General features: G+C 30.6%; 61 protein-coding genes (1 of these 61 running past the window's edge). 40 read left to right on the forward strand and 21 right to left on the reverse strand.

Translation table 11 applies throughout. From position 1 onward, the window contains the following. A partial coding sequence (locus M6G78_RS09420; RefSeq protein WP_253230234.1) for a cell wall metabolism sensor histidine kinase WalK occupies positions 1-599 on the forward strand: 599 nt, incomplete at its 5' end. Between the two features lie 19 nt (positions 600-618). On the opposite strand, the gene nth is transcribed toward M6G78_RS09420, so the two are convergent. After that, a complete protein-coding gene (nth, locus tag M6G78_RS09425; protein ID WP_138267951.1) occupies positions 619-1,266 on the reverse strand; it encodes an endonuclease III in 648 nt (215 codons plus the stop codon). A gap of 107 nt (positions 1,267-1,373) precedes the next feature. Between nth and M6G78_RS09430 the strand changes: the two genes are divergently transcribed. Further along, positions 1,374-1,559, forward strand: a complete 186-nt coding sequence (locus M6G78_RS09430) for a hypothetical protein (RefSeq protein WP_138267952.1) — start codon at positions 1,374-1,376, stop codon at positions 1,557-1,559. A 36-nt stretch (positions 1,560-1,595) separates the two neighbouring features. Here M6G78_RS09430 and M6G78_RS09435 read toward each other — a convergent pair whose 3' ends face one another. Next, positions 1,596-2,267 (reverse strand): nucleotidyltransferase family protein, encoded by a 672-nt coding sequence (locus M6G78_RS09435; RefSeq protein WP_138267953.1) that lies wholly within the window; start codon positions 2,265-2,267, stop codon positions 1,596-1,598. Between the two features lie 221 nt (positions 2,268-2,488). Here M6G78_RS09435 and M6G78_RS09440 point away from each other — a divergent pair, with 221 nt between their 5' ends. From M6G78_RS09440 to coaBC, 5 genes are read left to right on the forward strand one after another with little or no spacing between them, the layout of a single operon-like run. Next, a complete protein-coding gene (locus tag M6G78_RS09440) occupies positions 2,489-3,331 on the forward strand; it encodes a Rossmann-like and DUF2520 domain-containing protein (protein ID WP_243112188.1) in 843 nt (280 codons plus the stop codon). 4 nt (positions 3,332-3,335) lie between these two features. Beyond that, complete coding sequence (panB, locus tag M6G78_RS09445; protein WP_138267955.1) at positions 3,336-4,163, forward strand: 3-methyl-2-oxobutanoate hydroxymethyltransferase; 828 nt, start codon at positions 3,336-3,338, stop codon at positions 4,161-4,163. Positions 4,164-4,177: 14 nt separating this feature from the next. Further along, positions 4,178-5,023, forward strand: coding sequence for a pantoate--beta-alanine ligase (panC, locus tag M6G78_RS09450; protein WP_253230235.1), 846 nt, complete (start codon positions 4,178-4,180; stop codon positions 5,021-5,023). Between the two features lie 15 nt (positions 5,024-5,038). After that, complete coding sequence (gene panD, locus M6G78_RS09455; protein ID WP_253230236.1) at positions 5,039-5,440, forward strand: aspartate 1-decarboxylase; 402 nt, start codon at positions 5,039-5,041, stop codon at positions 5,438-5,440. 1 nt (position 5,441) lies between these two features. After that, a complete protein-coding gene (gene coaBC, locus M6G78_RS09460) occupies positions 5,442-6,647 on the forward strand; it encodes a bifunctional phosphopantothenoylcysteine decarboxylase/phosphopantothenate--cysteine ligase CoaBC (protein ID WP_253230291.1) in 1,206 nt (401 codons plus the stop codon). Here the strand turns inward: coaBC and prfB are convergent. Continuing rightward, on the reverse strand, positions 6,644-7,744 hold the full coding sequence (gene prfB, locus M6G78_RS09465) for a peptide chain release factor 2 (RefSeq protein ID WP_253230237.1): 1,101 nt from the start codon (positions 7,742-7,744) through the stop codon (positions 6,644-6,646). The two genes, coaBC and prfB, sit on opposite strands and share 4 nt — an antisense overlap. A 338-nt stretch (positions 7,745-8,082) precedes the next feature. On the opposite strand from prfB, the gene M6G78_RS09470 reads away from it, so the two are divergent. From M6G78_RS09470 to M6G78_RS09485, 4 genes are all read left to right on the forward strand, one after another. After that, positions 8,083-8,748 (forward strand): transaldolase family protein, encoded by a 666-nt coding sequence (locus tag M6G78_RS09470; protein ID WP_138267959.1) that lies wholly within the window; start codon positions 8,083-8,085, stop codon positions 8,746-8,748. A gap of 150 nt (positions 8,749-8,898) precedes the next feature. Then, the gene (gene thyX, locus M6G78_RS09475) at positions 8,899-9,672 is read left to right on the forward strand and encodes an FAD-dependent thymidylate synthase (protein WP_138267960.1); all 774 of its coding nucleotides are present in this window, start codon (positions 8,899-8,901) and stop codon (positions 9,670-9,672) included. A gap of 9 nt (positions 9,673-9,681) precedes the next feature. After that, positions 9,682-10,410 (forward strand): 23S rRNA (guanosine(2251)-2'-O)-methyltransferase RlmB, encoded by a 729-nt coding sequence (gene rlmB, locus M6G78_RS09480; protein ID WP_138267961.1) that lies wholly within the window; start codon positions 9,682-9,684, stop codon positions 10,408-10,410. A 245-nt stretch (positions 10,411-10,655) separates the two neighbouring features. Then, positions 10,656-11,972: a hemolysin family protein gene (locus M6G78_RS09485; RefSeq protein ID WP_253230238.1), complete on the forward strand. Its 1,317-nt coding sequence runs from the start codon at positions 10,656-10,658 to the stop codon at positions 11,970-11,972. Positions 11,973-12,002: 30 nt separating this feature from the next. On the opposite strand, the gene M6G78_RS09490 is transcribed toward M6G78_RS09485, so the two are convergent. Further along, positions 12,003-12,560 (reverse strand): Fic family protein, encoded by a 558-nt coding sequence (locus tag M6G78_RS09490; protein ID WP_253230239.1) that lies wholly within the window; start codon positions 12,558-12,560, stop codon positions 12,003-12,005. Positions 12,561-12,893: 333 nt separating this feature from the next. Here M6G78_RS09490 and pyrB point away from each other — a divergent pair, with 333 nt between their 5' ends. The 9 genes from pyrB to carB are packed head-to-tail and all read left to right on the forward strand — an operon-like array spanning position 12,894 to position 22,757. Next, the gene (pyrB, locus tag M6G78_RS09495; protein ID WP_138267963.1) at positions 12,894-13,820 is read left to right on the forward strand and encodes an aspartate carbamoyltransferase; all 927 of its coding nucleotides are present in this window, start codon (positions 12,894-12,896) and stop codon (positions 13,818-13,820) included. Then, the gene (locus M6G78_RS09500) at positions 13,813-14,247 is read left to right on the forward strand and encodes an aspartate carbamoyltransferase regulatory subunit (protein WP_138267964.1); all 435 of its coding nucleotides are present in this window, start codon (positions 13,813-13,815) and stop codon (positions 14,245-14,247) included. The genes pyrB and M6G78_RS09500 overlap by 8 nt, the downstream gene beginning before the upstream one ends. Before the next feature lie 8 nt (positions 14,248-14,255). After that, a complete protein-coding gene (locus M6G78_RS09505; RefSeq protein WP_253230240.1) occupies positions 14,256-15,410 on the forward strand; it encodes a dihydroorotase in 1,155 nt (384 codons plus the stop codon). Further along, positions 15,394-16,254, forward strand: a complete 861-nt coding sequence (gene pyrF / locus M6G78_RS09510; RefSeq protein ID WP_138267966.1) for an orotidine-5'-phosphate decarboxylase — start codon at positions 15,394-15,396, stop codon at positions 16,252-16,254. The genes M6G78_RS09505 and pyrF overlap by 17 nt, the downstream gene beginning before the upstream one ends. After that, a complete protein-coding gene (locus M6G78_RS09515; RefSeq protein ID WP_253230241.1) occupies positions 16,245-16,943 on the forward strand; it encodes a dihydroorotate dehydrogenase electron transfer subunit in 699 nt (232 codons plus the stop codon). The genes pyrF and M6G78_RS09515 overlap by 10 nt, the downstream gene beginning before the upstream one ends. 1 nt (position 16,944) lies before the next feature. Further along, complete coding sequence (locus M6G78_RS09520; RefSeq protein WP_138267968.1) at positions 16,945-17,847, forward strand: dihydroorotate dehydrogenase; 903 nt, start codon at positions 16,945-16,947, stop codon at positions 17,845-17,847. A 13-nt stretch (positions 17,848-17,860) separates the two neighbouring features. Continuing rightward, the gene (gene pyrE / locus M6G78_RS09525) at positions 17,861-18,448 is read left to right on the forward strand and encodes an orotate phosphoribosyltransferase (protein WP_138267969.1); all 588 of its coding nucleotides are present in this window, start codon (positions 17,861-17,863) and stop codon (positions 18,446-18,448) included. A 12-nt stretch (positions 18,449-18,460) separates the two neighbouring features. After that, the gene (locus M6G78_RS09530; RefSeq protein ID WP_138267970.1) at positions 18,461-19,519 is read left to right on the forward strand and encodes a carbamoyl phosphate synthase small subunit; all 1,059 of its coding nucleotides are present in this window, start codon (positions 18,461-18,463) and stop codon (positions 19,517-19,519) included. A 13-nt stretch (positions 19,520-19,532) separates the two neighbouring features. Continuing rightward, entirely contained in the window at positions 19,533-22,757 is a 3,225-nt protein-coding gene (carB, locus tag M6G78_RS09535) for a carbamoyl-phosphate synthase large subunit (RefSeq protein WP_253230242.1), read from the forward strand. Positions 22,758-22,790: 33 nt separating this feature from the next. On the opposite strand, the gene M6G78_RS09540 is transcribed toward carB, so the two are convergent. Then, a complete protein-coding gene (locus tag M6G78_RS09540; RefSeq protein WP_138267972.1) occupies positions 22,791-23,363 on the reverse strand; it encodes an epoxyqueuosine reductase QueH in 573 nt (190 codons plus the stop codon). Positions 23,364-23,439: 76 nt separating this feature from the next. Here M6G78_RS09540 and M6G78_RS09545 point away from each other — a divergent pair, with 76 nt between their 5' ends. Continuing rightward, on the forward strand, positions 23,440-23,766 hold the full coding sequence (locus M6G78_RS09545) for a hypothetical protein (protein WP_253230243.1): 327 nt from the start codon (positions 23,440-23,442) through the stop codon (positions 23,764-23,766). An 86-nt stretch (positions 23,767-23,852) separates the two neighbouring features. On the opposite strand, the gene fusA is transcribed toward M6G78_RS09545, so the two are convergent. The 8 genes from fusA to M6G78_RS09585 all read right to left on the reverse strand — a co-directional run bounded on the left by fusA (position 23,853) and on the right by M6G78_RS09585 (position 30,820). Beyond that, positions 23,853-25,940, reverse strand: coding sequence for an elongation factor G (gene fusA, locus M6G78_RS09550; protein ID WP_253230244.1), 2,088 nt, complete (start codon positions 25,938-25,940; stop codon positions 23,853-23,855). 97 nt (positions 25,941-26,037) lie between these two features. Continuing rightward, positions 26,038-26,457 (reverse strand): DUF948 domain-containing protein, encoded by a 420-nt coding sequence (locus M6G78_RS09555; RefSeq protein WP_138267975.1) that lies wholly within the window; start codon positions 26,455-26,457, stop codon positions 26,038-26,040. A 16-nt stretch (positions 26,458-26,473) separates the two neighbouring features. Then, positions 26,474-26,836, reverse strand: coding sequence for a hypothetical protein (locus tag M6G78_RS09560; RefSeq protein ID WP_138267976.1), 363 nt, complete (start codon positions 26,834-26,836; stop codon positions 26,474-26,476). Positions 26,837-26,943: 107 nt separating this feature from the next. Further along, positions 26,944-28,233 (reverse strand): branched-chain amino acid transport system II carrier protein, encoded by a 1,290-nt coding sequence (gene brnQ / locus M6G78_RS09565; protein ID WP_253230245.1) that lies wholly within the window; start codon positions 28,231-28,233, stop codon positions 26,944-26,946. Between the two features lie 103 nt (positions 28,234-28,336). After that, positions 28,337-28,585 carry a 30S ribosomal protein S18 gene (gene rpsR, locus M6G78_RS09570; protein ID WP_138267978.1) on the reverse strand — a complete coding sequence of 83 codons (249 nt, stop codon included), beginning with the start codon at positions 28,583-28,585 and terminating at the stop codon, positions 28,337-28,339. A 26-nt stretch (positions 28,586-28,611) separates the two neighbouring features. Next, on the reverse strand, positions 28,612-29,037 hold the full coding sequence (locus M6G78_RS09575) for a single-stranded DNA-binding protein (protein ID WP_138267979.1): 426 nt from the start codon (positions 29,035-29,037) through the stop codon (positions 28,612-28,614). Between the two features lie 13 nt (positions 29,038-29,050). Next, positions 29,051-29,338 (reverse strand): 30S ribosomal protein S6, encoded by a 288-nt coding sequence (gene rpsF / locus M6G78_RS09580; RefSeq protein ID WP_207734391.1) that lies wholly within the window; start codon positions 29,336-29,338, stop codon positions 29,051-29,053. 168 nt (positions 29,339-29,506) lie between these two features. Next, positions 29,507-30,820, reverse strand: a complete 1,314-nt coding sequence (locus tag M6G78_RS09585) for an LCP family protein (RefSeq protein ID WP_253230246.1) — start codon at positions 30,818-30,820, stop codon at positions 29,507-29,509. A 332-nt stretch (positions 30,821-31,152) separates the two neighbouring features. On the opposite strand from M6G78_RS09585, the gene tilS reads away from it, so the two are divergent. From tilS to M6G78_RS09620, 7 genes are all read left to right on the forward strand, one after another. Beyond that, positions 31,153-32,538 (forward strand): tRNA lysidine(34) synthetase TilS, encoded by a 1,386-nt coding sequence (tilS, locus tag M6G78_RS09590; protein WP_253230247.1) that lies wholly within the window; start codon positions 31,153-31,155, stop codon positions 32,536-32,538. A gap of 3 nt (positions 32,539-32,541) precedes the next feature. Then, on the forward strand, positions 32,542-33,075 hold the full coding sequence (gene hpt, locus M6G78_RS09595) for a hypoxanthine phosphoribosyltransferase (RefSeq protein WP_253230248.1): 534 nt from the start codon (positions 32,542-32,544) through the stop codon (positions 33,073-33,075). 92 nt (positions 33,076-33,167) lie between these two features. Beyond that, positions 33,168-35,048: an ATP-dependent zinc metalloprotease FtsH gene (gene ftsH, locus M6G78_RS09600; protein ID WP_371922841.1), complete on the forward strand. Its 1,881-nt coding sequence runs from the start codon at positions 33,168-33,170 to the stop codon at positions 35,046-35,048. After that, on the forward strand, positions 35,041-35,433 hold the full coding sequence (locus M6G78_RS09605) for a thioesterase family protein (protein WP_253230249.1): 393 nt from the start codon (positions 35,041-35,043) through the stop codon (positions 35,431-35,433). The genes ftsH and M6G78_RS09605 overlap by 8 nt, the downstream gene beginning before the upstream one ends. A gap of 328 nt (positions 35,434-35,761) precedes the next feature. After that, complete coding sequence (locus M6G78_RS09610; protein WP_138267986.1) at positions 35,762-37,126, forward strand: O-antigen ligase; 1,365 nt, start codon at positions 35,762-35,764, stop codon at positions 37,124-37,126. A gap of 102 nt (positions 37,127-37,228) precedes the next feature. Beyond that, positions 37,229-37,813, forward strand: coding sequence for a peptidoglycan recognition family protein (locus M6G78_RS09615; RefSeq protein WP_138267987.1), 585 nt, complete (start codon positions 37,229-37,231; stop codon positions 37,811-37,813). Positions 37,814-37,870: 57 nt separating this feature from the next. Then, positions 37,871-38,326, forward strand: coding sequence for a hypothetical protein (locus M6G78_RS09620; RefSeq protein WP_138267988.1), 456 nt, complete (start codon positions 37,871-37,873; stop codon positions 38,324-38,326). Between the two features lie 25 nt (positions 38,327-38,351). On the opposite strand, the gene M6G78_RS09625 is transcribed toward M6G78_RS09620, so the two are convergent. Beyond that, the gene (locus M6G78_RS09625) at positions 38,352-40,715 is read right to left on the reverse strand and encodes a SpoIIE family protein phosphatase (RefSeq protein ID WP_253230250.1); all 2,364 of its coding nucleotides are present in this window, start codon (positions 40,713-40,715) and stop codon (positions 38,352-38,354) included. 164 nt (positions 40,716-40,879) lie between these two features. Between M6G78_RS09625 and M6G78_RS09630 the strand changes: the two genes are divergently transcribed. The 11 genes from M6G78_RS09630 to M6G78_RS09680 all read left to right on the forward strand — a co-directional run bounded on the left by M6G78_RS09630 (position 40,880) and on the right by M6G78_RS09680 (position 52,683). Then, a complete protein-coding gene (locus tag M6G78_RS09630) occupies positions 40,880-42,943 on the forward strand; it encodes a U32 family peptidase (protein ID WP_253230251.1) in 2,064 nt (687 codons plus the stop codon). A gap of 9 nt (positions 42,944-42,952) precedes the next feature. Beyond that, the gene (locus M6G78_RS09635; protein ID WP_138267991.1) at positions 42,953-43,807 is read left to right on the forward strand and encodes a PHP domain-containing protein; all 855 of its coding nucleotides are present in this window, start codon (positions 42,953-42,955) and stop codon (positions 43,805-43,807) included. A 90-nt stretch (positions 43,808-43,897) separates the two neighbouring features. Beyond that, complete coding sequence (locus M6G78_RS09640; RefSeq protein WP_138267992.1) at positions 43,898-45,160, forward strand: UDP-N-acetylglucosamine 1-carboxyvinyltransferase; 1,263 nt, start codon at positions 43,898-43,900, stop codon at positions 45,158-45,160. Positions 45,161-45,244: 84 nt separating this feature from the next. Continuing rightward, positions 45,245-46,033 (forward strand): MBL fold metallo-hydrolase, encoded by a 789-nt coding sequence (locus M6G78_RS09645; RefSeq protein ID WP_138267993.1) that lies wholly within the window; start codon positions 45,245-45,247, stop codon positions 46,031-46,033. A gap of 9 nt (positions 46,034-46,042) precedes the next feature. Further along, complete coding sequence (locus M6G78_RS09650) at positions 46,043-47,155, forward strand: S1C family serine protease (protein WP_171020544.1); 1,113 nt, start codon at positions 46,043-46,045, stop codon at positions 47,153-47,155. An 81-nt stretch (positions 47,156-47,236) separates the two neighbouring features. Continuing rightward, positions 47,237-47,872 carry a phosphatase PAP2 family protein gene (locus tag M6G78_RS09655; RefSeq protein WP_138267994.1) on the forward strand — a complete coding sequence of 212 codons (636 nt, stop codon included), beginning with the start codon at positions 47,237-47,239 and terminating at the stop codon, positions 47,870-47,872. Between the two features lie 82 nt (positions 47,873-47,954). Then, complete coding sequence (locus M6G78_RS09660; RefSeq protein ID WP_253230252.1) at positions 47,955-48,689, forward strand: tRNA1(Val) (adenine(37)-N6)-methyltransferase; 735 nt, start codon at positions 47,955-47,957, stop codon at positions 48,687-48,689. Beyond that, positions 48,667-49,536 (forward strand): DNA-3-methyladenine glycosylase, encoded by an 870-nt coding sequence (locus tag M6G78_RS09665; RefSeq protein ID WP_138267996.1) that lies wholly within the window; start codon positions 48,667-48,669, stop codon positions 49,534-49,536. Before M6G78_RS09660 ends, M6G78_RS09665 begins: the two co-directional genes overlap by 23 nt. Next, positions 49,536-50,177 carry an HAD family phosphatase gene (locus M6G78_RS09670; RefSeq protein ID WP_253230253.1) on the forward strand — a complete coding sequence of 214 codons (642 nt, stop codon included), beginning with the start codon at positions 49,536-49,538 and terminating at the stop codon, positions 50,175-50,177. The genes M6G78_RS09665 and M6G78_RS09670 overlap by 1 nt, the downstream gene beginning before the upstream one ends. 193 nt (positions 50,178-50,370) lie before the next feature. Then, positions 50,371-50,925 (forward strand): manganese efflux pump MntP family protein, encoded by a 555-nt coding sequence (locus M6G78_RS09675; RefSeq protein ID WP_253230254.1) that lies wholly within the window; start codon positions 50,371-50,373, stop codon positions 50,923-50,925. Positions 50,926-51,168: 243 nt separating this feature from the next. Beyond that, complete coding sequence (locus tag M6G78_RS09680) at positions 51,169-52,683, forward strand: leucine-rich repeat protein (protein WP_253230255.1); 1,515 nt, start codon at positions 51,169-51,171, stop codon at positions 52,681-52,683. A gap of 213 nt (positions 52,684-52,896) precedes the next feature. On the opposite strand, the gene M6G78_RS09685 is transcribed toward M6G78_RS09680, so the two are convergent. Beyond that, positions 52,897-53,043, reverse strand: coding sequence for a hypothetical protein (locus M6G78_RS09685; protein WP_253230256.1), 147 nt, complete (start codon positions 53,041-53,043; stop codon positions 52,897-52,899). Positions 53,044-53,069: 26 nt separating this feature from the next. Between M6G78_RS09685 and M6G78_RS09690 the strand changes: the two genes are divergently transcribed. Further along, on the forward strand, positions 53,070-53,444 hold the full coding sequence (locus M6G78_RS09690) for a TnpV protein (protein WP_204444141.1): 375 nt from the start codon (positions 53,070-53,072) through the stop codon (positions 53,442-53,444). A 46-nt stretch (positions 53,445-53,490) separates the two neighbouring features. Here M6G78_RS09690 and M6G78_RS09695 read toward each other — a convergent pair whose 3' ends face one another. The 6 genes in view from M6G78_RS09695 to M6G78_RS09720 are tightly spaced (at most 15 nt apart) and all read right to left on the reverse strand, a layout consistent with a single transcriptional unit that may run on beyond the window. Beyond that, entirely contained in the window at positions 53,491-53,970 is a 480-nt protein-coding gene (locus M6G78_RS09695) for a hypothetical protein (RefSeq protein WP_253230257.1), read from the reverse strand. 4 nt (positions 53,971-53,974) lie between these two features. Continuing rightward, the gene (locus M6G78_RS09700) at positions 53,975-54,862 is read right to left on the reverse strand and encodes a hypothetical protein (protein ID WP_253230258.1); all 888 of its coding nucleotides are present in this window, start codon (positions 54,860-54,862) and stop codon (positions 53,975-53,977) included. A 15-nt stretch (positions 54,863-54,877) separates the two neighbouring features. Next, positions 54,878-55,225 (reverse strand): hypothetical protein, encoded by a 348-nt coding sequence (locus tag M6G78_RS09705; protein ID WP_253230259.1) that lies wholly within the window; start codon positions 55,223-55,225, stop codon positions 54,878-54,880. An 11-nt stretch (positions 55,226-55,236) separates the two neighbouring features. Next, complete coding sequence (locus M6G78_RS09710; protein WP_204444149.1) at positions 55,237-55,692, reverse strand: hypothetical protein; 456 nt, start codon at positions 55,690-55,692, stop codon at positions 55,237-55,239. Between the two features lie 5 nt (positions 55,693-55,697). Next, entirely contained in the window at positions 55,698-56,471 is a 774-nt protein-coding gene (locus M6G78_RS09715) for a DNA methyltransferase (protein WP_204444151.1), read from the reverse strand. Continuing rightward, a protein-coding gene (locus M6G78_RS09720; protein ID WP_253230260.1) for a class I SAM-dependent DNA methyltransferase crosses the window boundary here: on the reverse strand, positions 56,458-57,671 show its 3' portion. The gene runs 199 nt beyond the window's last position; 1,214 of the gene's 1,413 nt are visible here — the last part of the coding sequence; the start codon falls outside the window, past its right edge; it ends in the stop codon at positions 56,458-56,460. Before M6G78_RS09720 ends, M6G78_RS09715 begins: the two co-directional genes overlap by 14 nt.

Here is a 57,671-nt window from a genome sequence, read left to right on the forward strand (position 1 = left end):
CTTCCGGGCTTATAAATGATAAAGATAAGATAATTGAATACAGCACGACAATAAAAAGAGAAGCCATAAGGATGGATACAATGGTAGAAGAAATACTTAAGTTATCCAGCCTTGAAGATATAGATGAAAATGAAATGCCTCTTGAAAAATTAAATGTTGCAGAAATTATAAAAGAAGCAGTTGAAGTTCTTGATTATAAGTTATACGAAAAGAAAATCATAACAAATGTAGATGTGCATGATGTATATATCGAAAGTGTGCATGAAGATATATTAAGAGTTTTTACAAATCTTATTGAAAACGGCATTAAGTATAATAAAGATAACGGAAAGATATATATTTCTTTACGTAAAGTAAAAAATAAAGCTGTTATTACTATTAAAGATACCGGAATAGGAATAAAAGAAGAAGATCTTCCTCACATTTTTGAAAGATTTTATCGTGTTGATAAAAGCAGAAATAGAAAGGTTGAAGGGACGGGTCTTGGGCTTTCTATAGTTAAAAGAATAGTTATGAAATACAAAGGTGAAATAAGTGTTAAATCTACCTATAACGTTGGTACGGAATTTATTATAAAATTTGATGCAGTAACAAAATAGACAAAGCAAAATGCTTTGTCTATTTTTTAATTTTTTGAGTTTTTTTATAAAAATCACATAAGTCTTTTAACATACATTCACTACATTTTGGATTTCTTGCACTACATACTTTTCTTCCGTGCCATATAATCCAGTGATGTGCATCAGACCAATATTCTTTAGGGATTTTCTTCATTAAAGATTGTTCAGTCTTTAATACATCGTCGCTTTTTGCAAGACCTAATCTATTAGATACCCTTTGAACGTGAGTATCAACAGCTATTGCAGGAATTCCAAAAGCATTAGACATTACAACATTTGCTGTTTTTCTGCCTACACCGTTTAATTTTATAAGTTCTTCCATTGTGCTTGGAACTTCTTCATTGTATTTATCGCAAAGAGTAAAGCAAGTTTTCATTATGTTTTTTGCTTTTGTGTTTGAAAGACCACAACTTTTTATGTATTCATGAAGTTTCTCTTCGCCAAGCTCTAAAATTTCTCCCGGAGTGTTTGCGGCTTTAAATAATTCTTTTGTAACTATATTAACTCTTTCATCTGTGCACTGAGCAGAGAGAATTGTTGCGATTAAAAGTTCAAAAGGAGAATTAAAATTAAGCCCGCATTTATATTCTCCGTATTCTTTACTTAATATATCTATTATTTCTAATGTTTCTTTTTTTGTTTTCATAAAAATTACCTTAACTTTTATTACCTTTTTTAATTTTTTATTTATTGTATCATAGAGTAAAAAAATTGGAACAATAAATATGAAATAAATAAGAAAGGAAAATAAAAATGAGAAGAAATACAATGACAATGCTTACGAGCTTAACTACCGGTATGATAGCGGGGATAGGGCTTGCTTCTTATGTTTCATCTAACAAAGAACTTAAAAAGCCCGTAAGGAAAATGAAAAATGCAGTTGAAAAGGCTGCAAAAGAGGCAGTAAACGAAATACAGGATATGACAATGAAAAACTAATGATAAAAGAGTTTTAATATTTATATTAAAACTCTTTTAAATATTATATAAGTTAATTAAAGATTTTGTGTATTCCATTAAATCAATTGTATATTTTTCAAATTGTAATTCATCTATGTTATTATTTATTTTTAAATTAAAAAATGAATTAAGAATATTTTTATCTTCATTTTCTATTTTTTCCATTAAATCAATATTTTTATGTATGTATTTATTGGTTTTTAAATAATATTTAGCTTTTATGCAAAAAGACATTGATTTATAAAGTGAAAGTAAAATGTCACTGCTTTTTTCATATAAAAAATTATGAACTGTCATGTGATAGGTATTACAAGCATTTAGTAACACTGCACGTTTTATATCTTCATTTTTTATAAGAGGTTTTAAAAATTCTAAACTTTTGTATATTGGAAGTGTATCAAAATAAAACTGAAAAAGGTCTGATTTTTCCCAGTTTTTTATTTCTTCAATTCCTGAGATAAAACCGCAAAATAAATTATTATGTTCTAATGAAGATATTATTTCTTTATAAGTTTTTAAATCATTTATTGATAATTTATCTAAAATCACAACAATGTCAATATCACTGTTTTCATTTGCTTCTTTTCTTGCTCTGCTTCCTTGAAGTCCCAAAAATATAAGTCTATTTTTAAATTCTTCTATAAGTTTATTTTTTAATGTTTTTAAAACTACATTTACATCAATCATTCTTAACCTCCTTATATCAGTGTTATATTATTATATTATAAAATAATTATAATAAATAAAAAAATGTTTACTTTTTATAGTCATAGTGCTATTATTTATGCGGATGGTATTCTTTTGAAACTATACCGAGAAAAATATTAATAGTCTTCAATCTACCTAATTGCTATAAAGCTTTTATCGAAAGAAAGAGACTTTTGACTATCAAAAGGAAGAAAAGAAGAATGAAAATCGGATTTATTGGTGCCGGCAAAGTAGGCGTAAGTCTTGGAAAATATTTTGCTATGCACGAAAAAAAAGTAATGGGGTATTATAGTAATACTCCCTCTTCTGCAGTTGATGCTGCAAATTTTACAAATACTAATTATTTTAATTCTTTGGAAGATATTATATCTTTCTGTGATATTTTATTTTTGACTGTTCCTGATTCAAAGATAAAAGAAGTATGGGAACAAATATGTAAATTTGATATAGAAAATAAAATATTTTCTCATTGTAGCGGAGCTATGTCTTCTGCTGTCTTTCAAAAGTGTGACCAAGACATTCTTGGTTTTTCCATTCATCCAATGTATGCTTTCAGCGATAAGTATACTTCTTACAAAGATCTTTCAAAGGCTTACTTTACAATTGAAGGAAACGAAAAGAGAATTAATGTTATTAAGGATTTTTTTGAAAGCCTTGGAAATCATGTAAAAATCATTCCAAAAGACAATAAAACCAAATATCATTTATCTTGCGTTTTTGCGAGTAATTTAGTTGTAGCTTTGTTTTATAAGAGTATAAAAATTCTTATGGAAACAGGGTTTACTTTTGATGAAGCTAAAAATGCACTACTTCCTCTTTTTATGAATAATGCAGAGAATATTGCTTCAAAAGGTGTAATAAATGCATTAAGCGGTCCAATTGAAAGGAACGATGTAAAAACAGTAAAAGAGCATTTATCTGTTATAAACGGAAGTGAAAAGGATATTTATAAATTGTTGTCCAAGGAGCTTATTGATGTTGCAATGAAAAAAGATAATACAAAAGATTATTGCAATATGAAAAAAATTATTAAAGAGGAATAAGAGGATGAAAAACACAGTAACAACATTCAAAAAACAAAAAGAAGAAAATAGTAAGATTTCCATGCTTACGGCTTATGATTATTCAATGGCAAAATTAATCGATCAGGCAGGTATTAACGGGATTTTAGTAGGGGATTCACTTGGTAATGTAATCCTTGGTTATGAAGATACAATACCTGTCACTATGGAAGATATGATCCACCACGGAAGAGCCGTTGCAAGAGGGGCAAAAGATGCATTGGTTGTTATAGATATGCCTTTCATGTCATATCAAACAAGTGTATATGATGCAGTTAAAAATGCAGGAAGACTTATGAAAGAAGGGCTTGGAGATGCCGTTAAACTTGAAGGCGGCAGGGAAGTATGTGAACAGATAAAAGCAATAACTTCTGCCGGTATACCTGTAATGGCACATCTTGGATTAACACCACAAAGCATTAATGCATTCGGTGGATTTAAGATACAAGGAAGAGATGAACAAAGAGCAAAACAAATTCTTGAAGATGCTTTATTGGTTGAAGAAGCTGGAGCATTTGCAATTGTTCTTGAATGTGTTCCGGAAAAATTAGCAAAACTTATTACAGAAAAAGTAAATATTCCAACAATTGGAATAGGTGCAGGAAAATACTGCGACGGACAAATTTTGGTTTATCAAGATATGCTTGGAATGTTTTCTGACTTTACACCAAAGTTTGTAAAAAAATACGCAAACATAGGCGAAATAATGCAGGATGCATTTAGAACTTATCATAAAGAAATAAATGAGGGTAAATTCCCTATGGAAGAAAATACATATAAAATTGATGATGAAGTTATAGAAAAATTATATTAATTATGGAGAGAAATATGAAAGTAGTACATAAAATCAGTGAAGTAAGAGAAATTGTAAATAAATGGAAAAGAGAAGGGCTTAGCGTTGGGCTTGTTCCTACAATGGGTTATCTTCATGAAGGACATCAAAGCTTAATTAAAAAAGCCGTAGAACAAAATGACAGAGTAGTTGTAAGCGTGTTTGTAAATCCTATGCAATTTGGTGAAAACGAAGATTTAGCAAGCTACCCAAGAGATCTTGAAAAAGATACAAAACTATGCGAAGAAACAAGAGCAGATTTGATTTTTAATCCAACACCTGAAGAAATGTATCCTGAAGGTTTTTGTTCGTATGTCGATATGAACTCACTTACAAAAGAGCTTTGCGGAAAAAGCAGACCTATTCATTTTAGAGGTGTTATGACTGTTGTAAGTAAGCTGTTTAATATCGTTACACCTAATAAAGCATACTTTGGAATGAAAGATGCACAACAACTTCTTATAATAAAAAGAATGGTAAAAGATTTAAGTTTTGGCATAGAAATAGTAGGATGTCCAATAGTAAGAGAAGAAGATGGGCTTGCAAAGAGTTCAAGAAACACTTATTTAAGTGAAGAAGAAAGAAAAGCAGCTTTGATATTATATAAAACAATTAATTTAGGTAAGAAACTTCTTGAAGAAGGTGAAAGAGACAGCGCTGTTTTACTTTCAAAGATGAAAGAAAACATAAATAAAGAACCACTTGCGAAAATTGATTATGTTGAAGCAGTAGATATTGAAAAGGTAGAAAAAGTAGATAAAATCGAAGGTACGGTTCTTGTTGCAATGGCTGTATATATTGGCAAAACTAGATTAATTGACAACTTTGTGTTTGAGTGTTAGGAGGAATATAAAAATATGTTACTGAATATGTTAAAAGGAAAAATTCACAGAGCAACAGTTGTTCAAGCAGAGCTTGATTATGTAGGAAGCATTACAGTTGATGAAGAACTTCTTGAAAAAGCCGGAATATATGAATATGAAAAGGTTCAAATTGTAGATGTAAATAACGGAAGCAGATTTGAAACTTACACAATTTCTGGAAAAAGAGGCAGTGGTATGATATGCTTAAATGGAGCCGCAGCAAGAGAAGTTCAAGTAGGGGATAAAATTATAATAATGGCTTATGCAAATATGACTCCTGAAGAGGTAAAAGATAATCCACCGAAAGTGCTTTTTGTTGATGAAGATAATAAAATAAAAAGAATAACAAGATATGAAAAACACGGGCTCTTAACGGAGGATATGATTGATGAATAAAATTTTAGAGGGTAAAGTAGTAACCCTTGGTATAACGGGCAGTATTGCTGCTTATAAAATGGCAAACGTAGCCAGTATGCTTATAAAATTAGGTGCTGAAGTTCATGTAATAATGACTAAAAATGCAACTAATTTTATAAATCCAATAACATTTGAAACTTTAACAAATACAAAATGCCTTGTTGATACATTCGATAGAAATTTTGAATTTCATGTGTCTCATGTAAATCTTGGTCAAAAATCAGATGTAATGCTTATTGCACCTGCAAGTGCAAATATTATTGCAAAAATGGCTTATGGAATAGCAGATGATATGTTATCAACTACTGTTTTGGCAGCTACTTGCAAAAAGATAGTATCTCCTGCAATGAATACACATATGTACCATAATAAAATAGTTCAAGATAACATAGAAAAATTAAAAGAATATGGTTTTGAAATAATAGAGCCTGCAAAAGGCATGCTAGCGTGTAGAGACATTGGAGACGGTAAACTTCCTGATGAACAGACTCTTGTAAATTATGTATTAAAAGAAATAGCTCATGAAAAAGATTTACAAGGTATGAATGTTATGGTTACGGCAGGAGCTACAATGGAAGCTATAGACCCTGTAAGATACATAACAAATCATTCAAGCGGTAAAATGGGATATGCAATTGCAAGAAATGCAATGTTAAGAGGTGCAAAGGTAACTTTAGTAAGTGCCAATAGCAGTGAAGAAGTTCCTCCTTTTGTTGAATTAATTAAAGTCAAAAGCGCAAAAGATATGTTTGAAGCTGTAAAAGAAAAGAGCAGTGATATGGATTTTATCATTAAGGCTGCTGCTGTTTCTGATTATACGCCTATTGATGTAAGCGATGAAAAAATAAAGAAAAAAGATGGAGATCTTTCAATAAAACTAAAAAGAACAGATGACATTTTAATGTATCTTGGAGAAAATAAAAAAGAAAATCAAGTTTTATGCGGTTTTGCAATGGAAACTCAAAACTTAATAGATAATGCAAAAGCTAAATTAAAAAAGAAAAATGCTGATATTATAGTGGCTAACTGCTTAAAAGAAGAGGGAGCAGGTTTTAAGGGTGATACAAATAAAGTGACATTCATTACAAAAGACAATATTGAGAAAAAAGAGCTTATGAGTAAATATGAAGTAAGCGAGATTTTACTTGATAAATTAATTGAAATAAAAAATAAAAAGACCGATTAATCGGTCTTTTTTAAATATGCATCAATAAATAAATCAATATCTCCATCCATTACTGATTGAACGTTTGATGTTTCGGCTTTAGTCCTATGGTCTTTTACCATGCTGTATGGGTGGAAAACGTATGAGCGAATTTGATTTCCCCATGCTATTTGTCCATAGTCGCCTTTTATTTCATCAAGTTTTTCTTTATGTTCTTCCATTAATATTTTGTATAGTTTACCCTTTAAAATCTTCATCGCTGTTTCTTTGTTTTGGAACTGGCTTCTTTCGTTTTGGCATGATACAACGATTTTTGTAGGAAGATGAGTTATTCTAACAGCTGAGTCGGTTTTGTTTACATGTTGTCCTCCTGCTCCTCCTGAGCGGTAAGTATCTATTTTTAAATCACTTGGATTGATTTCAAGGTTTATATCTTCTTTTATTTCCGGTTCTACATCTACTGATGCAAAAGAAGTATGTCTTCTGTTGTTGCTGTCAAAAGGTGAGATTCTTACAAGTCGATGTACCCCTTTTTCGCTTTTTAAATATCCGTAAGCATTTTCTCCCTTAATAAGAATCGTAACACTTTTTATTCCTGCAACATCCCCCGATAACTCTTCGAGAATTTTTATTTTAAAATTTCTCTTTTCTGCAAATCTTGTAAACATTCTATATAACATTTCTGCCCAGTCTTGGCTTTCTGTTCCTCCTGCTCCGGGGTGAATTGAAAGAATGGCATTGTTTGAATCGTATTCTCCTGATAAAAGAGTTGTTAGTGCAAAATTATTTACATCTTTTTTTAGCATGTTTAATTCTTTTAAGGTATTATCTGCTTCTGTTTCTATGAATTCTTCACTTAACATTTCCATTATAATGCTGATATCTTCTTTTTTGTTTTCAAGAGATGTAAATGATGTTATTTGTGATTTTAAAGTTTTAACGTCCTTTAAAATTTGATTTGCATTTTCGCTGTCATTCCAAAAATTTTCATCATTCATTAAGCTTTCTTTTTCTTTTAGATTTTGTTGTAAACTTTCAATGTTAATGGAGTTTGATAAATCATTAAGTTCCTTTGATATATCATTAAGTAAATTTTTTAATTCAATTAATTCAGTCATTTTATTACTTCCTTTTAAATATTAAATTCATTATATATTATATGACGATATTAAACAATACTATCGTTAAAATGCTTTAATGCAATTAAAGTTTAATTATTGTTTCCTTTTATAAAAAACAGCTGTTAATAAATAATTTGTAACATGATTACAATTGTTTATTAGTTGAATATGTAAAGGTTACACATTTAAAAAGATAATCATGTTTGTTTAAAAGATGTAAATTTTTATGACCTTTTTTTTTCTTTTTTTATGAAAGTACTTGTAATTATATTTTTTATCATATATAATTTTTTTAGTAAAAATCAAGTGTTATATAAAACAAGGAGAGATTACAAATGTTATATTTAATCGATGATGCTAATATCGAAAGCATTAAAACAATTACTCAATATTTCCCAATTACAGGGGTAACAACAAATCCAAGCATTATTGCTGCAAACGGAGAAAATGTTTATAAAAAAATTAAAGAAATAAGAGACGTTATTGGTCCTGACTGTGAACTTCATGCTCAAGTTTTAGCTTCAACTTGTGATGAAATCGTACAAGAAGCAATTAGACTTAGAGATGCTGTAGGCGGAAAATTCTTTGTAAAAGTTCCTGTAACAGGTGAAGGTTTAAAATCAATCAGCGTTCTTAAAGAACTTGGCTTTGGTGTAACAGCTACAGCTATCTTTACAGCTCAACAAGCTTTACTTGCTGCTACAGCAGGTGCTGACTATGTAGCTCCATATGTAAACAGAATAGATAATTTCTCTTCTGACGGTATCGGAGTTGTTGCTGACATCGTTGAATTATTCGATATGTACGGAAAAGATACAAAAGTATTAGCTGCAAGCTTCAAAAATACACAACAAGTTCACAATGTAGCTATGGCTGGTTCTCATGCTGCAACAATCAGCTGTGATTTATTTGAAAAATTAATCTATCATCCACTTACAACAGCTGCAATTATGGAATTTGAAGAAAAAGGTGCAGAATTCTATACATACGAAGAAAAATAGTATGTTAAATAAAAAAATCAGGCGGATTTTTATCCGCCTTTTTTATTTGCAAAATTACAAAAAATAATGTATATTTAAGATTTCTTACTTTAGGGTAGAAAAGTGAGAAAAATATTGTATAATGGTTTAAATGGAAAGTGGAGGAGAAAAATGAAGAGTAATTTAAAAGTAAGTTTAGTTAGATACACTCCTGAACCTGTAAAGACTGTGGCAATGGCTGCTAAGCTTTGTTATTCAAAGGTTGGGGTTGAAGATATAAGTGAAAAAATGAGTAATGAAGATGCTGAAAAATTTGTAAAGATGCTTATGGGATTTTCTCATATGTCACCCCTTGAACATATAAGCTTTTCTTTTGCAATAGAAGGAGTAAGCAGAACTTTAACTCATCAACTTGTTAGACATAGAATTGCAAGTTATTCGCAGCAGTCACAAAGATATGTTGACGAAAATGAGTTTGATTATATAATACCTCCTCAAATCGAAAAAGACGAAGAAGCCTTAAAAGTATTTGAGGAAAGTATGAGTATGATTCAATCTTCATACGAAAAGCTACGAGATGTTCTAACAAAAAATGTTACAAAACAAATTATGGACGAAGACGGACTTGAAGAAAGCGAAGCTAGAAAAAAAGCCGTTAAACTTGCAAATGAAGATGCAAGATTTGTTTTGCCTGGAGCTTGTGAAACAAAGATTATAACTACAATGAACGCAAGACAACTTCTTCATTTCTTTGAAGAGAGAACATGTGTAAGAGCTCAATGGGAAATAAGAGAACTTGCGACACAGATGTTAAAACTTGTTAAAGAAGTTTGTCCTGTTATTTTTGAAAGTGCAGGCCCTGGATGCGTAAAAGGCGGCTGTCCGGAAGGAAAGATGACTTGCGGAAAAGCAAAAGAAATAAGAGAAAAATTTAAAAATTTATAGAGGTAAGATATGAGTAATTATGAAAGAGTAAGCGGACGTAATGCCGTAAGAGAAACTTTAAAATCAGGAAGAAACATAAATAAATTATATATTAGCGAAAACCATGATTCTGGACTTGTTAACATAATTAAAATGGCAAAAAGCAAAGGTATTTCAATACAAAAAACAAACAGACATAAACTCGATAGCATTGCAGGGAACCCTCATCATCAAGGAGTTATTGCTCTTTGCTCTCCTGTTGAAACAGTATCTTTAAGAGAGCTTACAGATAAGCTTAATAAAAAAGAAGGAAAACCTCTTGTTGTAATTCTTGATAATATAACAGACCCTCATAATGCAGGGGCAATAATCAGAAGTGCGTACTGCGCAGGTGCTGACGGTGTAATTATGCAAAACAGAAGAAGTGCCTCAATAGGAGAAGGTATGTATAAATCTTCTGCAGGTGCTTTAGAATATATCGATATATGCGAAGTGTCAAATATATCGCAGACAATAGATGCATTAAAAAAGGAAGGACTTTTTGTTGTAGGTCTTGATATGGACGGAGAAAATTATTACGATATCGATTATGATATGCCTCTTGCCATAGTTGTAGGTGCAGAGGGTAAGGGACTTGGAAGACTTGTTAAAGAAAAATGCGACTTTATAAGTTCTATTCCACTAAAAAATAATTTTGACTCGTTAAATGCTTCTGTTGCAGCGGGAATTGTTTTATTTGAAGCGGTAAAATGCAGATAGAAAACAGCACTTTTAAGGTGCTGTTTTTTTATAATATATTGCTAACTTATGGACTTAAACAATATAAAATGATAGAATAGTCTAAATATAATTATGAAAGGAGAATAGAATCAAAAATGAACGATGACGATAGTGACGCGGCGAACAAACCGATACCTCTGATAGTGCGTTTTATATATTTTAGATATAAAAAAGAATGATAGAAATAAATATCGAATAAAAAAACGTATTTAGGAGGTAAGATTATGAAAAGTTCGATAATATTAATGATTTTATTACAAATTGTTTTAATTGCGTTAAATGCTGTATTTGCCTGTGCTGAAATTGCCGTTATATCCATGAACGATAACAAGCTTGAAAAAATGGCGGCAAAAGGAGATAAAAGGGCAATAAGACTTTCAAAATTAACCGAGCAGCCTGCAAGATTTTTAGCAACAATTCAAGTTGCAATTACTCTTTCCGGATTTTTGGGCAGTGCTTTTGCTGCGGAAAACTTTTCTGATGGGTTGGTTAATTTAGCTGTGAAATTAGGGGTGCCAGTTTCCCCAAGCGTTTTAGATTCTATCTCTGTAATTTTGATTACAATTATATTATCTTATGTAACTCTTATTTTTGGTGAGCTTGTTCCAAAAAGAGTTGCCATGAAAAAAGCAGAATCTTTGGCTCTTGGTATGTCAGGGCTTACATATTCTATTTCAAAGATATTTGCGCCTTTGGTAAGTATGCTTACTGCGTCAACAAACTTTGTTTTAAGGCTTATAGGTATTGATCCTGAGGAAGAAGACGAAGATGTCAGCGAAGAAGAAATAAGAATGATGGTTGATGTGGGAAGCGAAAAGGGGACTATTGACCATGAAGAAAGAGAATTCATTCAAAATGTTTTTGAATTTGATGATTTATCTGCCGATGAAATATTAACACATAGAACTGATGTTATTACTCTTGATATGGAAGAAAGTCTTGAAAAGTGGAAAGAGATTATATTTAATACAAAGCATACTCTTTATCCTGTTTGTGACGGTTCAATAGATAAAATTATTGGAGTTCTTGATTCAAAGAAATATTTTCGTTTGGAAGATAAAAATATTGAAACTATAATAGAAAATACCATGTCAAAAGCATATTATGTTCCTGATACAATAAAAGCAGATGATTTATTCAGAAATATGAGAAAAACAGGCAATACAATGGCTGTTGTTTTAGATGAGTACGGTGGAACTGCCGGGATAATTACAATAAATGACTTGGTAGAACAGCTTGTTGGAGACCTTGAAGAAGATAATGAGATTGTAAAAATAGATGATGTAACATGTAAAGTAAAGGGGATTGCTTCTTTAGATGAGCTTTCAAAACAAATGGGTGTATCATTATCTACCGAAGAATACGACACAATCGGAGGGCTGATATTCCATGTTCTTCAAAGTATTCCGGAAAAAGGAGAAAATATTGAATTTGATTTTGAAGGAATAAAAGTAATGAATGTTAAAATATATGACCATAAAGTAGTAAGTGCGGTTGTAAAGAAAAATTCACCGAATGAAGAAGATAAAGATAATGAATAAATTAAAGACTCTAAAAAATTTAGAGTCTTTTTAAATTATATAATTTGTCATTCCTTCATAGTTAAAGGAAGCATTAATCACTTTTTTATATATTGCATTATTATTTATTTCACTGGTTAGTGCATTTTTAATTAAACTCATTATTTCTTTTTCGTTAATAGGTGAGATAATCATTGCATTAAGATATTCATTTTTAGGAATTTTATCCCATCTTACAATAACATTTAATTTTTCTTTAAGCATAAAATCAAGCCATATTCTCATTGCTCTGCCGTTTCCGTCTCTAAAAGGATGTGCGATATTCATTTCTATATATTTTTTTATTATTTTTTCATAAGAATCAATAGGCATATTATCAATAATTCTTAAACTTTCATTTAAAAATTTTACAGGTGCAAATTTAAAATTTCCTTTAGATAAATCTACACTGCGTATTTTTCCCGCAAAAGAAAATACATCCATAAACAGATATCTATGGATTTGAATTAATTCGATGGTTTTACCGTTTATTTGATTTATTTTTAATGTGTTTTCATAAAGTTGTAATGCTCTTTGTTTTGAAAAAATTTCTTCTTTTTCTATGTTCATTTTTACCTCTGTTTTATTATATCATTAAAATTTATGTTAGAAATAAATATCAAAAAAATACATTTAATTTTGTAAGAAAAAAATTTTTTTAAGATAAAAAAAGAAATAAAAATTAATATAATTAAAACGTTATTATATGTTAAATTAAACGCATATTTCGTTGACTTTATTAGTGTAATTTTATATAATAAACAAAAATACTTTTAACTTAGCACGAGAGGCTAAAAAGGTTATATCCGATTTATGAGTAGCTTGATGGACAAGCTATGCATTTTTTGCGAATACCTGGCCTAAGTGCAGGTATTTTTTTATAAATATCGGAGGTATAAAACAATGTTAAAAGGTCGCAATTTGATTGAGCCAACGAATTTTACTGTAGAAGAATTAGATGAAATATTTGAGCTTGCTAATGATATTCTTAAAGACGAAAAGAAGTATGTTAATGTATGTCATGGGAAATTATTGGCAAGCCTTTTTTATGAGCCGTCAACAAGAACAAAATTTTCTTTTGACGCAGCCATGTATAGATTAGGCGGAAATGTGCTTGGTTTTTCTGATCCGAATACATCAAGTACATCAAAAGGTGAATCTCTTGCAGATACAACAGTTGTAATTTCAAATTATGTTGATATTATCGTTGCAAGACACCCAAGAGAAGGTACTGCAAAGCTTATGAGCGAACATTCAAGTGTTCCGGTAATTAACGCAGGAGACGGTGGACATCAACATCCGACACAAACATTAACAGACCTTCTTACAATTCAGTACTATAAACATAGATTTAATAATTTAAAAATCGGTGTTTGTGGAGACTTGATGTTTGGAAGAACAATTCACTCTTTGGTAAAAGCAATGTCAAGATATGAAAATATAGAGTTTGTATTTATTTCTCCAAAAGAACTTGCTATGCCTGAATATATTAAAGAGGAAATCGAAGGAAAAGTTAAATATTCTGAAACAAATTCTCTTGATGAAGTAATAGGTGATTTAGACGTACTTTATATGTCAAGAGTACAAAGAGAAAGATTTGTAAACGAAGAAGAATATTTAAGACTTAAAGATTACTTCATACTTACAAAAGAAAAACTTGAAAATGCAAAAGAAGATATGATAGTTATGCATCCACTTCCAAGAGTAAATGAAATTTCAACAGATGTAGATAGCGATAAAAGAGCAGTTTACTTTATGCAAGGAAGACTTGGAATGTATGTAAGAATGGCTCTTATAATGAAATTATTGGGGGTAAGTTTAGATGATTAATGTTTCAATGTTAAAACAAGGTATTGTTATTGACCATATAAAAGTAAATCATGGTTATGAAGTTTTTAAACAACTTAAACTTGATGAAATAGATGATGTTATTGTTCTTATGAGAAATATTCCAAGTCATAAAATGGGAAGAAAAGACATTATTAAAATAGAAACAGACTTAAAACTTGACCTTACAATACTTGGATTAATTGACCCAAACATTACAGTAAGCTACATTAAAGACGGAAAGAGAATAAAAAAAGTTCAACCTAAATTACCTGAAGTTGTAGAAGGTATTTTAAAATGCAAAAACCCAAGATGTATTACTCAATATGAAAAGGTAGAAAATATTAAATTCTATCTTGCAAATGCAGAAAAAAGAGAATATAGATGTTCATACTGTGATTCAAAAACAACATTGGTTGAACATAAATAAGGAGAGATATGAAAACATTATTTACTGGCGGTGTACTAATTGATGCAATCAAAACAGTAAAAGAAGATGTTTTGGTTGAAGATGGAAAAATAATAAAAGTTGGAAAAGATATTGACAAAACGGGCTGCGAAGTAATTGATTTAAAAGGAAAAGCATTACTTCCTGCATTTATAGATATGCATTCTCATTTTAGAGATCCTGGATATACCTATAAAGAAGATATTGAAACCGGTATGAAAGCAAGCGTTAAAGGTGGATATAGCGTTGTTTGCACTATGGCAAATACAAAACCTATTTGTGATAATACCGAAGTTTTACAATATGTTAAAGAAAAATCAGAAAAAGTAGGTTTAAATAAAGTAATCCAAATTAGTGCAATCGGAAAAGACCTTGAAGATAAAGAGTTTGTAGATATAAAAGAAAATATGAAATACACAAACCTTTTCTCAAATGACGGAAAAACAATTTTCAGCGATGAATTTATGGAAGAGGCTTTGAAAAAATCCACAGAATATGGTTTCCATTTACTAACTCATTGCCAGCCTGAAGAAGAAATAATCGAAAGAGATATGAAACTTCTTGAAAAGGTTGGAGGAAATCTTCATGTATGCCATATCAGTACAAAGAAATCTTTAGAGCTTATAAAAGCAGCAAAGGAAAAAGGATTAACGGTAACTTGTGAGGTTGCACCACATCATTTATTTGCCGATAGCCTTTCTTATAGAGTAAATCCTTCTTTTGCAACACCTAAAGACAGAATGGCACTTATAGAAGGAGTAAGGAATAACGACATAGATATTCTTGCAATAGACCATGCTCCTCATTCAAAAGAAGATAAAGAAAAAGGAGCTCCGGGAATTGATAATATTGAAGTTGCTTTTTCTATGTACTATAAAGTATTCTTTGATAATGATATTAGCATAAATAAATTAAGCGAAATGATAAGTTTAAATCCGGCAAAAAAAATAGGTTTAAACAAAGGTTTAATCAAAGAAGGTTATGATGCAGATTTGGTGGTTGTTGATACTGAATATGAAGGAGTTATAAACAAAGATGAATTTATTTCAAAATCAAACAACACACCTTTTGATAAAGAAAAAATTAAGGGCAAAGTTTTAATGACATTTGCCAAGGGAGAAAAGAAATATGAAGCTGATAGATAAATTATATGAAAGAAGCAAGAAAAACATGGCTGTATGTTTGGGGCTTGATACAAAAGAAGCATTTTTACCTGAATATATAAGCAAAATGGATATATCTTTAGGAGAAAAGTATTTTTTGTTTAATAAAGCTATAATAGATGCCACAAAAGATATTGTAGCTTGTTATAAAGTTCAAATTGCTTGTTATGAAGCTCTTGGAATGGACGGTCTTAACGCATATCAAAAAACACTTAAATATATAAGAGAAAATGATGGAATTGTAATTGCAGACATAAAAAGAGGGGATATTTCTTCTACTGCTGCAATGTATGCCGACGGTCATTTTAAAGGAGACTTTGAAGCTGACTTTATTACTATAAACACATATATGGGGCTTGATGCAATCAGCCCATATTTTGACTATATGAAAGACGGAAATAAAGGGCTTTTCGTTTTAGTAAAGACATCTAATCCAAACGGACATCAAATTCAAGACTTGGAAGTAAAAGATGGCGAAAAAGTTTATGAAAAGATGGCTAAATACGTTGATGAATGGGGAAGCGACTTTGTAGGAGAATGTGGATACAGCAGTGTCGGAGCTGTTGTAGGTCTAACTTATCCTAAAGAATTTATAGAAGTAAAGAAATTTATGCCAAAAGCATTCTTCTTAATTCCTGGATATGGCGCTCAAGGTGGAACAGGAAAAGATATTGCGGAAATCTTCAAAGACGATATTTGCGGAGTTGTTAATTCATCAAGAGGAATTATATCTGCACACAAAGGTAAAATTGAAGATGAAAACTTTACCGAACTTACTGTAAAAGCAGTAAAAGATATGCAAGAGGATATAGGACAATGGCTATAGTATTATTTAATGAAAAAGTAAAAGATGATATCTATATGATGAAACTTGAAGGAAAGTTTGAAGGAAAAGAAGGGCAGTTTTATATGCTTCGCTCTTTAAATACATTCCTTGCAAAACCTATAAGTATTCATGATATAGATGAAGAAGGTATAACTTTCTTATATCAAATAAAGGGAGAGGGTACAAAGTACTTTAAAACTCTTCAAAAAGGAATGGAACTTGACTTATTTGGACCAAGAGGAAATGGATTTGATATAGAAAATATCGAAAAAGACGTTACTTTAATAGGTGGAGGTATCGGAACTGCTCCGCTATATTATCTATGTAAGCAAATAAGAAAAAAATATCCTAATAAAAAAATAAGAGTATATCTTGGTTTTACTAAAGAAGATTATCTTGTAGATGATTTTAAGAAAATTGCATATGAAGTTATAGTTGATGTAGGCGGAATAATAACGCATAAAGTTGATTTTACAAAGGATGATATTTACTTTACTTGTGGTCCTGATATTATGATGAGAAGTGCATATGACCTTGCAAAAAAAGCAGGAAGAGAAATATATGTGTCCCTTGAAAACAGAATGGCCTGCGGCGTAGGTGCTTGTCTTGGATGTAATGTTGAGACTCCAAATGGAAATAAAAAAGTATGTAAAGACGGTCCTGTATTTAAAGGAAGCGAGGTATACTAAAATGGATAGATTAAAAGTAAATTTTTTAGGTAAAGAATTTAGTAATCCTTTAGTTGCCGCAAGCGGAACTTTTGGTTTTGGAAGAGAATACAGCGAGTTTTTTGATGTAAAAGAAATTGGCGGTATATGTTCAAAAGGACTTACATTAAATCCTCAACCCGGTAATACCGGAGTTAGAATTTGGGAAACTCCAAGCGGGGTAATAAATAGTATCGGGCTTGAAAATCCCGGTGTTAAAAGTTTTATAGAAAACGAACTTGGATATATGAATTCTACCGGCAGCAGGGTTATAGTAAACTTTGGGGCTCACAGCAAGGAAGATTTTCTTGATGGAATAGAGCTTTTAAATGAACAAGAACTTGATTTTATAGAGCTTAACATTTCATGCCCAAATGTTAAGGAAGGCGGAATGGCTTTTTGTATGCATTCAGCAAGTGCTTATGATATTACAAAGTCCGTAAAGGAAAAATCAAAACATCCTATTATTGTTAAATTATCGCCAAATGCACCAAGTGTTACAGATGTTGCAAAAGCAGTAGAAGATGGAGGAGCTGATGCTGTAAGCTTAACAAATACATTTCTTGCAATGGCTATTGATATAAATAAAAAGAAACCTGTGTTTGATAATGTATATGCAGGTTTGTCAGGAAGTGCAATAAAACCTATTGCTCTTAGAATGGTACATCAAGTTGCTAAGGAAATAAAAATTCCTATATTGGCTTACGGAGGAGTAAGCAATTATAAAGATGCTCTTGAATTTGTAATGGCAGGAGCAACTTTGGTAGGAGTTGGAAGTGCAATTTTTGCAAATCCTATGGTAATGCTTGAAATAAGAGATGATTTAGATAAATATTTAAAAAATAATAATATAAACAATATAAGTGAACTTATAGGTATAGTATAAAGGAGAGTATGTAATGAGTGAACAAAGAGTAAAAGAAATTTTAAAAGAAACTGAAGCATTTTTAGAAGGTCATTTTCTACTTTCATCAGGAAGACATTCAAATCAATATGTACAATGTGCAAAACTTTTAAGATTTCCTGATAAAGCAGCAGAAGTATTAAAAGATGTTGCTGAACAAGTAAAAGATTTAGGTATTACAAAAATATGCGGACCTGCAATGGGCGGTGTTATAGTTTCTTACGAACTTGGAAGACAACTTGGAATAGAAAGTATCTTTACAGAAAGAAAAGACGGTAACATGGAACTTAGAAGAGGGTTCACTGTAGGAAAAGGCGATAAAGTCTTAATAAGTGAAGATGTTATTACAACAGGTAAAAGTACACTTGAAACAGTAAAAGTTTTAGAAGATATGGGAGCTGAAGTTGTTGGGGTATGTTCAATAGTAAATAGAACAAGTGATGATCTTAATTTCCCACTTCCTATTTATTCTGCAATAAGACTTAACATTGTTTCTTATGATAGTGAAGAATGTCCACTTTGCAAAGAAGGAAAAATTGAACTTGTAAAACCGGGCAGCAGAGATTTTAAAAAAACTAAATAAAGAGGTTAGAAGATGAAAGGATACTTACAACTTGAAAATGGAATGACTTTTGAAGGTGAACTTTTCGGTAAGATAGAAGAAAAAGTAATAGGTGAAGTTGTATTTAACACATCTATGACAGGTTATCAAGAAATCCTTACAGATCCTTCATATTATGGTCAAATAGTAACAATGACATATCCTTTAATCGGTAATTATGGGGTTAATTTTGATTATGAACAATCTGCTTGTTGTAAGGCAAGAGGATTTATTGTAAAGGAAGTAAGCAATAAACCAAACAATTTCAATAATGAAATGACTCTTCCCGATTATTTGGAAAGTGAAGATATTACAGCAATAAGCGGTGTTGATACAAGAATGCTTACAAAGGTTCTTAGAAATGAAGGTGTTATGAGAGGTATGATTACAACTCATATGATGCCAAAAACAAAACTTATTGAAATACTTGATGAATTTGATAATTCAAAAAGTGTATTCAGCGTTTCAACTTCTGCTCCTTTTGAAGTTGAAGGTGATAAGGATGGAAAACATATTGTTGCAATAGATTATGGTATAAAAGCAAATATTATCAATATGTTTAAACAAAGAGGTGTAAATTTAACTGTAGTTCCTTTTGATACAAAGGCGGAAGATATATTAAAAATGAATCCTGATGCCGTATTTTTATCAAACGGACCTGGAGACCCTGCTGATTTACCTGAATGTGTTGAAGAAATTAAAAAATTAATAGGAAAACTTCCTATAATAGGAATTTGTCTTGGACATCAGTTAGCATCTCTTGCTCTTGGAGGAAAGACTTCAAAACTTAAATTTGGTCACAGAGGTGGAAACCATCCTGTAAAAAATTTAGATAATGAAAAAGTATTTATGACAAGTCAAAACCATGGTTATGTAGTAGATGAATTACCTGAAGGTGTAGAAGTTACTTATAGAAATATAAATGACGGAAGCATAGAAGGAATGAGATGTAAGGATAAGAAGATATATACAATTCAATTCCATCCTGAAGCTTGTCCTGGACCTTACGAAGGCGTTCATATTTTTGACGAATTTTTAAAGGTGATAGAATAGGAGGAATGTACAAATGCCAAAAAGAGATGATATAAAGAAAGTATTGGTTATAGGTTCTGGTCCTATTATTATCGGTCAAGCTGCAGAATTTGACTATTCAGGAACACAGGCCTGTGAAGCATTAAAAGAAGAAGGGGTTGAAGTTGTACTTGTAAACTCTAACCCTGCAACAATAATGACAGATAAACAAACTGCTGATAAAGTATATATTGAACCTTTGAATGTAGAATCTTTGGAAAAAATTATTGCGAAAGAAAGACCGGATTCAATCATTGGAGGTATGGGTGGTCAAACTGCTCTTAATATGACAATGGAGCTTCACAATAAAGGTATTCTTGATAAATACGGAGTAAAAGTAATAGGTACAAGTATTGAAGGAATTATCAAAGGCGAAGATAGGGATGAGTTCAGAAAGTTAATGAAAGAAATTGGACAACCTATTATTGAAAGTAGAATTGTAAATACTTTGGAAGATGCGAAAAAAGCAGCTTTAGAAATAGGTTATCCGGTTGTTGTAAGACCTGCTTATACACTTGGCGGTACAGGCGGCGGTATCGTTAATAATGAAGAAGAGCTTTTAAAAATTGCAGAAAGCGGTCTTGCTTTATCAATGACTACTCAGGTTTTAATTGAAAAGAGTATTAAAAACTGGAAAGAAATTGAATACGAAGTAATGAGAGACGCAAAAGGTACTTGTATTACAATTTGTAATATGGAAAATATCGACCCTGTAGGTATCCATACAGGAGACAGTATTGTTGTTGCTCCAAGTCAAACCCTTTCAGATAAAGAATATCAAATGCTAAGAACAGCATCTATAGATATAATTAATGCAGTAGGTATTGAAGGTGGATGTAACGTACAAATTGCCCTTCATCCAGACAGTATGGAATATGCAATTATTGAAATTAACCCAAGAGTTTCTCGTTCTTCAGCTCTTGCATCAAAAGCTGCAGGTTATCCTATTGCTAAAGTTTCAGCTAAAATTGCTCTAGGATATTATCTTGATGAAATTAAAAATGCAGTTACAAAAGAAACTTATGCATGTTTTGAACCTGCTCTTGACTATGTTGTAGTAAAAATTCCTAAATGGCCTTTTGATAAGTTTTTAAATGCAAAAAGAGATTTAGGTACAAAAATGATGGCTACAGGAGAAGTAATGGCTATAGGTAGAACTTTTGAAGAAGCATTCTTAAAAGCTATACGTTCTCTTGAAATTAAAAAACATACTTTAGTACATGATAAAGTAAATGATATTCCAATCAAAGAACTTAGACATAAAGTATTTAAAGCAGATGATGAAAGGATTTTTGTTCTTGCTCAAATGCTTAGAATGAAATATTCTGTAACACAAGTAAGTAAAATAACAGGTATTGATTTATTCTTTGTAAATAAGATAAACGAAATTGTAAAAAGAGAAGAACATTTAAAAACTCTAACTTTAGAAACTTTAACAAAAGATGAACTTCTTGATTTAAAGAAAAAAGGTTTCTCTGATAAAGGTATTAGTTTCTTAATGGGCGTTAGAGAAAAAGATATATATGAAATGAGACAAATGTGGAATATTAATCCTGTATATAAAATGGTTGATACATGTGCAGGGGAATTTGAAGCAAATACTCCATATTATTATTCAACATATGACACTGAAGACGAAGTAGTAGTAACAGATAAAAAGAAAGTTATGGTTATCGGTTCAGGTCCTATTAGAATCGGTCAAGGTATAGAGTTTGACTACAGTTCAGTACACTGTGTATATGCTCTAAAACAACTTGGAATAGAAACAATTGTTGTAAACAATAACCCTGAAACAGTAAGTACAGACTTTGATATATCTGATAAACTTTATTTTGAACCTTTAACAGATGAAGATGTTCTTAATATTTATAATAAAGAAAAACCTGATGGAGTTATTTTACAATTTGGTGGACAAACAGCTATCAAGCTTGCAGAAATGTGTGTAAGAGAAAATATTCCAATTCTTGGAACTTCTCCTGACAGTATCGATAAAGCTGAAGATAGAGAAAGATTTGAAGAAATGCTTACAAAGCTTGGTGTAAAACAACCAACAGGAAAAGGTGTATTTACAGTTGAAGAAGGTATTGAAACAGCTAATAGAATCGAATACCCTGTACTTGTAAGGCCTTCATATGTTCTTGGTGGTAGAGGTATGATGATTTGCCATGATGAAGAAAGTCTTGTAAAATATCTAACAAATGCAATTAAAGAAGACCCTAAAAATCCAGTTCTAATTGATAAATATTTATATGGTCTTGAACTTGAAGTTGATGCTGTGTGCGATGGTGAAGAAGTTTTTGTTCCTGGTATCATGGAACATCTTGACAGAGCAGGGGTTCACTCAGGAGATAGTGTAACAATTTATCCAACAATTCATGTAAGTGATAAAATTAAAGAAACATTATATGACTATACAAGAAAAATTGCTCTTGAGCTTGATGTTAGAGGTATGATAAATATTCAATTTATCGTATTTAGAGATGAGTTATATGTTATCGAAGTTAATCCTCGTTCAAGTAGAACAGTTCCATATATTACAAAGATTACAAATGTTCCAATTCTTGAAATGGCAGTTAGATCTATGTTTGGACCTTGCATTAAAGAAATGGGATATGGAAGTTATATAAATGAAGACAGCGAATATTATGGAATTAAAGTTCCGGTATTCTCAACAGAAAAACTTCCTAATGTAGAAGTAAGTCTTGGACCTGAAATGCGTTCAACTGGTGAAGTACTTGGTGTAAGCAAAAATTATCTTGAAGCACTTTATAAAGGATTCCTTGCTGCCGGATTTGATTTAAGCAGAAGAAAGAGAAAACTTCTTATTTCTCTAAATGACGAAAGTAAAGATGAACTTATAGACTCACTAAAAAATATGTCAGATATTGGATATGAATTCTTTGCAACAGGAAATACAAAGAAATACATGGAAGAACATGGTGTAGAAAATGTTACTGAAGTGTATAAGATTGGTTACGAAGGAGAACATAAAGAACTTGGTATTCTTGATGTAATTAAAAATCATAAAATTGATTTAATAATCAATACTCCTCAAAGCTCTTCTGATTCTGAAACAGACGGATTCAAAATAAGAAGATGTGCTGTTGAATGTGGAGTAAGCATAGTTACTTCAATAGATAGTGCAATGGCTCTTGCTAAATTATTCTGTGAAGATTTAGACTATGATAAATTTGATATTACAGATGTAGCAAATTATTAATAAAAGTAAAAAGACGGCTTGTTGCCGTCTTTTTTATTTGCTTTCATGGGATTCTTTTTGTAAAAGTTCTCTTCTTCTCTTTTTAGAAAATCGTTCTTCTTCGCTAAAAATACATCCGCAGTAGTTTTGTCTGTATAAACCGAGTTCTATGGCTTTTTCCTGTCCTTCGTTAAAATAAGGTCTAAAATCTCTATATAGAAATTTAACATCATATTTTTTTGCTGCAGCTTTTGCAATGGAGCAAATCAAATTATGGTCTTGAAAAGGACTAATTAACAAAGTTGTAGAAAAGGCATCAAATCCATTTTCTTTTGCGTATCTTGCTGTTTCAAAAAGACGCATATTATAGCATACACCACATCTGTTATCAAAATTAGGGTAAATATTATCAATGAACTCTCTAAGTCCATATTCATTTTCTATAATAAGTTTTATATTAATGCTTTCAGTATAATCAATAAGTGTTTTTTTTCTTTTTTTATATTCATTAAAAGGATGAATATTTGGATTATACCAAAAACAAGTTGGTTCTATATTTTCTTTTCTAAGTGTATCAATGCACATTATTGAACATGGGGCACAGCATGAATGTAATAATACTTTCAAAATAAATCTCCTTTATGTATAATAATATATTATAAAATAAAATTGGTTAATTGCAACAAGATAAGGAAATAATAATATGGTAAATATAATAGCTTTGGGGATTGTTTTAATTTTAGTTTTAATATTTGTTATAATTGGCATTTCAATGATGAAATCAAAAAAGCCAATTCAATATTTGGCTAATACGGATAAAATACCAAATGTAAAAGACATAAAAGGGTATAACAAAACACTAGGTAAAATTTTTATTATTTTTGCACTGCTTCTTTTACCTATTTTATCACCTATAGTTTTATTTGCTCAAAATTCAAAGTATTCGTTTTTATCAATTTTATTAATGCCCTTTTGGGTGATAGGACTTATTATTTCTTGTGTATTTACGGAAGGGAAATATAAAAAATAAATTAGATATTATAATAGATTTTATGTGTATTAATGTTATAAAAAAAGAAACATCTAATATTTAGATGTTTCTTTTTATTTTAAATATTATTTTTTAGCTTCTTTTCTTGCATTTGCTTCTTCGATTATTTTAGCGCTTGCCATTTGAGGAACTTCATCATATCTTTCAAATTCCATTGTGAAAGATCCTCTTGCTTGAGTCATTGAACGAAGTTCTGTAGCATATTTGAACATTTCTCCTAAAGGAACTTCAGCAGTAATCATTGTTTTACCGTTTCCTACAGGATCCATTCCAAGAACTCTGCCTCTCTTCTTGTTTAAGTCTCCCATTACATCTCCTGTGTTATCATCAGGAATTGTAATTTCAACTTTATAAATAGGTTCAAGAAGTACAGGATCAGCAGCTGCCATACCTTGCTTATAAGCTATGCTTGCAGCCATTTTAAAGCTCATTTCGTCTGAATCTACAGGATGGAATTTTCCGTCAAACAATGTAGCTTTAAGACCAACAACAGGATATCCTGCTAGAACACCATGTTCTATACATTCTCTTAATCCTTTTTCTACAGCAGGAATGAAGTTTCTTGGAACTGCACCGCCTACGACAGCATCTACAAATACTAAATCATCTTCAAGATTATATGTAGGTTCAAAATCAATGTTTACAACACCAAATTGACCTCTACCACCTGATTGTTTTTTATGTTTACCTTCAGCAGTTGCTTTTTTCTTTATTGTTTCTCTGTAAGGTATAATAGGTGGAGTTAATACAACTTCTATGCCAAATTTATTTTTAAGTTTTTCTTTAACAACTTCAAGATGTGTTTCTCCCATACCGTAAAGTACGTTTTGATGTGTTTCATCATCTCTTTTAACAACAATTGTTGGGTCTTCTTCTCTTAGTTTATTAAGACCTGTTGAAAGTTTATCTTCATCTCCTCTTGATTTAGGTTCAATACCTGTAAAGATAATAGATTGAGGGAAGTTGATTGGGTTAAACTTAATATGGTCTTTAGGATCGCATAATGTATCTGATGTTTTAGTATATGCAAGTTTTGCAAGTGCACCGATATCTCCAGGATGCATTTCCATAACTTCTTCTTGTTTTTTACCAATTAATGTATATACTTTTGCAATTTTTTCTTTCTTATCTTGTGTTGTGTTATTTACTTCCATACCAGGTTTTAGAATACCACTTTTAACTTTGAATAAAGAAAGTTTTCCAACAAATGGGTCAGCAATTGTTTTAAATACGAAAGCACTAAGTGGAGCATCATCTTCATAATGTCTTTGTGCTTCTTTTCCATCTTGATCAACTTTTGCAGCTTTTGCTTCTATTGGTGTTGGGAAGTTATATACAATTGCATCTAAGAATTTATCGATAGCTATATCATTTAAAGCACTTACGCAGAATACTGGTATAAGTTCTTCGTTTGCTATTGCTGTTTTAACACCTGAATGTAATTCTGCCTCTGTTAACGTTCCATCTTCATCTTCAAAATATTTTTCCATTAATTCTTCATCTGTTGTTGCAGCAATTTCAAAAATAATGTCTTTATATTTTGTTGATTTTTCAATTGTAGAGTCAGGTACATCCGTAATTGTCATTTTGCCTTTTTCGTATGTATAAGCCTTATTATCAAAAATATCAGCTACGCTGTTAAAACCAACTCCTTCGTTGATAGGGATTTGGAATGGAACAATTTTAGGTCCTGTAAGGGCTCTTAATTCTTCCATAACTTTATGTGTATCTACATTTTCTCTGTCTAGTTTATTGATTACAAAGGCAATTGGTATTCCTCTTTCAACAGCCATTTCATAAGCTTTTTCTGTTCCTACTTGAACTCCGCTTACAGCATCAACTACTATTACTGCAGTATCAGCAACTCTTAGAGCCGAGCATTGTTCTCCTATGTAATCAAAATATCCCGGAATATCTAGAACATTAATTTTAACGCCACCGTGTTCTATAGGGATAAGTGATGTAGATATGGAACTATGTTTACTTTGTTCGCACGAATCATAATCTGAAATTGTTGTTCCATCTTCTGTTCTTCCAAGTCTTTCTATTAGACCTGCTTTAAGAGCCATAGCCTCTGCAAGCAAGGTCTTACCTGAGCCTCCATGGCCAAGTAGTGCAATGTTTCTTATGTCCTTGGTTTTATACGTTTTCATTTGTCTTTCTCCTTTTGCTTTTATTTTTGATGATAATATTCAAAAAGGCCGCAGCAATCTCACGAGATTATTTAGCTACAACCTTATGTCAACGATATTATTTACTTTTTCTTTTTTTTCTTTTTTTCATGTGGAAAAAATCCTTAACAACCATTACAGCAAACATTACGTTTTTTGCGGTGGAATAATATTGTTTTATTTTCATCGTACTATGCATTATTCCATTTGGATCATCAAGCGGTGTTTTAAGTGCTGTTTCAATTCCTTTTACAGAGTTATTTACTTTGTTTGTCAGCTCCTTTGCATCGCTTGTTATTCCCTCAACATTTTCAATTATTGAATTAATTTTGTTTGTATTTGCACTGGTAAGTGTTTGCACGTCTCTTAGTACATCGTTAAGTTTAGTCATTGTTTTTGATAGTTTGCTAACGGTTACAATTAAATATAAAATTAATACGACCAAAACAACGCATACAATTATTAAGGCTATATCTAAGGGACTAAGGTTTATAATCATTTAATTTTATTCTCCATTATAAAAGTTCTTCGTCAAATTTTAATTCGAAATCATCAAGATTTTCTTTTTTAGTTTCTTCTTTAGCTTCTTGAACCATATCTTTTAAGTCATCGATTTGTTCATCTGCATAATTAGCAACATCATCAATTCTTTCTTTAGCTGTGTTTAAAGCTAAATCAGCACTTGCTTTTGCTTGTTTAGAAAGTTTTTCTGCTTTTTCAAGTGAATGTTGCGCAAATGTGCAAAGTTCATCTTTTGCAATATAATAATTATCAATGGCAATATCCATTAATTCTTCTTTATTGTCGTAAGCATATTTTGCAGCTATACCTGCAGCTATTCCAACTATTAATCCTGCTAAAAATTTTCCGTTTGACATAATTTCCATCCTCCTTAATACATCTAATAATATATTATCACATTTTATACAAAAAATACATAGAAATTTAATGCTAAATTTTTTATGGTACTTTTAAACTTTAAAATCTACTTAAAATTATAATTTTTCATTCTATTTATTAATAAACTTAACATAAAAGCAATAAATGTTGGTGTTATCCACGCAAATCCAATACCATAAAAAGGTAATTTAATGCTTATGTCTGAAAATAAAGGTATGTTTATTATAATACTTGTTATTAAACAGACTGTTGTAGTAAGTTTATATACAATATTATTGTTACTTATTTGTTTATTTATACATGCAAGTATAATTAATACAATTGAAACGGGATATAAAATATTAAGTACAGGAACCGAATATTTTAAAATTGGTGTAAGACCTATTATTGAAATTAAGAAAGAAACAAGGGCAAAAATTATAACCCAGCTTCTATAACTAAGCTTTGGAAATGTTTCATTAAAATAAGTTCCGCAGCAGCTAAAAAGCCCTATGCAAGTATTTAAACATGCTATAACAAATATCATTGCAAGAATTATTAATCCTACTTTACCGTAAATCAAAGAAACTACATAAGTTAAAGTTTGGGCTCCGTTTTCTGTCATTTGTCCGCTTATTCCCGTAAAAAGTCCTGTTATTCCAAGCATAAAATATATGATTAAAAGAAATATTCCTGCTAAAAATCCAGCTTTAATCGTATATTTTGTAACTTTGTTACTATCTTTTATTCCTTTTTCGATTATATTCATTGAAATAATCATGCCGAAGTTTAATGCCGCAAGGGTGTCCATTGTTTGATATCCATCAATAAAACCTTTTACATATGAAAGATTTTTATATGTATCTGTTGGCTGCGTTATATTGCCAAACAAAGTAAAACATGCACCTATAAAAACTATAAAAATTAGAAAGAGCAGGCAAGGTGTAAGTTTTTTACCTAAATATTCCGTTAGTTTTTCCGGTTTTTGTGCAATAATGCCTGCAATTAGGAAAAAAATAAAGGAATAAATTATACTTGGTATAATGCTGTTTACATTAAAAAAAGGTAAGACAGCCATTTCAAATGAAGTACTTGCAGTTCTTGGAATTGCAAGGCAAGGACCAATTGCAAGGTATAGAACTAGAATAAAAACAAAAGAAAAAATAGGATGAACCCTATTAGTTAATTGTTTTAATCCTCCTGATTTTGTAACTGCGTATACCGCCAGTACAGGAAGCCCTATTGCACTTAAGGAAAACCCAATAAAAGCAGGTATAAAATTTGTCCCTGCGTTTGTTCCAAGGTATGGCGGAAATATTAAATTTCCTGCTCCGAAGAACATTGAAAATAATGTAAGTCCTATTAATATTGTGTCTTTCTTATTTAATTTGTTCATGATATGTCCCTCTTAAAAAATGTTTGAGTTATTTTACCATAAAATTACTTTTTTGTAAAAATAAAAAAAGCATACCAAAAGGTATGCTTTTAATTTTTAATTATTATTCAGCTGTATATGGTAATAAAGCAGCATTTCTTGCAATATTAACAGCTTGAGTAACGCCTCTTTGATGTTTTGCACAAGTTCCTGTTACTCTTCTAGGTAAAATTTTGTATCTTTCAGATACGTATTTCTTTAATACTTTTGTATCTTTATAATCAATGTGTTCAATTTTGTTTTCACAGAAGTAGCAAACTTTTTTTCTTCTTCTGAAACCGCCATTAGAACCACCTTGTCTTTGCATAGCCATAGCTTTTCTCCTTTTTTAATATTTAATTAAAATGGCATATCGTCATCATCCATTTCACTGAATCCATCCATAGGAACACCGAATTCATTGTCAGGGGATGAGAAGTTATTGTTATTTCTGCTCATGCCGTCATTTTTAGAGCCTAAAAATGTAACTTCTTCGGCAACAACTTCCGTAACATATCTTTTTGAGCCATCATTGGCGTCATAACTTCTTGTTTGAATTCTGCCTGCAACGGCTGTTTGTCTGCCTTTGCTTAAATATTGTCCGCAAAGTTCCGCAGTTTTTCCCCATGCAACGATAGGAATGAAGTCTGTTCCTCTTTCTCCGTCTCTTGATTTAAATGTTCTATCAACTGCTAACGTAAATGTGCTAACACTTGAACCTGAAGATAAAACTCTTGTTTCAGGATCTCTTGTTAGACGACCGATTAATACTACTTTGTTTAGCATTTTATTCTCCTAATTAATATCTTTTAACGATAATGTCTCTTAAGATATCTTCTGTAATTCTGAATGTGTGATTTAATTCATCAAGACATGCTTTTTCAGCTTCAAAATTAATTAATGTATAATATGCATCACGATATTTATTTTTAATTTTGTAAGCAAGTTTTCTCATGCCCCATTCTTCAACTTCTTCAACGTTACCACCGTTGTTTTTGATTACGTTTTGAATTCTTTCTATTATTCCTTTGATTTCTTCTTCAGTCATGTCAGGTCTAATAGCGAAAAGTGTTTCATATTTTCTCATATCTTTCACCTCCTTGTGGACTTATGGGGAAAACATCATGTTTTCCCAAGGATGCGACTTTTCGTCACAGTTTACTAATTATAGCATTATAAAAGGATTCTTGTAAAGTTTTTTTTGAAAAAAAAATAAAAAAAGAGCAGTATTCTGCTCCTTTTTTGTATAAATTTTTTATTTCGTATAAACTTTTGAATCTATTGCATATTTTGTTACATATAATGTTTTTTCTTCATAAGCACTGTTTCTTTCTTCAACTGTTGGAGAAACCGTATAGTCGCTTCCGTAAATCATTTTATGAAGATATTCTACATTTGATTTAAGTGTATCAAATACAAGGCACCATGCTCCGTTTATTGTTGCTGATTTTACTATGTTTTCATCAGTAAGGGATTGTGATTTTGGTCCTTCTTCACTTTTAAAATATGCTAAAATTATTGGCCACATATCGTTTGATTCAAGTGATGTTGTAATATAAGGAAGTACTGATTCCATCGCTTTTTTTTGTGTTAATAAGTCACTGTTTTTAAGCTTTTCATATATTTTATTCATTACTATTCTTTGTCTTGCGGTTCTTTGGTAATCTCCGTTTCCTGCATATCTTATTCTGCAATATGATAAAGCTTGTTTTCCGTCAAGAACCTGTTCACCTGATTTTGTAAGTTCTTTTGAAGGTGTTCCTCCAAGGAGTTTATTGTTTTCTCTTATAAATTTATTTAAGTTTTCTATTTCATCTTCTTTTACATCTAAAGTTATGCCACCTAAAGCATCTACAATATCCGCAACTGCTTCAAAATTTACCTCAACGTAATCAGTTATGTTTAAATCGAAATTTTCGTTTAATGTCTTAACTGTCATTAGTGGTCCGCCGTAAGAGTGCGCAGCATTGATTTTATCAAAGCCATAGTCTTGACCGTCTGTTTGTGCAATTTGAATATAGGAGTCTCTTAGTATTGATGTAAGAGAAATTTCGCCTGTTTTACTGTTTACAGAACATATCATCAAAGAGTCAGTTCTTCCGCTTTCTTCTCCTCTTGAGTCTACACCAAATAAAGCATAATTTTTAATATATTTACTTTGTGCACCATAATAATCTTCCACATAAGAAGAAATTCCTAGTTCTTCATTGCTTGTAGGGAAATCTACAGTATTCATCTTAGCAAATATTTGATTTACTTGATAATATGCAAAAGCAGCACCTATTATTAAAAATACTAAAATGAAGATTGCTATTTTCTTAAGTCTTCTTCTCCATTTTTTTTGCGGTTTTTTTCTTCTTTTTCTTCTTTTTTGATCAACCGGGATTCTGTTTTTAGGATCGTTATTTCTATTGGTTGTTTTCCTTTGTTTTCTTTTTGGACGGCTTGGCCTTTTTTTGTTATGGCTTCTTTGTTCCTTATCTCTTATTTTTCTAAGTTCACCCAAAGCTTCGTTCTCATCAATTTTAATGATTTCGCCGTCAGCTCTTTTTACTACAATTTTACCCATTATAAACCTCAGCTCATTATAAAATATTGTAAATATTCTAACGTAATAATATTACGAAAATATTATGACCTAATTAATTTTTTATTAAGAAAAAGGTTTCTCGAATTTAATATTTTAACAAAAAAATTGTTAATTACAATAATATAATAAATTTTTAATCATAATATAATAAATTTTTTTATAAATATATTTATAATACATATTGTTTAAAATAATTTGTAAATAAATATCTAAAATTATATTTTTTTTAAGTATATCATAAAAACTTATAATAGTATAATATTTATTGATTTAACCTTGATAATTGGGGAGTACTTGTTTAAAATACTATTATGGAATTATCTAAGAGAATAGAAAATAAAGTAAAACAATTTATCATTGATAACAATTTAATAAAGAAAAATGAAAGAGTAATGATTGCGTTGTCAGGTGGAAGCGATTCTGTCTGTCTTTTTCATATTTTAAATAAACTTAAATTATCTTTGTCTTTTGAACTTTTTGCTTTTCATTTGAATCATAATATTAGAAAAGAAGCTAAAGATGATGAAATGTTTGTCAGAAAATTATGTGACAATTATGGCGTAACATTATTTTTAAAGAGCGTAGATATACCAAGCATACAAAAGGAAGAAAATTTAGGACTTGAAGAATTAAGCAGAAATATTCGTTATAATTTAATAAATGAGGTTTCTAAAGAAAACAAAATAGATAAAACCGCAACCGCACATCATTTGCTTGATCATAGCGAAAGCATTATTTTAAATATGGTAAGAGGAAGCGGTATAAGAGGTCTTAGAGGGATTGGCGTAAAAAACGGTAATATAATAAGACCTATGCTTATTTTATCAAAAGATGAAATTCTTTCTTATATTGAGGAAAATAATTTAAAATACGTAACGGATAAAACGAATTTTGATACAGACTATAGCAGAAATAATATAAGACATAATGTTTTACCACACTTAAAAGAAATAAACAATAAAGCCTTTATGCATTTTTTTGAGCTCTCTTTAGTTGCTGAAGAAATTGAAGATCTTCTTAATGAACTCAGCAGTAATGTAGATATTTATCATGAAAAAAATTTGGTTTATGTTTATGTAAATGAATTTAAAAAGTTAAATAGAGCTGTAAAAAAACAGGTATTGTTTAATATGTTAAGGTCAATAAAGGTTACAAAAGATATAAGCAGTAAACATGTTAATAAAATTATAGAACTTATACAAAAAAATAAAACTACATTTGATCTTAATATATCAAATGATATAGTTGTTAAGAGAAGATATGAAAAACTTTATTTTGAATATAAAATAAAAGAAAATAACATACAAAATGAAGATAAAAAAATAAATATTAAGGTTGATAATTTAGATAATTTTAAAGCACAAATAAATAATTACAAAATTAATTTAAAAAAAATTAAATTTTTAGAAAAAAATACTGAAGATAAATACGTCGATTATGATAAAATAAAAAATAACCTTATTATAAGAACAAGAAAAGAAGGAGACGTGTTTTATCCTTTTGGATTAGAGGGAAGTAAGAAATTAAAAAAATATTTCATAGATAAAAAAATTCCAAGAGAAAAAAGAGATGAAATTCCTCTTTTAGTTGACGGAGAAAATATAGTTGCTGTAATAGGATATGAAATAAGTGATAAATATAAAACAGATAAAAATACAAAAAATATATTAAACATACATTATAATATTGAGAGGTAAAAAATGAAGGAAGATATTAAAAAGGTTTTAATTACTGAAGAAGAAATAAAAGCAAAGGTAGAAGAGCTTGGAAAAGTTTTGACTAAAGATTATAAAGATAAGAATCCTCTTGTCATTTGTGTTTTAAGAGGAGCTGTTATGTTCTTAAGTGATTTACTAAGAGAAATAGATACTTTTGTTGATATGGACTTTATGGCTGTATCCAGTTATGAAGGAACAACCTCTTCGGGGGTTGTAAATATTGTTAAAGATTTGTCAACAAATGTAGAGGGAAGAGATCTTCTTATTGTTGAAGATATTTTGGATACAGGAAGAACACTTGATTATTTAATAAGAATATTAAAAGAAAGAAATCCAAAAAGCGTAAAAGTATGTTCTTTACTTATTAAAAAAGGAAGAGAAGAAATAAAAGTTCCTGTGGATTACTATGGATTCTATATTCCAAATGAATTTGTTGTAGGCTATGGACTTGATTATAATGACAAATATAGAAACTTAAAATATATTGGTATATTAAAAGAAGAAGTATATTCTTAAAAGGTTTAATATCTGTTTAAATTATTGTTAATAATGAATAAGTATGATAAAATATAAAATTAATTTAAAAGGAAAGGATTGGAAGAGAAAATTTGAACAATAAAAAATTTAGAACCATAATTATATATGTTGTGCTGATATTTGGCGTATATTTTCTTATAAGCATGGTCACAGGTTCTGTAAATCCTCTTTCAGCTGCAAAAGTTGAAAAAGCTTCATACAGTAAGCTTGTTCAGAATTTAGAGGCCGATAACGTAAAAAGCATAACCATAAACAGAAATAAACAAAGTGCCGAAACTACATTAAAAAGCGGAGATACGATTTTGGTATCAAATGTTGCATTGTCGGAATTAGATAGTCTTTTGACAGATTATATCAAAGCTAATCCCGGAGAAATTGATGTAACTTATGAGATATCAAATTCAACAGGATGGACAAATATTTTAATGGTTCTTGTATCTCTTGGATTAATGGGCTTTTTAATCTTTGTTTTCTTCTCTCAACAAGGTGGAGGCGGAAGCAAAGTTATGTCTTTTGGTAAGAGTAAAGCAAAATTATATACAAAAAGCGACAAACAATATACATTTGATGATGTTGCAGGTGCAGATGAAGAAAAAGAAGAACTTGCAGAAGTTGTTGACTTTTTAAGATCACCAAAAAGATACATTGATTTGGGAGCGAGAATTCCAAAAGGTGTGCTTCTTGTAGGACCTCCCGGAACAGGTAAAACATTACTTGCAAAAGCAACTGCAGGGGAAGCAAAAGTTCCGTTTTTCAGTATAAGCGGTTCTGATTTCGTTGAAATGTTTGTAGGTGTTGGTGCCAGCAGAGTAAGAGATTTATTTGAAACAGCAAAGAAAAATGCACCATGTATTGTATTCATAGACGAAATTGATGCCGTTGGACGTCACAGAGGTGCCGGACTAGGCGGTGGGAATGATGAAAGAGAACAAACTCTTAACCAATTATTGGTTGAAATGGATGGATTCTCAAATCAAGAAGGAATAATCATAATAGCAGCGACAAATAGAGCTGATATATTAGACCCTGCTATATTAAGACCTGGAAGATTTGACAGACAAATTCTTGTAGCTCCTCCTGATGTAAAAGGTAGAGAAGATATCTTAAAAGTTCATGCAAAAGGCAAACCATTAGAAGATGATATTGATTTAAGCATTATTGCAAAAAGCACTGCCGGATTTACAGGTGCAGACCTTGAAAATGTAATGAATGAAGCAAGTTTGCTTGCTGCAAGAAAAAGAGAAAAGAAAGTTTCTATGAAAGACATAGAAGAAGCTATAAAAAGAGTTATTGCAGGGCCTGAAAAGAAAAGTAAGGTTATTACTGATGAAGATAAAAAAATTACAGCTGCGCATGAAGCTGGTCATGCAATTGTAATGAAGAGTCTTCCTCAATGTGATGAAGTAAGAGAAATTTCAATCATTCCAAGAGGAATGGCTGCAGGGTATACAATTTCGCTTCCTGACAATGATAATTCTCATATGCCAAAAGGTAAACTTCTTGATATGATTTGCGGTTTACTTGGTGGTAGAGCAGCAGAAGAAGTTATGCTTGATGATATTTGCACAGGTGCTTCAAATGATATTGAAAGAGCAAGTAAAATTGCAAGAAGCATGGTAACCGAATGGGGTATGTCAGATTTACTTGGACCTTTATGCTTAGGCAGCGGACAAGATGATGTATTTATTGGAAGAGACTTCTTAAGAAGTAAAAACTACGGAGAAGAAGTTGCGAGTGCAATAGATAAAGAAGTAAGAGACATTATAAACGAATGTCATGAAAAAGCTATTAATATTTTAGCTGAAAATAAAGATAAGCTTGAACTTATCACAAACGAATTAATCAAAAAAGAAACTCTAACCGGAGAAGAATTTGCAAGTTTATTTGAAACAGGGAAATATCCGGGAGAAGGAGAAAAAAACAATGAAGAAGAGGACAATATAAATGAATAAAGAATTAACTGTCGGATTAAAAAATGAAAGAGAAATGGTTGTAAAAGAAGAACATCTTGCATGTTCAAAAGGGAGCGGAGCCGCAAAGGTTTTTTCAACTCCTGATTTACTTTTACTTATGGAAGGAACTTGCTTTAAACTTGCTGAAGGATATCTGAGTGAAGAGGAATCAACTGTTGGAACTTTAGCAAACTTTAAACATCTTGCTGCAACACCACTTGGAATGAAAGTAAGATGTGAATGTGAGCTTATAGAAATTGACAGAAGAAGATTAGTATTTAAAGTCGAAGCTTATGACGAAAAGGAGAAAGTCGGTGAAGGAATTCACGAAAGATTTATCATAAACAAAGAGAAGTTTGAAGCAAAGGCTGAAAGTAAAAAATAAAATATAAAATATAAAATATAAAATATAAAATATATTGTAATAATGCTGATACTTATGGTATACTTTTTATGACATATTAAAATAGAACATGTAAAAAGTATAATATACGAATAAAGAGAAAAAAAATAAACATTAATACATAAAATGATTAATATGTATTAATGTTTATATGTTCCTAAATCTATACTTTTTATGACAAAGATTATTTATCAATTGTTATTAGTGTAAGTTTATTAATATGGTAATAAATATAGTTAAAATGTATTAAATGATTAGACAAGTATATTATTTTATTATTATTGAAATATAGAATGAAAAAGAGGTGTTAATGAAAGAAACAATAGAAAAGTATCAAGATATATTTACAGAACATTTTTTATTGATTTTATTATTATTTTCTCTTGTTGCATTGACAATTACGGGAATAGGAAGCCGGGAAATGGTTGGTTTAATTGGATGTATTCTATGCGTAGTAGCATTGACAAAGGATTCAGTTTTTATTGATCCATGGATTTTATTTCCGTTATTAATTTATGAGATTTTTAGCGCGTTATCTTCCATAAGTATTTTCGGTGATGTTTTTCATGGTTTTTTTAATACTCAAATCATATATCCGGTCATATATGTCTTTTTGTCACTCTTAAAAGACAGTGAACGTTTATGGATGCGCAGATTATGTGTTTTATGGGCAGGACTTATTTCGTGTTATGGAATTTTAGATTTTATATATTCTTCTTTTAACGGAGAGATTTTTAGACTTGAAACAATGTTAGGGAATCCAAATGCTTTAGGATGTTTTTTGGTTGTTGCATGGTTTTCGTTAAAGGTTAGTGAAATAAATGAGATAGAAATAAATATTGTAAGCAACATTATAAGCAGGTTGGAACCTTTAATACTTACAGCTTTAGCTTTGACGTTATCCATGGGAAGTTTTCTTTCAATGATATTGGCTACAATTATATTATTAATTCAAAAAGCTCGCATTTATAATAGGAAAGAATTAATTTCATTTGCTTTATTGACGATAGCTAAAAATATTTGTGGGATATCTGCAGGTATTATAATCTATTTTTCCGTAACTTTTGCGAATACTTTTTGGATTGCTTGTCTGACGATAATATATGTTTTTTTATTATCATTTTATTGGTATTTAATGGACGATTTTCTTAGAAAATATAAAAAAATTTCTTTATTAATATTTGCCAGTGGTTTGTTTTTTGTAATAGCTGCTATATTCATACGTACAAACGCCGTAGCAACTTTTATTGAAAGATTTAAGATGATGGAAAATGGGTTAGGATATATTTTAAAAAATCCAATTATAGGGGTCGGACCATATCAGTGGAGATATTTAAATTTGTATGATAGTGATATGTATTTTAATACATGGCATATTCATAATTCGCTTATTCATATAGGTGTTGAATTGGGTTTGGTTGCCTTATTAATGATGGTAATAATTATAATTCGTATATATATGAAAGGAGGAGATGGTATTGTTGGTTTTTCTGCATTTTTCTTTCATAATATGATTGATGTGAGTTTTTTTTATCCATGTATTACGGTTTTAACCATATTAACTACTGTAGGTTCTAATAAAGAAAAATATGAAATGGGTCGTTGTAGTAAAAATATTTTTTTTCTTGTTTTTTTTACTGTTTTTCTTTGTACAGGTTTTCATGATATTTTTTAGAAAGGGATAGATATGATACAAAAAGAGAAAAAATTTTTTCCGATATGGTGTATTTTGTGTTTTTTCTGTTTGTTGTGTGTAGCTTCGATAATAGAATGGAGAATGAATGTACATGGGCTTCCTGATAATGTAGGGCATAAACTGACTTTAGAAGAACAAGTTGAAATCATTGCTGATAACAGCTCCATGATTAAATATGTTTACTTAAGCCCGAATGCAACATTCCCGAGAGAAAAAAAGATAAAAAAAATTACAATACATCATATGGCAGGAACGATTTCTTTAGAAAGATTAGGAGAAGTTTTTGCGGACCCAAGCAGACATGCTTCTTCAAATTATGCCATAGATATAAATGGTAATGTCGGACTTTATGTTGAAGAGAAAAATCGTGCATGGACATCGTCAAGTCCTCAAAATGATAATCAAGCAGTTACCATAGAAGTTGCAAATGACGAGAATGGTGGAGAATGGCATGTTAGTGATGAATCTTATCAAGCACTCATTGAATTATGCGAAGATATATGCCGTCGAAATGAAATAAAAGAATTAATATGGACGGGCGATGAAACAGGGACGCTTACTATTCATAAATTTTTTAATACAGAAACAGAATGTCCGGGACCTTATTTGGAAAGTCTTATGGATAATATTGCAAATGAGGTTACAAAGCGGTTAAATGAATCGTAATATAATAAAATATGATTTATGTAAGTTTTTAATAAAAGTGGGAGGAATTTAGTTATTATGCAAAATAAAATTAAAAAAATTTCTGGAATATTATTGGTTGCAATAATTTTGTGTTTGCCCAACTTTGTATTCGCAAATTCGATTATCAAAGAAAAGGTCAAAACATTGAGTAACGATAATGTGTTTGCTTATTATAATTATTATGGTACAGAAAATCCAAAAGATCCGTATAGCAATGAGGATCCGAAAGATCCATATAGCAATGAAGATCCGAAAGATCCATATAGCAATGAGGATCCGAAAGATCCGTATAGCAATGAGGATCCGAAAGATCCGTATAGCAATGAGAATTCAAATGATGTTTATGACAATTCAGAACATAATTATAGAAAATCCGAAACGCCTAAGACGGGAGATAAGATAAGTATTAACACATACATAATTATTTCATTATTAAGTATTATTGCTTTGAGCGTAGCTGGAGAAATGGCAAAAAGAAATATAATTAAATAAGAAAACGAGTGTTATACTCGTTTTCTTATTCATATAATTCTTCTCTTACTTTAACTACAATTATACTTACATCGTCTTTAAGCTTTCCAAGACTTCTTGCATAAGCTTCATTAAACAGTTCATCAGCAATCTTTTGAGGATTTCTATATTCCATGTTAAGGATTTTTTCTTTTATAAGTTCTCTATCGTTCATAAATGCTTCTAAAAAGCCGTCACTTACCATATAAATATAATCATTGTTTTTTAATTTTATGGTCTCTTTTGCTATATCTATATTTTCTATTATTCCTATTGGAAGAGCTTGGGCAGAAAGACTGGTTACTTCACCCTCTCTTTTTAAGTAGCTTTCAGTTGCTCCTGCTTTTATAAATTCAGCTTTTGCTGTAAATAAATCAAAAAGTATAATATCGAGTGTAGAAAAAACTTCTTTTTCTTCAAGAGATAAAATTGTATTTATAGTGTTTATGCTGTCAATTTCTTCGCTTTCACATCCAAGCATTTCTTCCAGAAGATTTAACACTCTTTCACTTTGCATATTTGCTTTTTCTCCCGTTCCCATTCCATCGGCAAGGGCAATTAAATGTTTGTTTGTAGGAAGAATTATATTTGAGTAATTATCTCCGCATTTCTCTTTATCGTTTCTTTTCCCTCTTTTAATTCCAACGCTTAAAGAGAAAGGCATTCTTTCCGTAAAAGTATATTCAAAAGCTTCAAGAGAGGATTCCGTGAAAGAATCATAATCATACATGATGTTTTTATCTAATATCTCACTTAAAAGTAAAGGTACGGTTATTCTATATTCTTCGGAGGATAGTCGTTTGCTTGTTTTAATGTATATTCTCATTTTTCCCTGAAAATCTTCCAAGACTACACTTTCTTTTACTATAATTCCCATAGCAAAAAGGCTTTCTCTTATATTTTCTTCATCTTTTGAAAAGTAATTTAATCCCTTTTTTATGTTTGTATAAATATTGTCTAAAGTTTTATTTATGCTTTTGAATTCTATTTTCATAAGTTCTTTGAATTTAGAAAGTTTATTTTTGTAATCTTTTTTTATTTTGAGATTGTCACACAAGTAAGATGCGCTTTTAAAAATAAAGAAGTTATATTTGCATTTATTTACAAAACTTTTTGGTAAATCTTTTTTTGATGTTATTTTACCATTATATGTATCAAGTATTACTTGAGAAAAGTTTACAAAGGTTTCTTTTCCGTCTTCATTCCAACACTTAGCAAAGTTTTCGCAGTTTGTGCATATGTCGGCAGTTAGAACTTTGCAAATGCTTTTTGTTATATTCTCATTTTTTTCTTCTTCCTCTAAGGTTATGTTATAACTTACTTCGTTTATCATGTTTTTCTTATTTTCAATTTCTTCTTTTATTGCTTTTTTTATGGCACTATTAAATATATTTCCGTGAAAATCTTTTTGTTTTATATTTACCAAATTTAAAATTTTTTGATTAAAAGTTGTTGATACAATAAGAAAAATAATACCTGCAATTAATACATCAATTACCGGGATAGTAAACATAATACTTTTATTTACATAGCAAGAAAGGGTAAGAGTAGTAAATATAAATACCAAGGTGCTTATTCCTCTTGATAAATTTTTTGTCATTGAAGAAAATAAAGTAGCTACTGTAAAAATTAAAATTATATCAGTGCTGTATCCACCTTTTAGAGTAAGTAGAATACTTCCTATAAGTGAAAAACTAAGGCAAAGGCTTAATGAAAAGTAGGTAGATACAAAAAGCAACATAAAAGAGGTTATAATAAGAGCAATGGAAACTGTAAATATTTTTATATCACTTAACCCCAGTACTATTATTGAAAAAATAATAGACAGGCTTATTGCTTCAAAAGAGGAGAATTCTTTTTTTAAATCAAAATTTTCTATAAGATTATAAGAGGTATTAAAAACAAAAAATACCAATATTAAACTTAAACTTTCAATTAATGAATAAACATTGTTAATGGGTGGGTTTTTAAAAATATAATTAACAAAGAAACCGCTTAACAAAGTAATAAGGGCACATATAACGGAATATGTGCTTTTATTTTCATTTACTATATAATTTTGATTTACCATAAGCATAAAGCAAAATGCAATAATTAACCTAAAAGCTGAGGATATATTTAAATTGAAAGCTGTTAACACTGTCATAATGATTAAAGGTAAATTATTTAATTCCTTTTTATAAATTATAAAAGCACCAAATCCAAAGACAAACGGCAAAGTATAAGAAAAGAAAATACAAAAGCTATTTAATATTGACATAACAAGCATAAAAACATTGCGATAAGTTAAAAATTTGTTTTCTTTTCTTTTGTTTTTTAAATTTTCAGCGTATGTATTGTTGATTTTTAGTATACCTTCTCTACTTATCATATTAAAGCCTCCCATAAGTTATATAAAAATTATAAAAAGCCTCGTTGGTGAAATTTGATGAAAAAAAGAATAAAACTAAAAAAAATAAAAAACCCTTTAAGTATTTGTATTTAATTTGCTAATATTATATACTTACAGTGTAAATTAACTTAGAGGATAAAATCATGTTAGTAAATGGAAATGAAATAGAAATTTTAGCACCTGCCGGTAATTTTGAAAATTTAAAAACAGCAGTATTAAGTGGTGCGGATAGTGTATATTTTGGACTTGGTAATTTTAATGCAAGAAGAAACGCAAAGAATTTTTCAACATTTGAAGAGGTAAAAGAAGCGGTTGATTTTTGCCATTTAAGAGGTAAAAAAGCTCATGTAACTTTAAATACTCTTGTTTATGATAATGAAATAGAAAAGTTAATCGAAGAAGTTGAAATGATTAATAAAGCCGGCTTTGATGCTATTATAGTTCAAGATCTTGGAGTAATAAATATATTAAAGCAAATATCTCATGTGCCTCTTCATGCTTCAACTCAGCTTAGCGTTCATAATGTAAGTGATGCGAAAAAGCTAAAGGAAATGGGTTTTGACAGGGTTGTGTTATCAAGAGAATTATCTCTTGTGGAAATTCAAAGAATACTTGATGAAGTAGATGTTGAAGTTGAAATTTTTATGCACGGAGCTTTATGTATGAGTGTTTCCGGACAGTGTTATTTTTCTTCCGCACTTGGAGAAAGAAGCGGAAACAGAGGTTTATGTGCAGGGGTATGCAGGCTTCCTTTTTATGTTAATGATAAAAACAGGTATAATCTATCTTTGAAAGACGCATGTTATATAGACTATATTGATACTTTTGCAAAAATGGGTATTGCTTCTTTAAAAATAGAAGGAAGAATGAAAAGCAATGAGTATGTTAAAAGTGTTGTTTGTGCTGTTAAAGATAAAGTTGAAAAAGGATATTATAATAAAAAACAACTTGAAAATGTATTCTCAAGAAGCGGTTTTACAGATGGATATATAACAGGAAAAAGAAATGATATGTTTGGTATAAGAAGCGAAGAAGATAAATCTTATACTAAACAAATAAGTGAAGAAATTAAAAATATGGATATTGAAGAAGAAAAAGTTAAAGTTAATGTGACTTATGACTTTTCTTTAGGTGAAAAAGCATATGTTAAAGTAACCGATGAAGAAGGGGTATCGGTAGAACAGTTTGGTCCTATAATAGAGCAGGCGAAAAATAAACCTACTTTAAAAGAAAATATAGAAAAGAATTTAAGTAAGTTTGGTGAAAGTATATATTACGTAGATAAAATGGATGGAAATACTGATGATAATATTTTTATTCCGGTATCAGCTATTAATGAAATGAGAAGAAATGCCATAAAAGAAATGGACAGTATAAGACTAAACAGGTTTAAAACTTATGATATAGATACGTTAACGAAGATTAATAAGAAAGATATTGTAAGAGAACATAAAAATATTGCTGTATTAAGTAATATAAATTTATTAACAAATAAAGTTTTAAATTACTTTGATATTATATTTGTTCCATTATTTCAAGTTAAAAATATATCTAAAGATGTAATAGAAAAGTATAGTGAAAAGCTTGGGGTAGAAATACCAAGAATTTATTTTGACAGGGAAGATAATATAGAGTCAATGCTTGATACTGTAGAAGAGATTGGAATAAACAAAGCCTTATCTCATACCATAGGTAAAATATACTTAGCCGATGAAAAAGGATTTGATGTATATAGTGGGTTTGGCAGTAATATAACAAATTCATACAGCATAGATATACTTGAGAAAAATATTAACAATTTAAAAAATATTACTTTATCTTTTGAAAATACCGTAAATAATATAAATAAAATAAAAACAAATACTCCTTTATCTGTAATAGTTTATGGATATTTACCTCTAATGACTGTAAGAAACTGTCCCGTTAATGAAGAAGTAGGATGTAAGAATTGCAATAAAAATAAAAGCCTTACGGATAGAATGGGTAAAAAATTTAAAGTTAAATGTAACGGACAAACCAGTGAAATTTTCAACACATATCCCGTATGTATATTTGACAAATTAGATAAACTAAAGGATAATATTGATAGAGTATTCTTATTTACAAACGAGAATAGTAAAGAAGTTGATATTGTAATTGATAAATATTTGAAAAAAGAAAGATTAGCAGAAAGTACTAAAGGTTGTTATTTTAGGAAGTTATTATAGGAGGTAACTATGGAAAAAGTTGATTTTCATATTCATACTAACGCATCTGACGGGAGTTGGGATAGCGAAGAAGCTGTAATAAATATAAAAAAAGCAGGAGTTAAATACTGTGCTATATCGGATCATGACAGTATCTCAAACGTTAAATTAGCAGAATATCTTGCAAAACAAGAAGGAATAAATTTAATCAGGGCAACTGAAATATGCTCTAAGTCTTATGATAAAGAAGTTCATATTTTAGGTTATGATATTGATATAGATGATATAGATCTTACTTATACAATGACAAGAACAAAAAGAGTAAGACAAAACAGAGATACAAGAATAATAAATTGGTGCGCAAAGAGATATGATAATGTAAGTTTGGAAGAATACAATATATATAAAATGCAGGAAATGGCAGGTCTTCCAATTATGAATTATCTTGCAGAGAAAAACGTATGTAAGGGAATAGAACCTTTTAATGCAATTAAAGCTCAAGTTCCCGTTCCAAAAGAAGAAGATTTGCTATCTTCAGAAGAAATTATAGCAGCAATTAAAAAGGCGGGAGGTGTAGCAGTTCTTGCTCATCCATCATATTATTTCCCGGGAAATGTAATGCCAAAGGATATGCTTGAAAATTATCTTTCAATGGGAATTGACGGTATCGAGTGTTACAGCACTTATAATCCTTTAAAGGAACAAAATGAATATTATTTTGATTTTTGTAAAAAACATGATTTAATAGTAAGTGGAGGCTCCGATTGTCACGGAAGTGTTTATACAACAAGATTTGTAGGAACTCCTACGGTAGATTTATCACAAACAAACTTACTTTCAAGAACAAGAAACTATGCAAAATTGCAGCCTAACCCATGTTTTTAGTTGGTTTTTAGCTATTAGTCTTTATTTTTAAAGTAAATTTTAGTATAATACTAAAGTTAAAGTAAAAAGAATTTAAAGGATGAAAATAGAATGGAAAAAATTATTATAAAAGGCGGAAACAGATTATCTGGAGAAGTTACAATTACAGGTGCAAAAAATGCGGCTCTTGGAATTCTTCCGGCAACAGTTCTTGCCAGCGATAAATTTATTATTGAGAATTTACCTGATATTCAAGATATCAGAAACTATATAAGTATTATGAAAAAACTTGGTGCAAAAATCAGAAAGACATCAAAAGGTTTAAGTGTAGACACAACAAATATTGCAGATTGCACAAGTGATGAAATTGCAGAAGAAAGCACAAAAATGAGAGCAAGTTACTATTTGCTTGGTGCATTACTAGGAAGAAACGGAAGCGTTGAACTTCCACCTCCTGGAGGATGTGATATCGGTGCTAGACCAATTGATCAACATATTAAAGGCTTTGAAGCGTTAGGGGCAAAAGTTGATGTTAAAGGTTCAATAAAAATAGAAGCTCCAAACGGACTTAAAGGTACAAACATTTATATGGATGTTGTAAGCGTAGGGGCAACAATTAATATAATGCTTGCAGCAGTAAAGGCAAATGGTCTAACGGTTATTGAAAATGCCGCAAAAGAACCTCATGTTGTTGACATTGCTAACTTCTTAAATTTAATGGGAGCAAACATAAAAGGTGCCGGTACTGATGTAATAAGAATAAATGGGGTAGAAGAACTTCATGGTTGTGAATACTCTGTTGTTCCTGATCAAATAACAGCAGGAACTTATATGATTGCTGCTGCTGCAACAAAGGGGGACGTTTTAATTAAAAATGTTATCCCACCTCATCTTGATTCAATAACAGCTAAATTAATAGAAATGGGTGCTGAAGTTACGGTTGATGAAGATGATAATATTAGAGTAGTAGGAAGAGAATACATTAAACCTTGTAATGTTAAAACTCTACCATATCCTGGATTTCCAACAGATTTACAACAACCTATGGGACTGTTTATGTGTTTGGCAAACGGAGTAAGTACTATTACTGAAAGCATATTTGAAAATCGTTTTAGATATGTAACAGAACTGCAAAAAATGGGCGCAAACATAAGGGTAAATGGTAATACAGCAGTATTCACAGGTCCTTGTGAACTTTACGGTGCAAAAATTCAAGCAACTGATTTAAGAGCCGGTGCTGCTATGATATTGGCAGGGCTTGTTGCTAAAGGTACTACTGAAGTTACTAATTTAAAATATATTGATAGAGGATATGAAAATATAGAAGAGAACTTTAGAAATTTAGGTGCCGATATAGAAAGAGTTGATTCATAAAATATTTAATCCCCTAAATATAAAGGGGATTTTATTTTATATAATAAATATATATAAATTACATAAAATGAAAGGGAGAATAAATTGAAGTTTACAAATCTCTTTTCTTCATCAAAGGGAAACAGTTTGCTTGTGGAAAGTGAAAATACAAAAATTTTAATAGATGCAGGACTTGCTGGTAAACATATAATAAATGAGCTTAAAAAGATTGATGTAGATATTCATGATATAGATGCAATACTTATTACTCATGAACATTCTGATCATGTAAAAGGTGCAGGTGTATTATCAAGAAAAGCCGATATACCTATTTATATTCAAAAGGATGCTTGCCCTTCGGTTTTAAAAAAGATAGGAAATGTTAAAGGAGATAATATATACAGAATAGAAGAAGAAAGACCACTATATATAAATGATTTATTAATTGATAGCTTTTCTATTCCTCATGATGCTGTTGCTCCTGTTGGATTTACTATTGATGATGGTAAAAATAAAATTGGCGTGGCAACAGACATGGGAATGATAATGGAAAGTGTAATAAATAAGCTTAAGGATTGTAAATTTGTTTTTTTAGAAGCAAACCATGATGAAACAATGCTAAAAAATGGGTCTTATCCAATTGAATTAAAACAAAGAATTTTATCGCCTTTCGGTCATCTTTCAAATACAGACAGCGGTAAAGTATTAAGTGAGCTTATAAAAGGAAAGACAGAAAGAATCAGGCTTGGACATTTAAGCGAAGAAAATAATCTTTCTTCTGTTGCTTTTGAAACGGTAAAAGACGTTGCAAAAAGCAATGATGCCATTGAGGGAAAAGATTTTGTTTTAGATGTTGCAAACAGAATAGGTATTAATGGGACTATTCATTGTTAGGAGGTCAATATGCAAAAAAAGGGGAAAAGCGGACTTACCATATTCTTTTTGGGATTAATTATAGGTGGGATTATATTCGGTTCATTAGCTTTTTTTATAACTAATATGAGGATGAATGCTTTAATTGATGAAAAACTGGGTATGGAAAGCGAAATAGTAACAGATGATTCTTCAGGAAGCGTTACACTTAAGGAGTCTACTACCGAAAAAGTTGCGCAAAGTGTTACTCCAGCTGTTGTAGGTGTTGAAACAGTTTCGGTAACAAAAGATATATTTGATAGAGAGTCTGAGGTTGGAGGAATTGGAACAGGTTTTATTGTAGATAAAAACGGTCTAATACTAACAAATCAGCACGTTGTAAGTGAAAATCCAAAACAAATAAACGTAACATTAAAAGACGGAAGAAATTTTGATGCGAAGGTAATATATTCATCTACTACTATTGATTTGGCAGTAATAAAAATTGATGCAAAGAATTTGCCTGTTGTAAAACTAGGGGACAGTGAAAAAATAAATATAGGTCAGACTGCAATTGCAATAGGAAATCCAATGGGACTAACTTTTGAAAGAACCGTAACACAGGGGATAATCAGTGCCCTTAATAGAAGTATTGCTGTAGATTCTTCAACAGTTGCTGAAGATTTAATTCAAACAGATGCTTCAATAAATGAAGGAAACAGTGGAGGTCCTTTATTAAATCTTGCAGGAGAAGTTGTTGGAATAAATACTTATAAAATTCAGTCCGGAGAAGGGCTTGGCTTTGCAATTCCGATAAATATTGCCAAACCAATTATAGAACACATAAAAAAAGAGGGAGAATTCGTTCCTACGGTTATGGGAATTGAAGGTGTAGATAAAGAAATCGCAAGATATTATTCAGAAGATATAGATTTAGAAAAAGGAATTTTAATTGTCGGTGTTGTAAATGGAATGGGTGCTGATAATGCCGGTATAAAAGAAAATGACATAATAACAAAGGTTAATAATGTTGAAATAAAAAATATGCTTCATTTTAGAGAACAGCTTTATTATCATAGCCCCGGAGATAAAGTTAAAGTTACTTACGAAAGAGACGGAAAAAGCAAGACAGTTGAAGTAGTATTAAGTAAAGGAAATAATTAAACAGCTTTAGGGCTGTTTTTTTATTGAAAAAGAATTTTATAAAAGCTCCTATTGGTGGTAAAATAAAAAAGAGGTGTTATCATGAAAGAGGTTATAAATAGAAAGCAGAAAAGTTATATAAAATGGATTGTTGCAATAATTGGTCTTGGGTTGTTTCTTTATTTATGTATTAAACTTAGTGTAAATGACCTTAATAATTTTGATTTTATGGTTTATAATTTTGTATCTTCTTTTACATCACCTGAAACTACAAAGATATTTAGGTTTATTACAAGGTTTGGTTCTATTGAAGTAATATTTCCTCTTTGTATTTTAATCTTTATGCTTATGAAAGATAAGAAAAAAATAATATTATCAATAGTAAATATACTGGGAGCTGTATGTTTAAACCAAGCTTTAAAGTTTATAATAGAAAGACCTCGTCCTGCCGTTGTAAGACTTGCAGAAGCAAGTGGGTTTAGTTTCCCAAGCGGGCATTCAATGTGTTCATTAGCATTTTACGGATTTCTACTTTATCTTCTTATAAGAAGCAACGGTGGATTTTGGTTTAAATTTTTTGGAAGTATTTTAATATGTTCTCTTATTATATTAATAGGAGTAAGCAGGATTTATCTTGGGGTGCATTATTCAAGCGACGTTATTGCAGGGTTTGCTCTTGCACTTTCTTATTTAATTGTGTTTACTGATATTACCGATAAAATTGTATATAAAATATAAAAGAACGCTTTGACGTTCTTTTATTTATAATTGATGTAATTATATTTATGGTATGATATAATATTTCCTTAAGGAGAACAATATGAATTTAAGATTAGATGATTTGCAAATAAAAGATTATTATATATATCAAGATACTGATACTTTTTGTTTTGGTGTAGATGCTGTGCTCCTTGCAAATCTTACATCAAAATATATAAATAAAAGGGATAGTTATATTGATTTATGTACGGGAAGCGGCGTTATACCAATACTCGTATATGCAAAAAGAGGAAATAAAAATATTAAAGCAGTTGAGATTGATGAAGAAATGTGTATGGTAGTAAAAAAATCTCTTGACTATAATAATATTGACAATATTGAAATAATAAACCAAAATATCAATAACCTTGATAAAAGTTTATATAATAAATTTGATAGTTTGTCTGTAAATCCACCTTACTATAAAGTGAATAGCGGAGAAGTAAGCATAAATGATAAAAAAAGTTATGCAAGGCATGAGATACTATGCAGTTTTGAAGATATTGCAAGAGTTTCTTCAAAGTTATTAAAGGATAAAGGAAAGTTTTTCTTGGTACATAGAACAAATAGATTTGAAGAAATTATGAAAATACTTGGAGAGTATAGATTTGCTGTTAAAGATGTTCAGTTTATTTATCCAAAGAAAGAGAAAAATTCAAATTTATTTTTGCTCAAAGCTGTAAAAGGAGGAAAAAGCGGATTAAATATTTTGCCTCCTCTTGTAATGTATAACGAACAAAACGAATATACAAAGGAATTTTTGGAGTATTACTATGAAGATAGAACAAATAAATAACGATTTAATACTAACTGATGTTGACCATTTTAATTTGAAAAAGACCTTTGAATGTGGGCAATGTTTTAGATGGAATGAATTAGAAAAAGATGAATTTATCGGGGTTGTAAATGGAAAGGTAATTCACATAAAAGAAGAAGACGGAAAGTTTACATTTTATGATACAACAAAAGAGTATTTTGATTCTTTCTTAAAAATATATTTTGATTTTGATCTTGATTATAATGAAATAGATAAAAAGATAAATACAGATGAACATATAGAAAAATGTATAGAATACGGAAATGGTATAAGAATTTTAAAACAGGATTTATTTGAAACAATTATTTCTTTTATAATTTCTGCAAATAATAATATCCCAAGAATAAAGGCTATAATAGAACTTATTTGTGAAAGATATGGAAAAGAAATAGAGTATAAGGGTAAAAAGTATTATTCCTTCCCAAGTTATATAGATTTAAAAGACGTAACAAAAGAAGAATTTCATGAACTTAAAATGGGATTTAGGGATAAATATTTAGTTGATGCCATACATAAAATAAACACAGGCGAAATTGACCTTGAAAAGATAAGTGAATTGGATACTGAATTAGCTAAAAAGGAACTTATGAAAATAAAAGGGGTTGGAGAGAAAGTATCGGATTGTATTTTATTGTTTGCTCTAAAAAGATTAGAACTTTGCCCTATGGATGTATGGGTTAAGAGAATATTTTTAAATAGATATGGGCTTACTGATTTAACTTTTGAAAATGGATTTAACCTTGCTAAGAGTAAATGGGGTGAATATGCCGGTATTGCACAACAGTATTTATTTTATTATGAAAGAGAAACTTCAAAGGAGAAATAATGAAAAAGAAATTATTAATATTTGATTTTGACGGAACTTTAGTTGATTCACTTCCTCTTTGGCAAAAAGTGGATGATATCTTTTTTAACGAAAGAAGAGGTATACAATATTCAATAGAAGATATTGACTTTAGACCTATGAGTATTGAAGAGGCTGCTCAGGCGACAAAAGAGGTATATAATGTTGAAGAAAGTATTGAAGAAATTATTAAGGAATGGGTAGATATAGTAAATGAACTTTATTTAACCGAAGATATATTAAGAGATGGTGCAAAAGAGATTATAAAAGAAGCTAAAGAAAAAGGTTATAAGCTTGCAATTGGGACAAACAACACAATGGAACTTATAAAAAGCTTCTTAGATAAAGAAGGTTTGCATGGTGTTTTTGATTTAGTTGTTACCGCTAACTGCGTAAAGAGAAGCAAACCTGACCCTGATATATTTTTGCACATTGCAAATAAGCTTAATATAAATCCTGAAGAATGTATAGTTGTGGAAGATTCTCTTGCAGGAACAATGGCTGGAAAAGCTGCTAATATGTATACTTATACAATTGAGGAAGAAGAAAGTATAGAGCATAAAGAAGAGATTTTAAAAATAACCGATAAATATATTTACTCATTAAGAGAAATTAAGCTATAGATCTTTTTATTTTGACAAAATATTTTATATATGATATAGTATTAATTCGTAAGGGAGTAATCGGCGTGAAGGCGTAATAAAGTCAACATATTGGAAAGAAATTCCTGGCTTTATTTTAAACGATGAGACTTATCTGTTTTTTAACGGATAGGTCTCTTTTTTTATCAATAAAATTTTGTAATGAGAGGAAAAAATGAATTTAATTGAACTGTTTATAATCGGTGTAGGTCTTTCTATGGACGCATTTGCGGTATCTGTTTGTAAAGGTCTTTCTACAAGGAAATTAAGAAGTAATAATTATCTTACTGTTGGAGTATACTTTGGTGGATTTCAGGCTTTAATGCCCCTTATAGGTTATTATCTTGGTTATTATTTTAAAAATATAATAACGGATTTTGATCATTGGATTGCCTTTATTCTTCTTGGTTTTATAGGTGTTAATATGATAATGGAATCAAGAAAAGAAGAAAATCTTGATTCAAGATTTGATTTTAAAACAATGATTCCACTTGCAGTTGCAACCAGTATAGATGCTCTTGCTATAGGGGTTACTTTTGCATTTTTAAACGTAAATATATTTTTAGCAATATCTATAATAGGTTGTACGACATTTATATTATCAATGATTGGCTTAAAAGTTGGTAATATTTTTGGTAAGAAATATAAACAAAGAGCCGAACTTGTTGGGGGTATTATTCTTGTTTTAATGGGTATTAAAATTTTGCTTGAACATCTTGGAATTTTATAGAAAGAATATAGGGGTTTAACCTTATATTCTTTTTTTGAGTGTTTAAGATACCCATTTCTCCTTTAAAACGGGTGATATACATAAACAGAAAAGTATGATATAATAATAAAAATTTATATATTTTATGATAAATAAAATATTATAAAGAGAGAATTAATAAATAATAAAACAAAAAAAATACTTTAACTAAAGTTAATGATTGTAATAAATTTGCTTTATATCTATTAATAAAAGGAGAAAGCCATGAAAAAGAAAATACTTAAATATTCATTTATGCTTATTTTATGCTTTACCTTTGTATTCCTTTTTATGCCGAAGGAAAGTTTTGCTGCAAATGGAGATTGGATTTATGATTCAGAAGCTAAAACGCTGACAAACAGCGAAGATGATCAATTAGTAATAGGCAATGTAACGGCAGAGGGAACAAATCTGGCTATTGGAGATAATCGAAATGCAGGATTTACTTCTATTGATTTAACGGGAGAAATAAAAGATTCTTCCAATTCGACTACTAATTATGCAATTACATCAATCGGACATTGGGCATTTTATCAATGTGCATCCTTAAATGAAATAAATATACCGAACAGCGTAATTTCAATCGGAGAATATGCATTTTCCGAATGTAATGCCTTAAAGGAAATAAATATACCGGATGGTGTAACCTCAATTGGACATTATGCATGTTACAACAGTGCTTACTTAGAAAAAATAAGCATATCAGATAGTGTAACCTCAATAGGACATAATGCATTTGATTACTGTACCTCCTTAAAGGAAATAAACATACCTGACAGTGTAACTTCAATCGGAAGTTCTGCATTTGAAAGTTGTACGTCCTTAAAAACAATAACTTGGCCGGATAGTGTAACCTCGATTGCAAACTGGACATTTAATGGATGTATAGCACTGGAAGAAATAAATATTCCAGACAGTGTAACTTCAATAGGGATTTCTGCATTTTCCGGATGTGTATCCTTAAGCGGAATAACCATACCTGATAGTGTAACCTCAATCGGAAGTTCTGTATTTGCCTTCTGCACTTCCTTAAATGAAATAATCATTCCGGATAGTATAACCTCAATCAATACTACTGCATTTAGAGGCTGCACATTGCTTGATACAATTTATTTAATGAGTGAAACGCCTGTATCTCTTGGAGACAATGTTTTCCTTGATTGCAGCAGTCTTTCTAATATTTATGTTCCTTCTTCAAGTGTTGACTTATATAAAGCAGAATGGAGTAACTATGAAAATTTAATTAAAGCAGGAATATATAAATTAACCGTTGAAAACGGAAGCGGAAGCGGAAATTACATAGAAGGCGCAGATGTAAGCATAAGTGTAGATAATAATGATGAGAACGGACATTTTACTTCATGGCAGATAACAAGCGGGAACGGCATTAGTCTTACTGATGAAAAGGCAGTAAAAACTACATTTAAAATGCCGAACAGTGATGTAACTGTTACTGCCGTATTTGAAGCACATAATTATGTAGACGGAAAATGCAGTGTTTGCGGATATGAGAACCCTGATTATGTTCCGCCTAAAGAAGATGATAAAACAGATAACAGCAATATTAATAATGACAGCGTAAGCACTGATATTAAGGTAAACAGCAAAGCTGACAAAACTGTGTCTTCTTCTGTCGATACGTCAGATGAAAACAATGTTACGGCTTATATTATTTTACTTATGGTATCTATAATCATGGTAGGAAGTTTAAGTATATATAAAAATAAAAAAGACTGTTAAGATTTGCTAACGCCATATAAGGCAGTAATTTGAAAACAATATTGAAATACAGCTTATGGGCGTTGCAAAGGCCAAAAGACAGCGTAGAAGGCAGAAATGCTTTTTATGCTGTCTTTCTTTATGTTCAAAAATGAAATCGCACATTCGTCAAACAAGACCTTCCTTGCTACAATGTGAGTGAAGGAGGTAAGCGGATATGCGAAATCAAAAACACTACATAGCGATTGATGAAAGTGAACGGAGAATTATTCTAAATGCTCTTAATGCGCTGCGGAACAATCTGCTGGCAGAAGGCAGATATACGGACGCAGTAGATGATGTTCTAATCAAAGTAGTCAACGCACCTGTCAAGAAATTCAAAATCAGAATCACGGAGGTTTAAGGTTATGAAAAAGACAATATTTGAACAGATGGGTGGCACATACGAACAACAGGGAGATTATCTTATCCCCTGTCTCGCCCTTCCTGCCAAAGACGTAGTGCCGATAGGATTGTGGGGGCAAAGACACCTTCAATACATTAAACAACATAGAAAAATATTTTATACTAATTTGATTACAAGTGGTGATTTATATAGCTATCTTGCTGATATTGACGAGTTAGCAAATAGCATCTATGAAAATATGGTACCGCTATATAAATCGTTATACCAAGTTACTGAAGAACTTAAAAAATCCAATCCTTTTGAATGGGTGCACAGAAACAACGACATTATAGATGTTATTAATGAAATTATATATAATGATGTGATATTCCGATAAACTAGTAAATGGCGAGGTGTTTCACCTCGCCATTTTCGCTTAATAATTAGATTTTCGGAATCATACTCGCGGAATTAGGAGCATTGGCTTGCATATTCCAGATAGCTATTTTCATCTTTTTAATACGCTTACCATCACCAAAATCAAGCAAATCTTCCCTTTTATAAACATTCAAAAGTTTATTTAACGATCCCAAGTCCGCAGATGTCATTAAAAACGCTTCTTCCGGATCGATTAGTTTGCAGTATGCCCACAGTTGTCCTAAATCACGCAGAGTTAAACTTGTCTTTTTTGCTTCAATAAAAAACAGTTTGAACTCATCTGCCTTCTTTACTATGCCGAGAACATCAATTTGAATATCTACACCGATAGCTTCTTCTTGAATGATACCGTACTTTCTAAGAACTCTATCCAATCGTTCGCTGTGTGAGTCAACTACGATTATTTCCTCAGCAGATTTGTATTTATCTTTCAGGTATGCTTTAAGCCATAGCTGCATTGGTGGGTATAAGTCAAATTCTCTCATATCTTTATTCTCCATATCCTAAATCTTTGGCTATTTGCTTCCACGAATCATAGTGTTTGCCTCTTATCTCGGATGGAATAAAGCCATCATTTTCGCTTGGGTGATGTGGTTTGTTTTTATTTCTTTCGCGGCCTTCCCAATAGAATTTGTGAGTTACTTCTTCAGGTTTTTTCCCCTCTGATTCAAGACCATCGATTAATTCGGTTGCAAACTGAGCAAGAGCTTCTCTTTTGTGCAGAACAGCAAATCCTATGGGCAAAAATTCATTCGCCCATATTTTAATTTGATGTTCTTTTTTCCAAAAATCAGGCTTCCCTTCCTTGAATTTAACAAGATTGCCGTCACGCATATTGGGATGAGCCCAATCTATTGCCTGTACAGGAATATTAACATCTTTAAGTAAACGACAAACATCGCTAACCAAATACCAATTATGTGGCACTTCTAAGTAAACACGATGCATATAGTTTTTAAAAAAGTAGTTACTTCTGCGAATGTAACCCGTCACATCAGCAAATCCTTGCAAAAAAGATATCTTCTCATCACGAGTAAAGGAAAAAATTTCTTCATCAATTCTAATATTTTCGTGGGATACCGCATTGCCGATATAACGTAAAATTTCTCGCATCATATATTCGTCATTTCTCTTAGTGAAAGAGATAATAGAATAATTATCCTGCTGAGTAAAGCTCAATCCTGTGCCGATTAGAGGTTCTAATACTGTGCGAATATCGGTTATACTTGCACGTACATATATTCTAACATCGTTATTATTTTCTGTTACCAGTTTTTTATGTGGAATTTCAACAGATATGGTGGTTTCTGATGCACCACGTCTCACTTCTCCATTGCCACAAATCATACCTAAAAGGTAAGACATCTCTAGATTCATACAATCACAATCCTTTTAATTCAAGCCTATTCTATATCCATTGTTGAATAATTCCCGAATAATTCTATTATCATTAAGACGATATAAATACTCGGCCTTATAAACTCTGTTTTTTCCAAATAAGTGTGCTATGTCAGCGGGTGGGGCAACAGGAACATAGAGCCTCAATTCCAGAGCCCATTTGTTAGCATCTTCTTGTAAAACAATTATTCCCTCGCTATATAATGTGATAGCAGGAGTATGAGTTTGATTATAATCGTTGATAAATTTGGCCATTGTTCCCGGTTTTGCTTCTGCTTCTATAAAGAAGTCTCCGCCATTCTGCTTAATATCATTTAAAAAGTCTAAAATTCTTTTTAGCATATGATCCTCCATTACAAATTATATCCCCGATCAAAGTCTGTAAGATTTGCAGGATGTAAGCGTGAGACAATAGCTCGTATGGCTGCAACATTTTGATATTCCCCAAAATGGAAGCCATAATCTCTAACAATTTTCTCTACAAACTTGCCTTTATTGATTCTTCTCACATAACTGGTGTTTCCCTCGCCTAAAAAAGGAAGAAGAACAGAAGGACAATTATTTATATTGTTAAAATAAATACGAAGTTGATGGCTTCTTTTCATCGAATATCCACCTGTCGTTTCACCTTGAGTTATAGGGTAATATTCTTCATCAGGAAATTCTCTTTCGAACATAAACGCTTTTTCTTCTGGAATCTGTGCTTCAATAAGCCCGATTCTTCCAGGGCTACATAAATACCCTAAAATCAAACAAAAGTCTGCGGTGTTAACCTCTATATCGAGAGCCCTGGATCCTAATAATGCCATAACATCTACTCCTTAACAAATATCAAAAGGTATTCATGAACCTTATTGATACGGAATTTGTATGGATATCCAAGCGGCCGCATATTATTGTAATCTGCTTGTCTATCCCAAATAATTAGATCGTCGTAAATGAATCCAATTTTTTGTAATGCTGTAGCTAAATCGCTATGCAAAGGATAAAAATTGCTTTTTTTACGAATATCCATTACATTTACGATACAATAACCACCTTTTTTCAAAACTCTACTAACTGAAGCAAAAAGGTTTGATAATGTATTTATAAATTCACTATAATTTGCAATATTTCCCACATCGTTGGTCTTATCAGAGTAATTTACAGCATTCTTTTGGTCGGCACTTCGTTTCATATTGAGAATATCCCAATACGGTGGGGATGTAACACAAATATCGAAGTGATTTGCAGGAAGTGTTTTTAGCACCTCAAAACTATCACCGTTAATTATCTGAATTTTATCATCTTTGCCCACACGTTGTTTTGCTATATTACAAAAATCCTCAGATAAATCGATTCCTACAGCTTCGCATCCAAGTTTTTGTGCAGCAACAGTTGTGGAACCAATACCATTAAAAGGATCTAATACACGCGAATTTGCTTTTGAAAAAGTGCGTATTAGTTTTTCGCACAACGAAACCGGGTAGGATGCGGGATGCTTAAATTCTTTCTCTTCTTTTGTTTTCGATAAATCTCGCCAAATGCTAAAAGAATTTTGAAGCCACTCCTTGCCGGTGAGATCATTGCATTTTTTAGAGTTGTCCATTGGGTATCCACCTTTTTGATTGAATTCTTTTTACTTCACAATCAATATAATCGGATTCTTTTTTGTTAATACCGTATGCTTTGTACACTATCTGATTTAATTCCTCTAAACAGTCGAACCATTCTTGACTCATATAATCATTGCTTTCTAATCTGCTAACTAAACTGAGTATAGAATCAAAATATATTTCTTGTTGATTAGTTGACGGAAGTGGTATTTTTTTTAAGTATTTTGCATCTGTATGCATTGTAAGTTTGGAGTAATTATAACAGTATTTGTACAAGAAAAGATTGCACAAGCGAGAATGAAGTATGCCTAATATGTAACGACACATTTTTTCGTCACCGTCCGTGAATACAGTAACTGTCTGCGTTGCTTCCATATTACCGCCAAAAGCAGCTATTATACCTGCTTCTGCACTATAAATATTTTGAATAAAAACCTTATTACCTGTTGTAGGCACAGTATGATTTTTATACCCAAATTTACGTATTTCTTTTCCTGCTATCGCATCTTTTGACACAGATTTTCCTCTACCAACATAACCATTACATAAATCAGATAAAGTTTGATATGAGGAAGTTAATTTTTTATAAGTCGAATAATCCTCTGAACAGTTAAAGATTAGAATTTCATCTTTGTAAAATGATTGAGGAATACTGCACATAGATACAAAGCGGTTGCTTGACAATTTTTTTAATTTGATTTTATGCTTTCTATCTGCTGCACAATTTTTAACTGTAAGAATAATTTGCTCTCCTCGAACATTCTTGAAATAAGCGCCGATATCAATAATGGATATAATCGTTTTTTCTTCAAGAATAGTTCTTCGCAACAAGCTATATCCAGCTACGTGTAGAAAGTTTTTTGGAATTATGTAAGATACAATACCATCGGTTTTTACAATCTCAAAAGCTCGAATTAATGCTGCCACAAACAGATTGTTGCCAAAATCAGATACTCTACGTCTGAAAAGATAATCACAGTTTAATTCAATATCACCCAACAAAGGAACATAAGGGGGATTACCTATAACAACATCCGGTTGATCAGCTAATTCAAATTCACTCAATAGAGTAGAAGCCGTTCTGCCAATGGAGTCGCAAGCAGCAAAAGAAACATTGTTAATGTTATTTAAGCAAAACTTGATAGCATTTTTATCTTGATCTGCACCAAAAAGGTTAACAAATCCATGCTTTT

Source organism: Anaerofustis sp. NSJ-163, from assembly GCF_024135845.1.
GTDB lineage: Bacteria > Bacillota > Clostridia > Eubacteriales > Anaerofustaceae > Anaerofustis > Anaerofustis butyriciformans.

Coding starts and splice junctions, on each gene's coding strand:
- nth (WP_138267951.1), bottom strand. CDS start 1,266: ATGAAAACAAAAAAAGAAACATTAGAAATAATAGATATATTAAGTAAA.
- M6G78_RS09430 (WP_138267952.1), top strand. CDS start 1,374: ATGAGAAGAAATACAATGACAATGCTTACGAGCTTAACTACCGGTATG.
- M6G78_RS09435 (WP_138267953.1), bottom strand. CDS start 2,267: ATGATTGATGTAAATGTAGTTTTAAAAACATTAAAAAATAAACTTATA.
- M6G78_RS09440 (WP_243112188.1), top strand. CDS start 2,489: ATGAAAATCGGATTTATTGGTGCCGGCAAAGTAGGCGTAAGTCTTGGA.
- panB (WP_138267955.1), top strand. CDS start 3,336: ATGAAAAACACAGTAACAACATTCAAAAAACAAAAAGAAGAAAATAGT.
- panC (WP_253230235.1), top strand. CDS start 4,178: ATGAAAGTAGTACATAAAATCAGTGAAGTAAGAGAAATTGTAAATAAA.
- panD (WP_253230236.1), top strand. CDS start 5,039: ATGTTACTGAATATGTTAAAAGGAAAAATTCACAGAGCAACAGTTGTT.
- prfB (WP_253230237.1), bottom strand. CDS start 7,744: ATGACTGAATTAATTGAATTAAAAAATTTACTTAATGATATATCAAAG.
- M6G78_RS09470 (WP_138267959.1), top strand. CDS start 8,083: ATGTTATATTTAATCGATGATGCTAATATCGAAAGCATTAAAACAATT.
- thyX (WP_138267960.1), top strand. CDS start 8,899: ATGAAGAGTAATTTAAAAGTAAGTTTAGTTAGATACACTCCTGAACCT.
- rlmB (WP_138267961.1), top strand. CDS start 9,682: ATGAGTAATTATGAAAGAGTAAGCGGACGTAATGCCGTAAGAGAAACT.
- M6G78_RS09485 (WP_253230238.1), top strand. CDS start 10,656: ATGAAAAGTTCGATAATATTAATGATTTTATTACAAATTGTTTTAATT.
- M6G78_RS09490 (WP_253230239.1), bottom strand. CDS start 12,560: ATGAACATAGAAAAAGAAGAAATTTTTTCAAAACAAAGAGCATTACAA.
- pyrB (WP_138267963.1), top strand. CDS start 12,894: ATGTTAAAAGGTCGCAATTTGATTGAGCCAACGAATTTTACTGTAGAA.
- M6G78_RS09500 (WP_138267964.1), top strand. CDS start 13,813: ATGATTAATGTTTCAATGTTAAAACAAGGTATTGTTATTGACCATATA.
- M6G78_RS09505 (WP_253230240.1), top strand. CDS start 14,256: ATGAAAACATTATTTACTGGCGGTGTACTAATTGATGCAATCAAAACA.
- pyrF (WP_138267966.1), top strand. CDS start 15,394: ATGAAGCTGATAGATAAATTATATGAAAGAAGCAAGAAAAACATGGCT.
- M6G78_RS09515 (WP_253230241.1), top strand. CDS start 16,245: ATGGCTATAGTATTATTTAATGAAAAAGTAAAAGATGATATCTATATG.
- M6G78_RS09520 (WP_138267968.1), top strand. CDS start 16,945: ATGGATAGATTAAAAGTAAATTTTTTAGGTAAAGAATTTAGTAATCCT.
- pyrE (WP_138267969.1), top strand. CDS start 17,861: ATGAGTGAACAAAGAGTAAAAGAAATTTTAAAAGAAACTGAAGCATTT.
- M6G78_RS09530 (WP_138267970.1), top strand. CDS start 18,461: ATGAAAGGATACTTACAACTTGAAAATGGAATGACTTTTGAAGGTGAA.
- carB (WP_253230242.1), top strand. CDS start 19,533: ATGCCAAAAAGAGATGATATAAAGAAAGTATTGGTTATAGGTTCTGGT.
- M6G78_RS09545 (WP_253230243.1), top strand. CDS start 23,440: ATGGTAAATATAATAGCTTTGGGGATTGTTTTAATTTTAGTTTTAATA.
- fusA (WP_253230244.1), bottom strand. CDS start 25,940: ATGAAAACGTATAAAACCAAGGACATAAGAAACATTGCACTACTTGGC.
- M6G78_RS09555 (WP_138267975.1), bottom strand. CDS start 26,457: ATGATTATAAACCTTAGTCCCTTAGATATAGCCTTAATAATTGTATGC.
- M6G78_RS09560 (WP_138267976.1), bottom strand. CDS start 26,836: ATGTCAAACGGAAAATTTTTAGCAGGATTAATAGTTGGAATAGCTGCA.
- brnQ (WP_253230245.1), bottom strand. CDS start 28,233: ATGAACAAATTAAATAAGAAAGACACAATATTAATAGGACTTACATTA.
- rpsR (WP_138267978.1), bottom strand. CDS start 28,585: ATGGCTATGCAAAGACAAGGTGGTTCTAATGGCGGTTTCAGAAGAAGA.
- M6G78_RS09575 (WP_138267979.1), bottom strand. CDS start 29,037: ATGCTAAACAAAGTAGTATTAATCGGTCGTCTAACAAGAGATCCTGAA.
- rpsF (WP_207734391.1), bottom strand. CDS start 29,338: ATGAGAAAATATGAAACACTTTTCGCTATTAGACCTGACATGACTGAA.
- M6G78_RS09585 (WP_253230246.1), bottom strand. CDS start 30,820: ATGGGTAAAATTGTAGTAAAAAGAGCTGACGGCGAAATCATTAAAATT.
- tilS (WP_253230247.1), top strand. CDS start 31,153: ATGGAATTATCTAAGAGAATAGAAAATAAAGTAAAACAATTTATCATT.
- hpt (WP_253230248.1), top strand. CDS start 32,542: ATGAAGGAAGATATTAAAAAGGTTTTAATTACTGAAGAAGAAATAAAA.
- M6G78_RS09605 (WP_253230249.1), top strand. CDS start 35,041: ATGAATAAAGAATTAACTGTCGGATTAAAAAATGAAAGAGAAATGGTT.
- M6G78_RS09610 (WP_138267986.1), top strand. CDS start 35,762: ATGAAAGAAACAATAGAAAAGTATCAAGATATATTTACAGAACATTTT.
- M6G78_RS09615 (WP_138267987.1), top strand. CDS start 37,229: ATGAATGTACATGGGCTTCCTGATAATGTAGGGCATAAACTGACTTTA.
- M6G78_RS09620 (WP_138267988.1), top strand. CDS start 37,871: ATGCAAAATAAAATTAAAAAAATTTCTGGAATATTATTGGTTGCAATA.
- M6G78_RS09625 (WP_253230250.1), bottom strand. CDS start 40,715: ATGATAAGTAGAGAAGGTATACTAAAAATCAACAATACATACGCTGAA.
- M6G78_RS09630 (WP_253230251.1), top strand. CDS start 40,880: ATGTTAGTAAATGGAAATGAAATAGAAATTTTAGCACCTGCCGGTAAT.
- M6G78_RS09635 (WP_138267991.1), top strand. CDS start 42,953: ATGGAAAAAGTTGATTTTCATATTCATACTAACGCATCTGACGGGAGT.
- M6G78_RS09640 (WP_138267992.1), top strand. CDS start 43,898: ATGGAAAAAATTATTATAAAAGGCGGAAACAGATTATCTGGAGAAGTT.
- M6G78_RS09650 (WP_171020544.1), top strand. CDS start 46,043: ATGCAAAAAAAGGGGAAAAGCGGACTTACCATATTCTTTTTGGGATTA.
- M6G78_RS09655 (WP_138267994.1), top strand. CDS start 47,237: ATGAAAGAGGTTATAAATAGAAAGCAGAAAAGTTATATAAAATGGATT.
- M6G78_RS09660 (WP_253230252.1), top strand. CDS start 47,955: ATGAATTTAAGATTAGATGATTTGCAAATAAAAGATTATTATATATAT.
- M6G78_RS09665 (WP_138267996.1), top strand. CDS start 48,667: ATGAAGATAGAACAAATAAATAACGATTTAATACTAACTGATGTTGAC.
- M6G78_RS09670 (WP_253230253.1), top strand. CDS start 49,536: ATGAAAAAGAAATTATTAATATTTGATTTTGACGGAACTTTAGTTGAT.
- M6G78_RS09675 (WP_253230254.1), top strand. CDS start 50,371: ATGAATTTAATTGAACTGTTTATAATCGGTGTAGGTCTTTCTATGGAC.
- M6G78_RS09680 (WP_253230255.1), top strand. CDS start 51,169: ATGAAAAAGAAAATACTTAAATATTCATTTATGCTTATTTTATGCTTT.
- M6G78_RS09690 (WP_204444141.1), top strand. CDS start 53,070: ATGAAAAAGACAATATTTGAACAGATGGGTGGCACATACGAACAACAG.
- M6G78_RS09695 (WP_253230257.1), bottom strand. CDS start 53,970: ATGAGAGAATTTGACTTATACCCACCAATGCAGCTATGGCTTAAAGCA.
- M6G78_RS09700 (WP_253230258.1), bottom strand. CDS start 54,862: ATGAATCTAGAGATGTCTTACCTTTTAGGTATGATTTGTGGCAATGGA.
- M6G78_RS09705 (WP_253230259.1), bottom strand. CDS start 55,225: ATGCTAAAAAGAATTTTAGACTTTTTAAATGATATTAAGCAGAATGGC.
- M6G78_RS09710 (WP_204444149.1), bottom strand. CDS start 55,692: ATGGCATTATTAGGATCCAGGGCTCTCGATATAGAGGTTAACACCGCA.
- M6G78_RS09715 (WP_204444151.1), bottom strand. CDS start 56,471: ATGGACAACTCTAAAAAATGCAATGATCTCACCGGCAAGGAGTGGCTT.